The sequence below is a fragment of the Pseudomonas sp. GW821-FHT09H03 genome (assembly GCF_059415945.1).
This window is the reverse complement of record NZ_JBWKOF010000026.1, coordinates 1-42,035: the sequence shown is the minus strand read 5'-3', so window position 1 is coordinate 42,035 and position 42,035 is coordinate 1. Positions and strand designations below refer to the sequence as shown.

At 58.0% G+C, this 42,035-nt stretch carries 36 protein-coding genes and 3 pseudogenes; 23 read left to right on the top strand and 16 right to left on the bottom strand.

The genetic code is table 11. The features are described 5' to 3' along the window. Positions 1 to 301 precede the first annotated feature (301 nt). Positions 302 to 1,195, bottom strand: a complete 894-nt coding sequence (locus AC07OG_RS25460) for a LysR family transcriptional regulator (protein ID WP_218423373.1) — start codon at positions 1,193 to 1,195, stop codon at positions 302 to 304. A gap of 96 nt (positions 1,196 to 1,291) precedes the next feature. Here AC07OG_RS25460 and AC07OG_RS25455 point away from each other — a divergent pair, with 96 nt between their 5' ends. Then, positions 1,292 to 2,437 carry an alpha/beta hydrolase gene (locus AC07OG_RS25455; protein ID WP_495068432.1) on the top strand — a complete coding sequence of 382 codons (1,146 nt, stop codon included), beginning with the start codon at positions 1,292 to 1,294 and terminating at the stop codon, positions 2,435 to 2,437. A 108-nt stretch (positions 2,438 to 2,545) separates the two neighbouring features. Then, positions 2,546 to 3,694: an MFS transporter gene (locus AC07OG_RS25450; RefSeq protein ID WP_495068431.1), complete on the top strand. Its 1,149-nt coding sequence runs from the start codon at positions 2,546 to 2,548 to the stop codon at positions 3,692 to 3,694. Positions 3,695 to 3,870: 176 nt separating this feature from the next. On the opposite strand, the gene AC07OG_RS25445 is transcribed toward AC07OG_RS25450, so the two are convergent. The 6 genes from AC07OG_RS25445 to AC07OG_RS25420 all read right to left on the bottom strand — a co-directional run bounded on the left by AC07OG_RS25445 (position 3,871) and on the right by AC07OG_RS25420 (position 9,682). Further along, the gene (locus tag AC07OG_RS25445) at positions 3,871 to 5,169 is read right to left on the bottom strand and encodes an MFS transporter (RefSeq protein WP_477791980.1); all 1,299 of its coding nucleotides are present in this window, start codon (positions 5,167 to 5,169) and stop codon (positions 3,871 to 3,873) included. Positions 5,170 to 5,216: 47 nt separating this feature from the next. Next, positions 5,217 to 6,374 carry a tricarballylate utilization 4Fe-4S protein TcuB gene (gene tcuB / locus AC07OG_RS25440; RefSeq protein ID WP_495068430.1) on the bottom strand — a complete coding sequence of 386 codons (1,158 nt, stop codon included), beginning with the start codon at positions 6,372 to 6,374 and terminating at the stop codon, positions 5,217 to 5,219. Beyond that, complete coding sequence (tcuA, locus tag AC07OG_RS25435; protein WP_495068434.1) at positions 6,361 to 7,815, bottom strand: FAD-dependent tricarballylate dehydrogenase TcuA; 1,455 nt, start codon at positions 7,813 to 7,815, stop codon at positions 6,361 to 6,363. Before tcuA ends, tcuB begins: the two co-directional genes overlap by 14 nt. Positions 7,816 to 7,981: 166 nt before the next feature. Then, positions 7,982 to 8,917, bottom strand: coding sequence for a LysR family transcriptional regulator (locus tag AC07OG_RS25430; protein ID WP_121102046.1), 936 nt, complete (start codon positions 8,915 to 8,917; stop codon positions 7,982 to 7,984). A gap of 367 nt (positions 8,918 to 9,284) precedes the next feature. Next, positions 9,285 to 9,494, bottom strand: coding sequence for a hypothetical protein (locus AC07OG_RS25425; RefSeq protein WP_495068429.1), 210 nt, complete (start codon positions 9,492 to 9,494; stop codon positions 9,285 to 9,287). Continuing rightward, positions 9,491 to 9,682: a LuxR C-terminal-related transcriptional regulator gene (locus AC07OG_RS25420; protein WP_495068428.1), complete on the bottom strand. Its 192-nt coding sequence runs from the start codon at positions 9,680 to 9,682 to the stop codon at positions 9,491 to 9,493. The genes AC07OG_RS25425 and AC07OG_RS25420 overlap by 4 nt, the downstream gene beginning before the upstream one ends. Before the next feature lie 343 nt (positions 9,683 to 10,025). On the opposite strand from AC07OG_RS25420, the gene AC07OG_RS25415 reads away from it, so the two are divergent. The 6 genes from AC07OG_RS25415 to AC07OG_RS25390 all read left to right on the top strand — a co-directional run bounded on the left by AC07OG_RS25415 (position 10,026) and on the right by AC07OG_RS25390 (position 16,174). Beyond that, the gene (locus AC07OG_RS25415) at positions 10,026 to 11,450 is read left to right on the top strand and encodes an FAD-binding oxidoreductase (protein WP_495068427.1); all 1,425 of its coding nucleotides are present in this window, start codon (positions 10,026 to 10,028) and stop codon (positions 11,448 to 11,450) included. Positions 11,451 to 11,475: 25 nt separating this feature from the next. Beyond that, positions 11,476 to 12,423 carry a LysR family transcriptional regulator gene (locus tag AC07OG_RS25410; RefSeq protein WP_495068426.1) on the top strand — a complete coding sequence of 316 codons (948 nt, stop codon included), beginning with the start codon at positions 11,476 to 11,478 and terminating at the stop codon, positions 12,421 to 12,423. Between the two features lie 47 nt (positions 12,424 to 12,470). After that, the gene (locus AC07OG_RS25405; protein WP_495068425.1) at positions 12,471 to 13,790 is read left to right on the top strand and encodes an MFS transporter; all 1,320 of its coding nucleotides are present in this window, start codon (positions 12,471 to 12,473) and stop codon (positions 13,788 to 13,790) included. 151 nt (positions 13,791 to 13,941) lie between these two features. Then, positions 13,942 to 15,276 carry an OprD family porin gene (locus AC07OG_RS25400; protein WP_495068424.1) on the top strand — a complete coding sequence of 445 codons (1,335 nt, stop codon included), beginning with the start codon at positions 13,942 to 13,944 and terminating at the stop codon, positions 15,274 to 15,276. Between the two features lie 70 nt (positions 15,277 to 15,346). Continuing rightward, the gene (locus AC07OG_RS25395; RefSeq protein WP_495068423.1) at positions 15,347 to 15,955 is read left to right on the top strand and encodes a TetR/AcrR family transcriptional regulator; all 609 of its coding nucleotides are present in this window, start codon (positions 15,347 to 15,349) and stop codon (positions 15,953 to 15,955) included. A 72-nt stretch (positions 15,956 to 16,027) separates the two neighbouring features. Then, a complete protein-coding gene (locus tag AC07OG_RS25390) occupies positions 16,028 to 16,174 on the top strand; it encodes a DUF6130 family protein (RefSeq protein WP_495068422.1) in 147 nt (48 codons plus the stop codon). Positions 16,175 to 16,541: 367 nt separating this feature from the next. Here AC07OG_RS25390 and pdxR read toward each other — a convergent pair whose 3' ends face one another. Next, positions 16,542 to 17,975 carry a MocR-like pyridoxine biosynthesis transcription factor PdxR gene (pdxR, locus tag AC07OG_RS25385; RefSeq protein WP_495068421.1) on the bottom strand — a complete coding sequence of 478 codons (1,434 nt, stop codon included), beginning with the start codon at positions 17,973 to 17,975 and terminating at the stop codon, positions 16,542 to 16,544. Between the two features lie 156 nt (positions 17,976 to 18,131). Between pdxR and AC07OG_RS25380 the strand changes: the two genes are divergently transcribed. The 7 genes and pseudogenes from AC07OG_RS25380 (at position 18,132) to AC07OG_RS25350 (ending at position 25,967) form a co-directional block, all read left to right on the top strand. Further along, positions 18,132 to 18,572, top strand: a complete 441-nt coding sequence (locus AC07OG_RS25380) for a carboxymuconolactone decarboxylase family protein (RefSeq protein WP_495068420.1) — start codon at positions 18,132 to 18,134, stop codon at positions 18,570 to 18,572. Positions 18,573 to 18,582: 10 nt separating this feature from the next. Beyond that, positions 18,583 to 18,996 (top strand): cupin domain-containing protein, encoded by a 414-nt coding sequence (locus tag AC07OG_RS25375; protein ID WP_495068419.1) that lies wholly within the window; start codon positions 18,583 to 18,585, stop codon positions 18,994 to 18,996. A 488-nt stretch (positions 18,997 to 19,484) separates the two neighbouring features. Beyond that, positions 19,485 to 19,919 (top strand): carboxymuconolactone decarboxylase family protein, encoded by a 435-nt coding sequence (locus tag AC07OG_RS25370; RefSeq protein ID WP_495068418.1) that lies wholly within the window; start codon positions 19,485 to 19,487, stop codon positions 19,917 to 19,919. A 222-nt stretch (positions 19,920 to 20,141) separates the two neighbouring features. Continuing rightward, positions 20,142 to 20,335: pseudogene (locus AC07OG_RS25365) on the top strand (transposase); the annotation flags it as partial. Positions 20,336 to 20,357: 22 nt separating this feature from the next. Beyond that, a pseudogene (locus tag AC07OG_RS25360) lies at positions 20,358 to 20,540 on the top strand (transposase); the annotation flags it as partial. Between the two features lie 377 nt (positions 20,541 to 20,917). After that, positions 20,918 to 24,859, top strand: a complete 3,942-nt coding sequence (locus tag AC07OG_RS25355; protein WP_495068417.1) for a response regulator — start codon at positions 20,918 to 20,920, stop codon at positions 24,857 to 24,859. Next, on the top strand, positions 24,852 to 25,967 hold the full coding sequence (locus AC07OG_RS25350; RefSeq protein WP_495068416.1) for an HD-GYP domain-containing protein: 1,116 nt from the start codon (positions 24,852 to 24,854) through the stop codon (positions 25,965 to 25,967). The genes AC07OG_RS25355 and AC07OG_RS25350 overlap by 8 nt, the downstream gene beginning before the upstream one ends. Positions 25,968 to 26,301: 334 nt before the next feature. Here the strand turns inward: AC07OG_RS25350 and AC07OG_RS25345 are convergent, their stop codons facing one another. The 6 genes from AC07OG_RS25345 to ehuB all read right to left on the bottom strand — a co-directional run bounded on the left by AC07OG_RS25345 (position 26,302) and on the right by ehuB (position 31,391). Further along, a complete protein-coding gene (locus AC07OG_RS25345; RefSeq protein ID WP_495068433.1) occupies positions 26,302 to 27,360 on the bottom strand; it encodes a diguanylate cyclase in 1,059 nt (352 codons plus the stop codon). 577 nt (positions 27,361 to 27,937) lie between these two features. After that, a complete protein-coding gene (locus AC07OG_RS25340; RefSeq protein ID WP_060543917.1) occupies positions 27,938 to 28,177 on the bottom strand; it encodes a hypothetical protein in 240 nt (79 codons plus the stop codon). Positions 28,178 to 28,276: 99 nt separating this feature from the next. Continuing rightward, on the bottom strand, positions 28,277 to 29,152 hold the full coding sequence (ehuA, locus tag AC07OG_RS25335) for an ectoine/hydroxyectoine ABC transporter ATP-binding protein EhuA (RefSeq protein WP_082457645.1): 876 nt from the start codon (positions 29,150 to 29,152) through the stop codon (positions 28,277 to 28,279). Continuing rightward, positions 29,152 to 29,808, bottom strand: a complete 657-nt coding sequence (gene ehuD, locus AC07OG_RS25330) for an ectoine/hydroxyectoine ABC transporter permease subunit EhuD (RefSeq protein ID WP_060543916.1) — start codon at positions 29,806 to 29,808, stop codon at positions 29,152 to 29,154. The genes ehuA and ehuD overlap by 1 nt, the downstream gene beginning before the upstream one ends. Beyond that, entirely contained in the window at positions 29,805 to 30,464 is a 660-nt protein-coding gene (gene ehuC / locus AC07OG_RS25325; RefSeq protein ID WP_060543915.1) for an ectoine/hydroxyectoine ABC transporter permease subunit EhuC, read from the bottom strand. Before ehuC ends, ehuD begins: the two co-directional genes overlap by 4 nt. Before the next feature lie 69 nt (positions 30,465 to 30,533). Further along, positions 30,534 to 31,391 (bottom strand): ectoine/hydroxyectoine ABC transporter substrate-binding protein EhuB, encoded by an 858-nt coding sequence (gene ehuB / locus AC07OG_RS25320; RefSeq protein ID WP_495068415.1) that lies wholly within the window; start codon positions 31,389 to 31,391, stop codon positions 30,534 to 30,536. 277 nt (positions 31,392 to 31,668) lie between these two features. On the opposite strand from ehuB, the gene ehuR reads away from it, so the two are divergent. From ehuR to AC07OG_RS25280, 8 genes are all read left to right on the top strand, one after another. Next, the gene (ehuR, locus tag AC07OG_RS25315) at positions 31,669 to 33,063 is read left to right on the top strand and encodes a MocR-like ectoine utilization transcription factor EhuR (RefSeq protein ID WP_060544068.1); all 1,395 of its coding nucleotides are present in this window, start codon (positions 31,669 to 31,671) and stop codon (positions 33,061 to 33,063) included. Between the two features lie 108 nt (positions 33,064 to 33,171). Continuing rightward, complete coding sequence (gene eutB / locus AC07OG_RS25310) at positions 33,172 to 34,143, top strand: hydroxyectoine utilization dehydratase EutB (protein ID WP_060543913.1); 972 nt, start codon at positions 33,172 to 33,174, stop codon at positions 34,141 to 34,143. Positions 34,144 to 34,179: 36 nt separating this feature from the next. Next, on the top strand, positions 34,180 to 35,172 hold the full coding sequence (gene eutC, locus AC07OG_RS25305) for an ectoine utilization protein EutC (RefSeq protein WP_060543912.1): 993 nt from the start codon (positions 34,180 to 34,182) through the stop codon (positions 35,170 to 35,172). 43 nt (positions 35,173 to 35,215) lie between these two features. Beyond that, entirely contained in the window at positions 35,216 to 36,406 is a 1,191-nt protein-coding gene (gene doeA / locus AC07OG_RS25300) for an ectoine hydrolase DoeA (protein ID WP_060543911.1), read from the top strand. Positions 36,407 to 36,409: 3 nt separating this feature from the next. Further along, complete coding sequence (doeB, locus tag AC07OG_RS25295; RefSeq protein WP_060543910.1) at positions 36,410 to 37,411, top strand: N(2)-acetyl-L-2,4-diaminobutanoate deacetylase DoeB; 1,002 nt, start codon at positions 36,410 to 36,412, stop codon at positions 37,409 to 37,411. A 133-nt stretch (positions 37,412 to 37,544) separates the two neighbouring features. Next, on the top strand, positions 37,545 to 38,024 hold the full coding sequence (locus tag AC07OG_RS25290) for an Lrp/AsnC family transcriptional regulator (protein WP_060543909.1): 480 nt from the start codon (positions 37,545 to 37,547) through the stop codon (positions 38,022 to 38,024). Between the two features lie 145 nt (positions 38,025 to 38,169). Next, positions 38,170 to 39,642, top strand: coding sequence for an NAD-dependent succinate-semialdehyde dehydrogenase (locus tag AC07OG_RS25285; RefSeq protein WP_495068414.1), 1,473 nt, complete (start codon positions 38,170 to 38,172; stop codon positions 39,640 to 39,642). Between the two features lie 11 nt (positions 39,643 to 39,653). After that, the gene (locus AC07OG_RS25280) at positions 39,654 to 41,039 is read left to right on the top strand and encodes an aspartate aminotransferase family protein (protein ID WP_060543907.1); all 1,386 of its coding nucleotides are present in this window, start codon (positions 39,654 to 39,656) and stop codon (positions 41,037 to 41,039) included. Positions 41,040 to 41,337: 298 nt separating this feature from the next. Here the strand turns inward: AC07OG_RS25280 and AC07OG_RS25275 are convergent, their stop codons facing one another. Both AC07OG_RS25275 and AC07OG_RS25270 read right to left on the bottom strand, forming a co-directional pair. Next, positions 41,338 to 41,514, bottom strand: coding sequence for a hypothetical protein (locus tag AC07OG_RS25275; RefSeq protein ID WP_495068413.1), 177 nt, complete (start codon positions 41,512 to 41,514; stop codon positions 41,338 to 41,340). 368 nt (positions 41,515 to 41,882) lie between these two features. Then, positions 41,883 to 42,035: pseudogene (locus AC07OG_RS25270) on the bottom strand (cupin); the annotation flags it as partial.

Genomic DNA, 42,035 nt, shown 5'->3' with positions numbered 1-42,035 from the left:
ACTCCAAAGGAAGACGTGACGGATTGGAAGTTGGGTCAGGTCAGCGTAAAACGGCTTGCGCCTCTCGGGTGGGATGTACCTGGGTAGAATAGGGGATAGTAGTGGAGTCAGAGGGGGGGCGTTAGATACAGATTGGCTGACAAAACGTCATACAGCGGTCGCTGTACCTGGTTTCTGAACCCCGGAATACGTCGCGACTTCAAGGTAGCGCGCGAAGGGCTGAAGCCGACCGATTGTTGCCCTGCGCGAGAGGCTGCAACCGACCCATAGCAGACGTTGCCGCGCGTCGAATGTGGAAGGCTCAGCTTCTATATTTCAGCGCCTCCACCAATGCCGAAAAGGCGGGAGACGCCTGGCGTCTATTGGGGTAATACAAATGGTAACCCTGAAACTCAGGGCACCAGTCGGCCAAGACTTCTTTGAGTCGGCCGTCAGCCAGATATGGTGCTACCAATTCCTCTGGTACGTAGGCCAAGCCAACGCCATCAACGGCGGCATTGAGTACATGCATGATGCTGTTGAAAACAAGTTGTCCTTCCGCCTTGACGGTAAAAGCCTGGCCATTCCTTTCAAATTCCCATGCGTAGATCGCCCCTGATGGTCTGTGGCGGATATTCACGCAGTCATGCCCGGTCAACTCATGGGGGGTTGTTGGTGCCGGGTTGCGTTCGAAATATTCTGGAGAGCCCACCACAGCCAACCGCCAATCCGGCCCTATGCGAACGGCGATCATGTCTTTGCTGATCGATTCGCCCATGCGAATGCCAGCATCAAATCGCTCCTCGACCACGTTGGTGAATCCATAGTCGACGTAGAACTCCAGAGTGATATCCGGGTAGCTCTTCAGGAAGCTTGCAAGCATCGGCCGAATGCACAACTCAATCTGATCATCAGTACAGGAAATACGAATCGTGCCACTGGGCTTGTCCCGCAGCTCGCCCAGCGCTTCAAGCTCGGCAGTGATCTGATCAAAAAGCGGAGCGATCGAGCGCATCAATCTTTCTCCCGCCTCTGTGGGCGACACATTGCGTGTCGTGCGGGCCAGCAGTCGTATCCCCAGTCTTTGTTCAAGTGCCCGGATCGTATGACTCAGCGCAGAAGGAGTAATGCCCAGTTTGGCGGCGGCTTTCGTAAAGCTTTGATCTCGCGCCACCGCCAGAAAAGCTTGGAGATCGTTGACTTTGGTATTGGCCATTGCTGAGTTTTTCTCAAAACCACATGAAGATTATGCCTACTAATCAAGATATCTCTAATCCGTCAAGCTCTGTCACCTATCTGGAACGGAGTACTGATGATGAGCGAGACACCTGTAACCCACCTTGAAGCTACAGAAGCCTTGGACTCTCCAGGGCTTGATCGGCGCGCATTCGTAAAGGCCACCGGCGTCAGCATTGCGGCTCTGGGCGTCCTTTCAGTCGCAGGCGGTTCTGCACTAGCAGCTGACTCGAAAAGCGCTGTCAGCCCGCCGGAAGGCGCCGACAATTTTTACAAAAGCGACAAGGTCACCGTGCAAAAGGTGACCTTCAAGAACTCATACAATCTTCAAATTGTGGGCAATCTTGTAACGCCCAAAAATCTGGCTAGAAACGCTAAAGTGCCTGCAATTATCGTCGGGCATCCCATGGGAGCAGTCAAAGAACAAAGCTCCATGCTCTATTCACAAAAGCTGGCGGAACAAGGCTTCATCACGCTGGCGATTGACTTGCCTTTCTGGGGAGAGAGTGAGGGCCTGCCTCGTAACCAGGTTGCCCCCGAAATGTATGCCGACGCATTCAGTGCCGCCGTTGACTACCTTGGCACGCGGGACTTTATCGATCGCAACCGTATCGGCGTACTGGGTATCTGTGGCAGCGGTGGCTTTGCCATCAGTGCGGCCAAGATGGATCTGCGTTTGAAAGCCGTGGCCACCGTCAGCATGTATGACATGGGCGCCGTCACCCGTTATGGTCTGAGGCACTCAGCGACTGTCGAGCAACGCCAGGCCATGCTCACCAAAGCCGCCGAGCAACGCTATGACGAGTTCTCTACCGGAAAATTGCAATTTCTGAACTATCTGCCTGCGCAGCCTGGCAAGGAAACCGACCCGGTAACTCGCGAGTTTTGGAACTTCTATCGCACGCCACGCGGCATCCATATCCCTCATGGCAGTACGTTGGAACTGACGCAAAATCGCGCCTTGACCAGTGAAGTCAGGTTCGTGAATTTCTATCCATTCAACGAGATCGAAACGATTTCCCCGCGTCCGCTGCTGTTCATATCTGGCGATCATGCGCACTCCAAAGAGTTCAGCGAGGATGCCTACCAACGCGCCGCCGAACCTAAAGAACTGACCTGGGTTCCCGGCGCGGGTCACGTGGATCTGTACGACCGCGTGAACTTGATTCCCTGGACCAAGCTCACCGACTTTTTTACCCGGCACCTGACGGTGGTTGGCTAAAAGGCCAATGCTTCAGCCAACAACTATTTGATGAGAGGTTTTTGAATGACGGCTCAAGTATTCGACTCCCCGGCTGGTGAGGCCCTAGGCACGCCGGGGACTGGGAAAATGCCGGCTTACTGGAGTGGCATCTTTGCGATGACACTGTGCGTATTCGCGTTGATCGCCTCGGAGTTCATGCCTGTCAGTTTGCTCACGCCGATCGCATCGGATCTGCAAATCAGTGAAGGACTGGCTGGGTATGGGATCGCCATCTCCGGCGCCTTCGCGGTGCTGACAAGCCTTTCGATTTCCAGACTGGCGGGTTCAATGGACCGCAAGACGCTGTTGCTTCTACTGACCGGGATTATGTGTGTGTCAGGGCTGGTGGTCGGTCTGGCGCCGAACTATACGGTGTACATGATTGGGCGTGCGCTGATCGGCGTGGTGATCGGCGGATTCTGGTCGATGTCGGCGGCAATGGCCATGCGCCTGGTACCTGCCCATAGCGTGCCCAAGGCTCTGGCAATCTTCAACGCCGGCAATGCTTTGGCAACCGTAGTGGCCGCACCACTGGGAAGCTATCTGGGGAGTGTCATCGGTTGGCGGGGTGCTTTTTTCTGCCTTATTCCGGTAGCGATCATCGCGTTGATCTGGCAGTGGATCAGCCTGCCAGCCATGACGCCGGCGCCGCGCAAACCGGGCGCTGGCAATGTCTTCCGATTGTTTAAGAGCCCATTGGTCAGTTTCGGCATGTTGAGTGTGGGCATTTTCTTCATGGGGCAGTTTGTATTGTTCACCTATCTGCGCCCGTTCCTGGAAACCGTCACTGGTGTAGATGTATCCATGTTGTCGATGATCCTGCTGGTCATCGGCGTGGCGGGTTTTGTCGGGACCATTCTGATCGGCACTTTCCTGAAAACCGGAATGTACCGCGTCCTGGTCTGCATTCCACTCTTGATGGCCGCCATTGCACTTTCCTTGATTGTCCTTGGCGGCGGAGTCGTGGCAGCTTTTTTACTGCTTGGGCTGTGGGGCCTGATCGCGACGGCGGCGCCTGTGGGGTGGTGGTCGTGGTTGGCCAAGGCGTTGCCCAAGGATGCTGAAGCCGGTGGCGGCCTGATGGTGGCAGTCATTCAGCTATCCATTGCGCTGGGCTCTACCCTCGGCGGGCTGCTGTTCGACGGGAGCGGCTATCGCATGACATTTCTCGCAAGCTCTATCTTGCTGGTACTCGCAGCAGTGACGGCCTTTTTCACATCGCGAAACCAGGTTTAATAGAAGGCAGATTTGAGCAAGGCAGGCAACTGTCCACAATTTGTCAGATCGGATTTGATCCTACGTCTGCTATTGGCCGATTACTGCCCTGACGAAAGGCTGTAATCGACCTCATGCGACTCTAATTCGGTTCCCGCCGTTGATCGAGGCGCTGTAAGCGATCAGCGATTAGGGAACTAAACGGTTCTGACTGCCGAAGCTTTTTGCCGACGATACAGAATTGTCGTCGCCGTGAACCCGCACACCGCCGCGAACATCAGCCAGTAGGCAGGTGATGCCTTGTCGCCCGTGGCCTGTACAAGCAGCGTCGAGATTGCCGGGGTAAAACCGCCGAACACCGCGGTGGCCAAACTGAAGGCCAGTGAAAACCCGACTACCCGCACGTTCTGTGGCATGACTTCGGTCAGTGCCGCGACCATGGCGCCGTTGTAAATGCCAAAGAAGAATGAGAAGTACAGCAGAACAGCGAGTAGTCGTTCGAAACTCGCCGCCTCTGCTAGCCAGTGCATGGCGGGATAGGCGGTGAAGATGCACAGCAACGATATCGCCAGCAACAACGGCCGCCGGCCAATGCGGTCGGAGAGGGCGCCGCCGATAGGCAGCCAGATAAAGTTGCTGATGCCGACCAGCAGTGTGACCGCCAGGCTGTCGGTGGTACTTAAGTTCAGTACTGTCCTGCCAAACGTCGGTGTGTAGACCGTAATCAGGTAGAACGTGGTGGTGGTCATGGACGCCAGCAAGCCGCCCGCCAGTACGGTGCGCCAGTTGTCACGCATCGAGCGGAAAACTTCGCGAGTTGTTGGACGATGGCTGCGAGCAGTGAAGGCAGCGGTTTCTTCCAGTGAGCGGCGAATAATGAAAATGAACGGGATGATCACGCAGCCAATGAAGAACGGAATACGCCAGCCCCAATCGGCGATCTCAGCGGCTTGCATCGTGGCATTGATCGTGTAGCCCAACGCGGCCGCGACGACGATCGCCACCTGTTGGCTGGCCGATTGCCAACTGGTATAGAAACCGGTGTGACCGGGGGTGGAAATTTCCGCCAGATACACCGAAACACCGCCCATTTCCGCTCCGGCCGAGAAGCCCTGGAGCAGCCTGCCCAACAACACCAGAATCGGTGCCGCCACGCCGATGGCGGCATAGCCCGGCACCAGGGCGATCAATACGGTACCGGCGGCCATGATCGACAGTGTCACGATCAGCCCCTTGCGACGGCCCACCTTATCGATGTACGCCCCCAACACAATGGCGCCTAACGGGCGCATCAGGAATCCGGAGCCGAATACCGCGAAGGTCATCATTAGCGAGGCAAACTCGCTGGTGGCTGGAAAGAAGGTCTGGGAGATGTAGGTCGCGTAGAACCCGAACAGAAAGAAGTCGAACTGCTCGAGAAAGTTACCGCTGGTGACCCGCAAAATGGCGCCCAATTTGGACCCCTTGGCTCGGGTTGTTGCCGTTGTCGTTTTCATGGCTACCGTTATGCTCACTATTGTTTTTGGAATGAGTGTTTTAACCGTCAGTCGCTGCCGGCGTTTATCGGGTTGGGTTGACGCTTCTCAATGGTGTGTTTGAGCAGCGCTGCGCTGCGGAATATTCCATGGGCGAATTTGCTGTAAGGCATCGTCAAGAAAAACGCCATGACCAGGCCGAGATGGATAGCCAACATCAAGCCCAAGGCGCTGGTTTCACGCAAAGCCAGTAGCGCCAGGCCGCTTGCACTGACCAAAAACAGCAGCGCGATGAAGCCGCGATCCATGGGTTTTTGGTTCTCATCCCCGTGCGCAGGGTTGCGACGCAGGTTCAGCCAAAGAAGACCCGCCGGGCCGATCAGCAGGCCGATGCCACCGGCAATACCCAACATCACGGGCAAGCTGAAGATCGGATAAGGCGCCGACCACTTCAGCAGATAGTGAAAGAGCGTGGCGACACCGGTGGCGGCGAAGCACAGCATGAAGCCGTAGAAGGTGAGGTGGTGGAATCGTCGTCGCCACAAGGTGAATTGATCATCGACGTTGTTGCAGCCTTCGCCATGGCCGCCGTCCAGGTATTTGAGCTTCGCGACGTTGGCCGTTGCCTCCAATGCAGCGGACGTTTTCAACGGCAGTGGCACTGCGACCGGTGAAACGTTGCGCCAGAAGCGCCGTACACCCATGGTCAGGGCAAGTACCGCAAAGCCGAACACTGAGCCGAACATCAGCGCCAGGGTGTTATGCGGGAAAATCTTGTAGAAGTTACCCCCGGGAATGGCCGTGAACAGGTTGCCCATGAGCATCAGGGTCAGGCATAAAAACAACGCCAGTCCCCCACCGGAAGCCAGTGCCAGGGTCAGGCCGTTGCGCTGATACAACTTGCCCATCACTTGCGGCCAGGCATATTCGGCGTAAGTATCCAAGCGCACTTTGGCCATGGCTTTGGGTATGTTGACATCGAATTCGTGTGGGGCGGCGTACTGACAAGCGTGCAGGCACGCGCCGCAGTTATGGCACAAGTTCGCCAGGTAATGGATGTCGGCCTGAGTGAATTCCAAGCGCCGGGTCATCGCCGGAAATACCGCACAAAAGCCTTCGCAATAACGGCAGGCATTGCAGATGGTCATCTGCCGTTGGACTTCACTTTCGTCAAGATTCAACACCGGGATCAACCCGCCCGACGCTTGGGGATCAAACAGTTGCATATCGAGACTCCGTGTTTGCAGATGAAACGCCAAAGCCCACCGAAGCGGCCGCCTGCACACCGGCTATGCGGCCAAACGCGGTGCCGATGGCCATGCCGATGCCGGCGGTGTAGCCCTTGCCCAGAACATTGCCGGCCATCATTTCTCCCGCGACGAACAGGTTGGGGCTCGCTTTGCCGTTGAAATGCACGGCAGCGGTTTCGTCGGTGGCGAGGCCGAGGTAGGTGAACGTGACACCCGGTTTAAGCGGGTAGGCGTAGAAAGGTGGTTTCACCAATGGCCGCGCCCAATGAGTTTTGGCGGGCATCAGTCCTTGGGTGTGGCAGTCGTCCAGCGCCGTGTGATCGAACGTGCCAACGCGGCAGGCGCTGTTGTAGTCCTCGACAGTCTTGACGAATTTTTCTTCAGGCAGCTTTAACTGGCGGGCAAGGTCTTGCAGAGTATTGGCGGTAGTTCCGGGAAACACCGGCGGCATGAAGCGACCGATGGCTTGTTGATCGATAATCGAATACGCCTGCTGACCGGGTTGTCCGGCCACCAGACGCCCCCAGATCGCATAACGTTTTGGCCAGAAATCCTCACCTTCGTCGTAGAAGCGTTCGCCATCACGATTGACCACCACACCTAGCGATACGCAGTCGATTCGGGTGCAGATGCCGCCGTCGTAGAGTGGCGCACGGGCATCAATCGCGACCATGTGTGCTTGCGTCGGATCGCCGATCACATCTGCGCCAAGATCGAGCATGCGCCGTAGCAAAATGCCGGTGTTGAATCGGGTGCCCCGGATCAGGAAATTGTCCGATGGCCATTCACCGCGTTCGTTCTGACCCCACGCTTCGCGCAGCCATTCACGGTTGGATTCGAAACCGCCGGCCGCCAACACGCAGGCCCGGGCTTCAATTCGTTCGGCGGCGAAACGCTGGCCATCAACCTCATGTTCGCCCACATGGGCGGCGACGAATTTCCCCTCATCCAACTCGATGTCGGTCACTTGCGTGTTGTAGCGAACTTTTACACCCAGGCGCTCGGCGCTGCGGAAATAGGCATTGACCAGCGCTTTGCCGCCGCCCATAAAAAATGCATTGGTCCGCGCGACGTGCAGCGCGCCAGACAGCGGTGGCTGAAAATGCACGCCGTGTGAACGCATCCAGTCGCGGCAAGAGGACGATGCCCGAATTGCAATGCGTGCAAGCTTTTCATCCGTAAGGCCACCGGTGACCTTCAGCAGGTCTTGCCAGTATTCTTCTTCCGGATAGGCATCGATCAGCACGTCCTGCGGTTCGTCGTGCATGCACCGTAGGTTACGGGTGTGTTGGGAATTGCCACCGCGCCAGATTTTTGGAGAGGCTTCCAGCAGCATTACGCTGGCGCCCGCTTCTCGCGCCATCAGAGCGGCGCACAAGGCAGCGTTGCCACCCCCTATGATTAAAACATCGATCATCATCGCTCCTCGATTTGCAAGGAAGCGGGAACGAAGTGCTCCTTGCGAGTAGGGAGAACGATAGGGTGAGGAAGGAGTGGCCGAAAGGCGCCGTTTGACGCGGGGTGTTTAGTTTTTCTAAAGGCTTTGTCGTCAAGAGAGACTAATCTGTCCGGGTGAAGGAGGATTACGCGTCTACACCTTCTATCCATGTAGCTCCAGGCCACTGTTTGTCGACGACCAGCTGTCGCGCCACATCGACGATGACCAACCGCGTTGCCAGCGCCGCCGGAGAGAGTTCGTCGTCAGCCAGCGTCGCCAGAAGATTACGCCGGCCCACATGAGGATCGGCAATCCTGATCAGTGAAAGTCCGGACCCGTCTTTCAATGCAGCGGCCGCCCCCGGTTGTATCGTTGCTGCATGACCTGCCCGAACGGCGTTCATCAACACAGCGAGACCGTCGACTTCCATAATGACATTGGGTGTTAGCCCAACTCGCTCGAACGCACTCATCAATGCCGAGCGCAATCCATGTTGCGCGCTGGGCATCACCAGCGGCAGGCCGCCGAGGTCTGCTAACTGCACGCTATCACCAGAAGGCGCTTGAGGCAGACTGGGCGAGGCAATGACAAACAGCTTTTCATCCAGCAGCGGAGTCACGCTCCAGCGTTTACCCCCTTCGAGCTGGAACAAGATGGCCAGATCAATTTGCCGTGCGTTGAGCTGCGCCGCCAAGTGGCCGGAAAGCATTTCCACCAAATGCAGTTGTATGTCCGGATAACGCGCACGCATTGCGTTGATCAACGGCAACGCGAGCACCGTTGCGGTAGTCGGCGGTAAGCCGACGCTGACATAGCCGCTCATTCGCCCGCGATGGGCGGCCATGATTGCGTTTTCCGCCTGGCGTAGCGTCAATTGGGCATGGTGTAAAAACGCAAATCCGGCGCTAGTGGGCGTCACGCCGGTAGAGGTTCGATTCAGGAGGCGGGTGCACAGTTCGCTTTCCAGCTTGGAGATTTGCTGACTGAGGGCTGACACACCAACGTCCAGTTCAAGTGCCGCACGCCCCAGGCTGCCAAGCTCAATGATTTTTACGAAATAGCGCAGTTGTCTCAATTCCAATGTGGCTGCTCCCCGCGAATTTGCTATTCAAATACCTGAACGTTTGCCACGCAAGTTACGAAGCCCGAAGGGGCAGCATTGTCGCAGGTTTGGGTTGACCGTTGAACGCGTGCACTTCGTCGAGGACGGGTAGCAGTTTCGACCCGAAGCTGTCATCGAGACTGTGGCCCGCGACCAGAACAGCGACGAACCGCACTGGCCGCAAAACTGACGAAGCACTGATCCCGAAGAGCGGTAAGTCGTGATGCACTCCGCGCCCTGGATGATAGGCACGTGCATTATTTTATTTCGTAACTGACGGCGGCACAGAGACAGCTGCCTTGGAAAGTGCTGGTCATTTTTTGAGGCAGCATGGTAACTAAGGGGGTCAATTTAAACGATTGGCACGGGGAGTGTCGAATGACTGTTCCTGGCCGATTTCTGCCTGTCGCGAGCGGCAGATATCGGCTGTCGATCCAACCGCTCCACGCAGCAGATTAGCCAGGCTTTTGCGCACCGATTTATCGTCGTCCACGATATAGACAATGAGCATGGCACTGGACGATGGCGGGGGGGGGGGGCCAGTGTCGATCGTCATGAAGAGTCCTGCATGGCAAACGGGGCCTCTGCGGCAATCAAGCCAAACAGGTTGACCAGGCTGACGAGCGAGCGCGTCTGCATCTTCTCCATGATGTGTTTGCGGTGGACTTTGGCGGTGACTTCACTGGTCCCCAGCCGGTTGGCGATATGTTTGTTGGACAGGCCTTCAACGATCAGCGGCAACATTTAGCGAAAAAGGGGACAGCGAAAAAGGGGACAGCGAAAAAGGAACAGCGAAAACGGGAAGGTTTTATTTTTCCGTCCCCCCTTTGGACATAGATCCGCTCCCTTTTTTTCGCGGTTTTTCAACGGCGGGATTCCCAGCCTGTCGAACCCGCTCCCTCATCATTGGCTATGACGGCGTCATACCCGGCGCCCATCTTCCCCAGGGATAGGGCGATCTCTATTCTGCATAACCGCTACCAGGTCTATGCATCTAAGATATAGCCAGCTTCCACTCCAACTCCCGTGCCGTATGCCTCGTACTCCAACGTCGCCCGGCATGAAAAAAATAAAAGGAGATCTCTGCATGCAAGGCTCTGCGATCAATACATTCGATTTCCAATCGCTGCCATCAGCGCTGCTCGAAGAACTGACTTCCCTGCTCGGTACCAGGTTCAGTTCTTCAGTGAGTGTGCGCGAGCACCACGGCAGTGACATTTCCGCCCTCGATCCCATGCCGCCGCAAGCGGTGGCCTTTGTGAACAGCCTTGCAGAGATCGTCAGCGTGCAGAAGGCCTGCCACACCCATCGAGTGCCGATCATCCCCTACGGCAGCGGCAGCTCTCTGGAGGGTTGGCTGCATGCGATACACGGCGGCATCTGCATCGATGTGTCGGGCATGAACCAGATCATCGAAGTGCGCATCGACGACATGGACGTCACGGTACAACCAGGGGTGACCCGCAAGCAGTTGAATGCTGCGTTGCACGGTACTGGCTTGTTTTTCCCGATTGATCCGGGTGCCGATGCTTCACTGGGTGGCATGGCGGCCACCCGAGCGTCGGGTACCAACGCAGTGCGCTACGGAACGATGCGCGAAAACGTCCTGGCCATGACGGCCGTACTTGCCGATGGTCGTGTGATGCAGACGGGTGGCCGGGCACGCAAGTCGTCGGCAGGTTATGACCTGACTCACCTGTTGGTCGGCTCCGGCGGCACCCTGGCCACCGTTGCCGAGCTGACGGTGAAATTGCACCCGATCCCGGAGGCCATTTCGGCGGCCGTGTGCAATTTTCCCAGCGTCGATCACGCGGTGCGCACGGTTATCCAGGCCATCCAGTTGGGCATACCGATGGCGCGCATTGAACTGATCGACGCACTGACGGTTCGCGCGCTCAATGCCTACAGCAAGACCACGTTGCAAGAGGCGCCCTCGCTGTTCTTCGAGCTGCATGGCTCCGAGTCCGGCGTCAAGGAACAGGTGGAAACGCTACGCATGCTAGCCGACGAGCAGGGTGGACAGGACTTTGAATGGGCACTGCATCCTGAAGACCGCAGCCGGCTGTGGCAGGCGCGGCATGATGCCTACTTCGCCGCACTGGCGCTGCGCCCTGGCTGCCGCTCGGTCACGACCGATGCGGTTGTCCCTATCTCGCGACTGGCCGAATGCATCGAGGCAACGGCCATTGATCTGCAGGAACACGACTTGCTGGCCCCCATATTCGGCCATGTTGGCGATGGAAACTTTCATGCGGTGATCCTCATCGACCCGGACGATCCGGCACAATTGGAACGGGCAACCATCGTCGCGCACCGTCTGGCCGAACGCGCCATCGCCATGAACGGTTCGTGCACCGGAGAGCACGGCGTCGGCCTGACCAAACAATCATTCCTGTTGTCGGAATTTGGCCAGAACGCGGTAGACACTATGGCTGCCATCAAGGCAGCGCTGGACCCGCAGCAATTGATGAACCCCGGGAAGATCTTTGCCCGTGGTACACCGGTGGCGTAAACCCGAGATTGCAAGAGGTACGCGTATGGAAATTCGTCAGCTCAAATACTTCCTGGCCGTTGCCGATGCGGGCAGCCTTTCAGCGGCGGCGCGCAAGGTGCTCATCGCGCAATCGGCGTTGAGCAAGCAGATGTGCGCGCTGGAGGATGAATTGGGAGTGACGCTGTTCCATCGCAGCAATAGCGGCATCGCCATCAACGAGGCGGGCCAGGTGTTCTACGAGTATGCCCTGGGCATTCTCAAGCAATTGCGCGATGCCAAGGCGGCGGTCCTGCCGGGGCATGGCGTATTGACGGGGTCCATCGTAGTGGCGCTGCCGCAGAGTGTTTCGCCGATCATTGCCCTGCCGCTGCTGCAAGCGGTGGGCCGGATCTACCCTAAGGTGGAGCTGCAATTGAATGAAGAATTGACCGGCAATCTGGTCGATCAGTTGATCCGTGGCAGTGTCGACATCGCGCTGTTCACACCCACCGGATTGCCTGCGGAAGTGAGCTTTACGCCACTGATCGAGGAGGACCTCTATCTGATCCATCGCGCCAATGACCCTGAGGCGCCGCCAGCCGGCGAGGTGACCCTGGCCCAGGCCGTGGCGCGGCCGCTGGTCTTTCCCAGCAGGGCCCATAGTCACAGCACCCGGGCCGTCGTCGATCTTGCCCTGGCACAGCAACAGCGCGCGCCCGCCGCAGTGGCCATGGAAGTCAACTCGGTCTACATCCTCAAAAGTGCCGTCGAGGCCGGCATTGGCCCGACCATCATGCCGCTCAACCTGGCGATGCGGGAAGTGGCGGAAGGGCGTTTGGTTGCCCACCCCTTCGTTGTGCCTGGCGTGTTCCGGACGCTGGGTATCTGCACCTGCGGTACGCGACCTGCCAGCAACCTGCGGACCTTGATCGCGCAACTGATAAGCCAAGTGGTGCACGACATGTGCCGATCTGGTGAATGGCCTTCGACACGCTTACTGCCTGCTACCTGAACAAACGTTTCATTTTCGCTTCGACAACAACAATAAAGAGGCTAGACATGAACCAACCTCCACTTCCTGCGGGCGTGATGCCCGACCACGCTTTGAAATCAGCCTACCGCAAGACGGCCTGGCGGATTATCCCGCTGTTGATCGTCTGTTATCTGGTCGCTTATCTGGACCGGGTCAACGTCGGTTTTGCCAAGTTGCAGATGCTCGACGATCTGAAGTTCAGTGACGCCGTTTATGGCTTGGGCGCGGGTATTTTCTTCGTCGGCTACCTGATGTTCGAAATCCCCAGCAATATCGCCTTGCACCGCTTTGGCGCTCGCCGCTGGATCGCTCGCATCATGGTGACCTGGGGGCTTTTGTCGGCGGCAATGATGTTTATCGAAACGCCCCCGGCCTTCTACGCGCTGCGTTTGCTGATCGGTATTGCCGAGGCGGGTTTCTTTCCCGGCATCATCTTCTATCTCACCACCTGGTTCCCCAGCCATCGACGCGGGGTAATGACTGCCATGTTCATTATGGCCTTGCCCGTTTCGAGCATGCTGGGCGCGCTTATCTCGGGTTTTATCCTGCAACACCTCAACGGCGTAGCCGGGTTCGCTGGCTGGCAATGGATGTTCGTCATTGAAGGGCTGCCCGCGGTAGCCCTGGGGGCGGCGGTCTTCTTCCTGCTTCGTGACAGAATCGCTGATGCTCACTGGCTGACACCTGAAGAACGCCAGGGCATGCAGGCGGCCATCGATCGCGAGGCTTCGCAGAAACAGAGTCATCGCCTGCGCGACGGCTTGGTCAATCCGCAGATCTGGCTGCTCGGCGCCGTGTATTTCTGCCTGGTGCTGGGCCAGTACGTGATCAGCTTCTGGCTTCCGACCATCATCCGTAACAGCGGGGTGCAGCAACCAGTGGTTATCGGCGTGCTCAGTGCCATCCCCTATGCGGCCGCCGTTATCACTATGGTGCTCGTAGGTCGCAGTTCCGACCGGCGTGGGGAGTATCGGTGGCATTTGGCGATTTGCGCCGGCGTCGGCGCACTGGGCATAGCCTTCGGCACTTATTTCGGCGACAACCTGTTGCTCGGCATGATTGGCCTGACCATAGGCACGGCCGCGATGATCAGCAGCCTGCCGGTTTTCTGGGGCATGCCCAACGCAGTGGTTGGTGGCGCAGCCGCAGCGACAGGCGTGGCGCTGATCAACTCACTGGGTAATATTGCCGGATTCTTCAGCACGATTGTCGTGGGTTGGTTGACTCAAGTGACCGGCAACACCCATGCGGCGATGTACATCATGGCTTCGCTCCTGGTCATCGGTGGTGTACTCGGCTTGCTCGTTTACCGCCTGCGCCCCATACCTGTCGCCCAGACAGTTTAAATAACTGACAGAACTTCCTGGTCAATTGTAAAGCGCATGCGCTGAGGCCTCAGTACGCCCTGATGAAACTGTCAGGGCCAGGCTGAGCTCGTCTCGAAAAAACCTGCGCGCCATAAAAACAACAATCAAAGAACAACAGGAGCACATAACAATGACAAAAAACTCCCCTGTAAATCGTTTAATGCTGTCCGCCATTGGCTGCTTGTTGGCCGGCCCGGGTATTGCTTTCGCTGACTTCCTGGCGGACAGCCAGGGCAACCTGAGCGTGCGCAATTTCTACTTCAATAACGACTATAGAAATCAGCCAGGTCCTCAAGGCCAGAGCAAAATACGCGAGTGGGGCAATGGCTTCATGCTTGATCTCAAGTCCGGCTACACCGACGGCACATTCGGCTTTGGACTTGATGCACTTGGTACCTTGGGCGTACGCCTGGACGGAGGGGCAGGCAATCATCGGGGCAGTTCCATGTTTCCCGATGACAGCGATGGCGATGCTGTTCATGAGTTCAGCCGGCTGGGGGTCACCGCCAAAGCCAAATTATCAAACACCGAACTCAAGGTTGGAACGCTGCTACCCAAACTACCGATCCTGGTAGCGAACGACGGCCGCCTGCTCCCACAAATGTTCGAAGGTGCAATGTTGACCTCCAAACCCCTCGACAATTTGACTCTGGTTGGCGGGCGCATCAACAAAGCCACCGGGCGAGCGTCGACTAACGATTCGGGGCTGGCCGTGGCTGGAGGGCGGCGTGAAAGCAACAATTTCTCCTTCGCCGGGACAGACTATCAATTCAGCAAACAGCTTCTTCTACAGTACTACCATGGCAAACTCGAAAATTATTACGACCAAGACTTTCTTGGCTTGGTACACACGTTCCCCATTACCGAAGGGCAAACATTCAAAACCGATTTGCGCTACTTCCGAACCCGGGCGGAAGGCAAAAACGATAGCGCCCAGGGTCGCGCCGCCGGTTACACACTCAGCGGCTTTGGCGATACCCCGGGCCGGATAGACAATGACACCCGGGCGGCAATATTCACCTACAACGTGGGCGGCCATTCGGTGACAGGGGGTTATCAGAGTGTGTCTTCCGGCAGCAATTTTACCCAGTTGAACCAGGCCAGTACGGGCGAAGGTGCCGCCGGTTCCAGCACCTATCTGCCTACGGACAGATTCGTCTCAAGCTTCCTGCGGGCGGGCGAAGATACGGTGTTCGGCATGTATTCCTACAACTTCGTTGCTTGCGCAGTCCCTGGCCTGACAGCGTCCATCGGCTACTACCGGGGCACCGATATCATCCAGGCCGGTGCACAGGATGGTCGGGAGTGGGAGCGCGACATCATTGTTGATTACATCATTCAAAGCGGTAGCTTCAAAGGGCTGGGATTTGGCCTTAAAAACGCGATGCTTCGAAGTGATGTACCGGTTGACGGCGCCCAGGATCAGACGCGACTAGTGATGTCCTACACGCTTCCCCTGTTTTGAATTCAACCCCGCCAAGGGCTTCCATACAATCGCCCGGCCGCCGTGTTCGGGCCGGGCAACGGTACTCATGATGACCAAGACTGCAAACACTCATGTCAGTAGTGCATCGGCGTCCAGGCTGGAAACTATCCGCAGTGTGGCTCTGCACATGTTCGTCAATGAGGGGTATCAGGCCGTGAGCATGCGTCAGCTTGCCGATCACGCCGGGTTGCAAGCGGGCTCGCTTTATCATTACATCGAAAGCAAACAATGCCTTCTGTTCGCATTCATTGAGGAACACGAGTATCAGTTGCTCCACTGCCTCAGCAAAACGGCCCTCGCGCGCTTCGACCCAAGGTCCGCATTAGGGCACTACATTGGCGCTTACTTGCGGTTCGCCTTGCCACGGCGCCAGTGGCACATACTGTCCACGCGCGAGAACTACTGCCTGGAACCCTCTCGAAGGGTGAAAATCGATGGATTGCGCACCAAACAAGCGCAGCTTTTAAAAGACATTATTGCATTGGGCATGGCTGGCAGACGCTTCCAGGTCGATGACCTGAACATCACGGTGGCCACCGTGCGGGCCATGCTGGACGGCGTGGTGCTGGGGCCGCTGAGCAATGATTTCCGGACGGAAGTTATCATCAAGGACGTACAGCTGATGGTGCTTAGGTCACTGCTCATTGACCGGCAATGATCCAGCCTTTAATTAAATCACGCGGGAGAAAATGCCAAGTCCGTCGCCCTCAGGAATCTGCCGAGCCATGTTTTGGGTTTCTTGTTTGGCAAAGCGGGTGTTGATGTACCACCGCGTCCTGGTCGGCTTGGCTTGATCATCGACGACTGGAAAGGTACATGGGCGCACACCAGTGATGATCCGATTATCCTGATCGGACTGACGCCTGGCACTCATTAGTTTCTTTTTGAAGTGGCCGACCCGACTTACAAAATCCTCACCCGTACGGTAGTGAGTTTTACAGTTCCGGAAAAGTACCCAACGTGCGCGCCGCATAGACGATGCTCACGCTGCGAACCCCTGACTGTTGTGTGTTCATGGCTCACTGTTGTGATTTCAAAAAATCGAATTTCCAGGCACATCTCAATGAATGCCTCTGGTCAATTTCAGTCTGGCGCGAAGGACAGAAAACGACCGATTTGTTGAAAAAGTCGGCCAATAGCTGTCGGTCGCAACGAACAGCAACCGGCAAGAACAGTTGGGTCGCCTGCAAAATCAAGGGCGCTTCCCTCAGCCGAACCTGAGTCAAAGGTTCGCGAATAAGTTTTCAGCTTGTCTGGATGAGAATATCGCGCAGTCGGTCCAACGCTGGATCTATATCCAACGTCTCGATGGCGCCGTAGCCAAGCAGCAGCCCTGGCTGTTGCGCTGCCGTATAGAAAAAACCGTTCAACGGGTAGACGCCAACATCGACCTTCCTAGCCAGTTCGGACACTTGCACAACATCCAGATCCGTTTTCCCCAGCACTGCCAGGTGGAAGCCTGCGACTGAAGGTACTAGCTGCAGCCAGGGCGACAGATCGTTTTCAATGCGCGCCAGCAGACGTTCGCGGCGGCTAGCGTAGATACCATGACAGCGACGGATATGCCGCAGCAGATGACCGTCGTTGATGAATTTGGCCAAAGCCCACTGAATCAGCGCAGGGCTGTGCCAGTCGGTTAATTGCTTGGCCGCGCTCACCGCCTCCAACAAGGCAGGCGGCAGTATTGCGTAGCCAAGCCGCAGTTCCGGCTGCAATGTCTTGGAGAAGGTGCCGACATAGGCGACCACACCATGTTGATCCAGGCTCTGTAGCGAGTCGATCGGGCGGCCGCCGTAGCGGAACTCGCAGTCATAGTCGTCCTCGATAATGATCGCGCCGATGCGCAGGGCCTTGGCTAGCAATGCCTCGCGCCGCTCCTGACTCATGGGCATACCCAAAGGAAACTGATGCGAGGGAGTCACGTAGATCAGCCGCGCATGTTCGGGTATCAGCTCGATAATCATTCCCTGGTCATCCACCGGCACCCCAACAACCTGCGCGCCTTGGGCGGCGAACAACAGGCGGGCCGGCGGATAACCTGGATCTTCCACGGCCACGCAGCAGCCCGGCTCAATCAAAACGCGCGAGATCAGATCCAGAGCCTGCTGGGCACCATTGCTAACCAGCACATCTTCGGCCGTACAGCTCAGACCTCGGGAAAAAGCCACATGCCGGGCAATGGCATCGCGCAGGGTCGGCAGGCCCTCTGCAGGGCCATACATACCTCCGGATTTGGCGCTCTGGCGCAGGGCGTATTGCAGGCTACTGCGCCACTCATCCAGAGGAAAGTGACTCTTGCTGGTAGCCCCTCCGATGAAGTTGTAGCGCAGAGTGCCATTCTGTCCTTGGTGATTTAGAGGCAAGGATGTCATCCGCCACTTTTCGACAACCATTGCACTGGCCAGATCAGTGTGGCACTGCTTGCGGCCCTTCTTGGCGACCCGTGCGTTGACGAAAGTACCGGCGCCGACCTTACCCACAAGCAAGTTGTCGTAGGTCAGCAAGGCATAGGCGTCGGCTACGGTCTTGCGCGAAATACCAAGCTGTTCAGCCAAAAGGCGGGTTGGCGGCAGTTGCGTGCCGGCTGCTAGGCGGCCGTTCTCGATGGCCTCGCGCAACTGGCGATAGAGCTGCCCGACAAGATCCTTACGTCCCTGAACGACAATGTGCAGCTCCATCTCCGCTCCTTTTGGCTGATCTAGTTGCACATTACCGAGTGGCCTGGCGATAGAGAGGGACGAATTGGTGTGCCAGTTTACCTCGGAATTGGATATTGGTCCGCAGCCGCTCTGTCACTAATGTGGGGCTGTGCCACTCACCCCGAGGTCGTCCCCATGCAATCCCGTCTAGATTACTACGCCGCTTCACCAGAAGCACTCAAGGCCATGCTGGCACTGGAGGCCGCCATCAGCCTATTGAGTATCGACAAACCGCTGTTGGAGCTGGTGCGACTGCGCGCGTCACAACTCAATGGCTGTGCTTACTGTGTTGATCTACACAGCATCAATGCCCGCAACCTCGGCGAAAGCGAGAGACGCTTGCATGGGCTGGCTTACTGGCGTGAGGCGCCGTTTTTCAATAGCCGGGAAATGGCCGCTCTAGCCTGGACCGAAGCCGTCACTCTACTGACCAGCACCCGAGTACCGGACGAGGTTTTCCAACAACTGCAAAGCGAGTTCTCCCCCCAGGAGATGGTCGACCTGACGCTGGCCATCAACACCATCAACAGCTGGAACCGTCTGGCTGTCAGTTTTCGCCATGGCCCAACGGCCTGAGGAGTTAACCATGCAACGTCAAACACCTTGGAAAATGCTCAGTGCCTGCCTGCTGCTAGGTATGACCCTTCCGGTATTCGCCCATGACGATGGCCAGGAGCAAATCGGCAAGCTGCGCGAAGAAGTGCTGCAAGATGCCCCTGGCAAGCGCGCTCTGATGATCACCGTGAGCTACCAAGCAGGCCAAAAGTCCACGGCCCACGTACACCCAGGATCGGTTTTCGCTTACGTCCTAGAAGGTTCGGTGGTGTCCCAATTGCAGGGCCATAAACCGGTCACCTACAAAACCGGCGAATCCTGGTATGAGCCGGCAAATACACCACATCTGGTGTCGCGCAATGCCAGCGACACCCAGCCAGCCAAGCTTTTGGTATGGCTACTGCTGGACGAGAAGGCACCAGTGAAATTACCGCTAACGCAGTAAGTCCGATGCATCAGGCCTGGCCGTCGGCAACATGGCCGGCCTGATCCTGGCCATGCTTACCCGGAACAGCCTCTATCACACAGGTCGCCCGTTACAGCTACTTTGGCGCATTCAAACACGTACCACTGGTGAGCTTTGTGCCCCACGTCCTGTGGCTGGCAGCGTTGGCTGGACAATGGCCTTGCTACTGTTCCTGAGCCACTCCCCCTTACTTTACCAAGCCCGACAGATGGCCAGCCCGATGCAGCTATACCACAGCAGCCTGCGACCAATCTACGCTGAAGATCCGGCCCGCCAATGCAGGTTGGCTTGGTAGTGGCAACTAAATTCGCACCATTGCTGCGGCAAACAATTACTGGCGAGTGAATCGTCCATAAAGCCGCCATTGGCCTCCTGATAAAGCGCGCAATTGGCTATTCGACCTCGCGAACTCCAGCGCTAGGATAGCCAACAGCAACCACCAACCCCGCATATCTGGAGACACCAAAATGAGTAATCGAATCGAATGGGCCAAGCAATCCCCCGACGCCTACAAAGCGCTCGTCGGCCTGGAACAGGCGCTGGCCAAGTCCGGCTTGGAAGCCTCACTGCTGGAACTGATACGCCTGCGTGCCTCACAGATCAACGGCTGCGCTTACTGCGTGAACATGCATGCTAATGACGCGCGCAAAGCTGGTGAATCCGAAGCACGTCTGCAAACCCTTACCGTCTGGCGCGAAACCATTTTTTTCACCGAGCGTGAGCGTGCCGCCCTGGCCTGGGTCGAAAGCCTGACCGAACTGGCGACCAAGTACGCCCCGCAGGATCAGTTCGACGCGCTACGCGAACACTTCAACGAAAGCGAAATCGTCAGCCTGACCCTGGCAATCGCCACCATCAATGCCTGGAACCGTTTCGGCGTTGGCTTCGCCATGGTGCCTTAACCTACCCAGCACCCGGAGTTTTGGCTGAGCGATTACCCGCATGCGCTGAGCGCCAGGATCGTGTCTAGATATTTTCTGCCATTGGAGCGTCGGCCAGCCCAGTTTCCGAACTCAGGCGGGCTGGGTTTGGCTGACCGCTTATGGCCGATTCTGTTAAAAAAGTAGCTCCCCTGTCTGGCCTGCGGCAAAGTCTCTGCATTGGCCAGCGGGTAAGCACGCAGCATGATGGGACAGTTATCGAGTGGGCAGGAGCGGCTGTTTACTCGTTCAGCCTTAAAGATCACATTCCAGCCACTCACCTTCTGCGGAGCATTGAGCAGTGCCTCGATCTGAGCGACTTGCGTCATTACCTCGCCGATTTTTACAGCCCGATTGGGCGTCCGTCGATTGATCCCGAACTGATGATTCGCATGCTGAGCAACGCCGGCATATCAGCGCTCTCGCCACGAACGTAAAAAGGTCGAAATGTTGTTTGCCCACCTCAAGCGCATCCTGAAATTGGATCGCCTGCGGCTACGTGGCATTACTGGCGCGACGGATTAATTCACGCTGGCCGCTGCGGTGCAGAACCTGCGACGGCGGGCCAAATTTTCATCTCAAGGGCCAGCAGTCACGGGATAGGTGCGCCTGCACCAAACAAAAGACCTCAAATTAACCCGATAACAGAGCAGCAAAGGTCACCGAAGGGCCGAAAAACCACTCAATGTGGCGAGTAGGTTCTCCGGTGGTGGTCGTGCCTGAGTTAAGGCCATCTGAAAATCCGACTTTTTCAACAGAATCGACCCATAGCGGACATTGGCGAAACTTAGGTGTACGAGTACTGAGTAGCGTCCGCAAACTCACTTTCCGAACGGTGAGTAGCAGTTTGAAAGTCGCTAGCTGGCCCAGTTTTTGTTGCTGGCGCTTGCTGTAGCGTATGCCTACACTCCAAAAACCTATCATGCCAGTGCAGGGCGGTGGACAAACTCGTGCAAGGGCGTTCACAAGGATATGTCGAGTTGGATCGTGAGCAATTACCTACCAGCAGGTGCATTTTGAAAACAAAACCGTGCTGGGGAGCGTTGCTTGCGCTGGGAGGCTTGTTGGTGCTGGGCATGCCATGCGTGGAAGCACGTACGCTGTCCCAGATTGAGGAAAGCGGCGTCCTGCGCATATGCGTGGCTGGCTCAAGCGCTTCCTTCTACCGGACTAATGCGGAGGCGTTCGCGCAATCACTCGGTTTACGCCCACAGGTAACGGAACTGCCGAGTTTCGATGCGCAGTTTCACGACGATCGGGGCGAGACCGTACGCGGGGAAAGCTACGACCCGAAGCTACTCGCCGACGGCCGCTGTGATCTTTATCCAAATGACTTGCATATCATCCCTTGGCGCGAAACGAAGATGTTGCTCGTGCCCTACTACCGGGTACGCAACCTGGTCATCGTCCATCGCTCCAACCAGCCCCTGAGCAACGAGGTGTCTGATTTGCTCGGTCTGACGGCGGCAGTGCAGAAGGGCACGGACTACGAGCAGTGGATCGATGAAGCCAACCGCGGTCCTCTCTCCAGTCAGCCGGTCAGAATGGTCTATGCGCCAACCGAACAGGCGGTGAAACTGGTCGCCGATGCGAAGGTGGATTTCACGGTATTGGGTAGCGAAAGCGCGCTGCGCTGGGCTCGTGAAGATCCCGAACGTCTCTCCATTGCGTTTCCGGTCAGCGAAGCGACCAGCGTTGGGTGGGGTGTTGCGCGCAACGCCCCGGATCTCGCGCGAGCGCTGGAGCGGTTCTTCCAGTCCAGCAATCGCATTGATTCGCCGCTCGATGCGAGCTGGCGGCGGTACTATCGCGTATCGCTCATGGAATACCGGCTGTTCGAGGATTCCTTCAACGAGGACAGCCTCGATATCAAAACCGTAATGAGCTGGGCGATCCCGAGCTTGGTCGCGGTCCTGCTGTTGCTCGGCGCCATGCTGGCCTGGAACCGACGCCTCAACCGGGAAGTGGACGAGCGCAAGCGCGTTGCCGCAGAGCTGGCCGAGCGCGAAGCTTTCACCCGCGCGCTCATGGATACCAGCCCCGCCAGCCTGGTGCTGGCAGACCGGAACGGGGCCGTCAGGGAAGTAAGCCAAAGCTTTTCACAGGCGACCGGTTATGTCAGCGAGGACCTGCTCGGGCGCCACGCCACGAGCCTGTATGTCGATCCTGAGGAGCGCGAACGCTTCCTCGAACTGCTGACACGAAACGGCAAGGTCGAACACTTCGAGACCCGCCTGTTGCACAAAAATGGATCAATTCTCTGGGTTCTGGTCGGTGCATCATTCGTGACAATCCACGGTGAGACCCTGGTCGCCAGCTGGGTGCGCGATGTCACGGATCATCATGCGGCAGCAGTGGCGCTTAGCGAAGAACGCGCGCGGCTGCAGGCAATCCTCGATACGAGTCCAATCAACATAGCCTTTTCTACCCAGGGCGTGATCCGCTTCGCCAACCCCCGCTTCTGTGAAACGTTCGGCGTAGGCGTCGGTGACGCTGCTTCGCAGATTTACGCGAATGGGCATGATCGCGAAGCCATCGTCGAACGACTCACGGACGACGGCATCGCAAAGGGCCAGGAAGTACCGATGCGTGACCGGCAGGGGCGCGAACGCACCATGCTTGTCACCTACCTGCCAATCCAGATCCAGGGGGAGCAAGGGCTGCTCGGCTGGCTGCAGGATATCACCGAGCGCAAGGCAGCAGAGCACGCGCAGCAGCGGGCGAAGGAGATTGCTGAAGAGGCGACGCGGGCAAAAAGCGACTTCCTTGCAAACATGAGTCACGAAATCCGCACGCCCATGAATGCGATCATCGGCATGTCCTACCTTGCGCTGAAGACTTCGCTGGACCAGCGGCAGCGCGATTATGTCTCGAAGATCCATAACGCGGGCACTTCGCTGCTTGGCATTATCAACGACATCCTCGACTTCTCCAAGATCGAGGCCGGCAAGCTGAGCGTCGAGGCAGTGCCGTTTGAGATCGATGAGGTGCTCGACAACGTGTCCTCGCTGATTGCGCAAAAGGCCTACGACAAGGGCATTGAGCTGCTGTTCGACCGCGCGTCAGACGTTCCCAAGACGCTGCTTGGAGATCCACTGCGCCTGGGCCAGGTCATCCTGAACCTGGTCGGCAACGCAGTGAAATTCACCGAGCATGGGCAGGTGACGGTCGTGGTTCGCAACCTGGGCCGCACCGGCGGCAAAGTTCAGCTGCAGGTTCGTGTCCGCGATACCGGTATCGGCATGACTCCCGAGCAATCCGGGCGACTCTTTGAGGCCTTTGCCCAAGCCGATAGCTCTACCACGCGACAATTCGGCGGTACCGGGCTGGGCCTTGCCATCTCGAAGCGCATCGTCGAGCTGATGGGCGGAACGATCGGGGTGGACTCCGAACCGGGCAACGGCAGCACGTTCTCTTTCAGCGTCTGGCTTGGTCTTGACCAGCACATGCGTACGCAGCACCAGATTGTCCCTGCGGAGCTCGCCGGAGCGCGCGTCCTGGTCGTCGATGACAATGCCGACGCGCGCCAGATCCTTTGCGACATGCTTCGCGTAGCGGGGCTTTCGCCGGTCGCGGTGGCGTCAGGCGAGGCTGCTTTGGAGAGCCTTCGCGGTGCTGCGGCCGACGACCCGTTCCGGGTGCTATTGGTGGATTGGCAAATGCCAGAGATGGATGGCATCGAGACGACGCGCCGGGCTCTTGGCCTGCAGCCTGCACTGTACGCTGTCATGGTCAGTGCATTTGGGCATGACGAAATGCATGCCGCTGCGCAAGCGGCCGGCATTCGCGCGTTCCTGGTCAAGCCGGTCAACCAGTCCTCGCTGGTAGAGGTACTGGTCAACTTATTCGCGCCGCAAACGGGCGTGGTGGCGCTAACCGTACCCAATGCGCAGGCGCAGGTGCTCGCCGGAGTGCGCCTGCTCGTCGCGGAGGACAACGAAATCAACCAACAGATTGCCAGGGAGCTTCTCGAGGCTGCCGGTGCCCTGGTGGAAGTTGCCGGCAACGGCTGCGAGGCGCTGTCAATGTTGGCTGCAGCGCAATACGACGCGGTGCTGATGGACGTACAGATGCCGCAGATGGATGGTCTCGAGACGACCCGGCGTATTCGCGTCGAGCCTCACTGCGCACAGATCCCGGTGATTGCTATGACCGCACATGCCATGGTCGAGGACCGGGAGCGCTGCATCGAGGCGGGCATGGTCGACCATGTGACCAAGCCCGTGGAACCGCAAGCACTCATCGCCACGGTTCTGCGCTGGGTCGTACCTGGGTCGGCGGCAGTGGAGCCGTCCAGCGCCGCATCGGGCGAGGAGCGCCTACCGGACATTCCAGGGCTGGATAGCGCCGACGGACTGAGGCGAGTGGCGGGCAATCGCCAGCTATACATCAAGCTGCTGGGTCAATTTGCCGACCGCTGGGCTTTGGCAGGGCAAGCGCTGGGGAACGCGCTGCGCGCGGGTGATCGGGCGACGGCCGAGCGAATGGCCCATACCGTGAAAGGCGTTGCAGGCAACCTCGGCTTCAGGGGCCTGCAAGTCAAGGCCGGTAAGCTGGAAACCGCGATCAGGGCGCACGCTGAGTCGGACGCATTGGTGAATGAATTGATCGAAGCGCTCTCGCTGGCCGTGCATGCGATTCGCCAAGCGCTGGGTAGCGGCCAGGCAGCACCGGCAGTGGTATCGAGCGTCGACTGGGCACAGCATGCCATAGCGCTCTTGCACCTGCTGGAGGCCAATGACGGAGCAGCGCCGGATTATATGGAGCAGTATGCGGATTCGTTGCGCGGAGCACTCGGCCAGGACAGTTTCGAGCAGTTGCTGAATGAGGTGGACAACTTTGACTTCGAAGCCGCACGGCTAACACTCAAACGTGCATCGACGGCCCGCGATACCCCGTGCTGGAGGGAGCATCATGAGTGAAACGCTAAACTACTCACTTAGCCCGATCATCCTCATTGTCGATGATACGCCGGAGAACATTAAGCTGATCAATGGCCTGCTGAAGGACATCTACCGCACGCGGGTGGCCATCAGCGGTGAGCTCGCGCTGAAGGCAGCGGTGCAGGAGCCTCGCCCGGATCTGATTCTGCTCGACATCATGATGCCTGATCTGTCGGGGTATGAGGTGGCAGAGCAGCTCAAGCGCGATCCGCGCACCGCTGATATCCCGATCATCTTCATCACCGCCATGGCGACAATGGAAGACGAGATCCTGGGTTTGCAGATGGGCGCCGTGGACTACATCACCAAGCCGATCAACCCACCCATCGTGCTGGCTCGGGTGGAAACCCAATTGAAGATCAAGGCGGCCGCCGACTTTTTGCGTGATCAGAAGGCTTACCTTGAGCAGGAAGTCCAGCGCCGCACCGCCGAGGTCACCGCCATCCAGGATGTGACCATTCAGGCCATGACCTCGCTGGCCGAAGCCCGCGACAATGAGACAGGTAACCACATTCGACGAACTCAGCACTACGTCAGACTACTGGCCGAGATGCTTCGCGAACATCCGAGGTTCCAGCATTTTCTCAATGACGAGAGCATCCGCCTGCTGTTCAAGTCGGCTCCGCTGCATGACATCGGCAAGATCGGCATACCCGATGACATACTGCTCAAGCCGGGGCGCCTCACGCCGGAAGAGTTCGAGACGATGAAGACCCATACGGTACTGGGACGCGATGCCATCCGGCATGCCGAAGAGCAGTTGGGCATCTCGGTGGAATTTCTGCGCCTTGCCAAGGAGATCGCCTACAGCCACCACGAGAAGTGGGATGGTACCGGTTATCCCGACGGGTTGAGTGCCGATGACATCCCCATCAGTGCCAGGCTCATGGCGGTGGCGGATGTCTATGACGCGCTGATTAGCCGACGCGTATACAAGAAGAGCATGTCACACGATCAGGCGCTGGAGATAATCCGCCAGGGATGTGCTACGCATTTCGATCCGGAAATCTGCGAGGTTTTCCTGGCCAACCATGAGCAATTCCAGGCTATCGCGGTGCGTTTTGCTGATAGCGGTCAGGATGGTTAATCAACGCGTCGCCGTGAAATCAATGCCCAGGGCTTTTGGTCATTTTTTTGAGGTTTGGAAATGCCCCGTAGAGGCAATGCGCACTCCATCGATCATTTGGCATCACATCTGCTTGAACGTCCGTCATGGGTCGTTCTCTGCCGGTCGTAACTACGGCGTGTGCTGGTCCATTCAGTTTTCAAGCTGCGAAACACGCGCTCCATCGGGGCATTATCCCAGCAGTTTCCACGAGGTAATTACCTGGTTGCCATAAACCACTTTTTTGAGTTGTTAACCTCAGTGGTTTACAGATCAAAAAATTGGTTTACAAGGTGTCTAGCGAATCCACTGTGATTCAAGGTGCGTTGACGATGTCGCCTAAGGTGAAATGGACCTTGTCGCGCCCACTGTTCTTGGCCGCATACAGTGCCTTGTCGGCTTCGTTGAGCCAGTCTGCGGCGTCGGTCATTGCACTGCAGCACGATGCCAAGCCGATACTCAGGCTGACTCGCAGCTCAGGCAGTTGCTCATTGCGGTAGTTGCCCATTGCCCCTCGCAGTCGCTCCATAATTTCGCCGGCCTGGCTCAGTGGGCTGTTGGGCAGGATCACACAGAACTCGTCTCCACCAAAGCGACCGGCCAGGTCACCTTGGCGAAGGTTTTTCTTAAGTTCGGCGCTCAGCTGGCGTAGCACGCTGTCGCCAACGAGATGGCCGTAAGTATCGTTGATCTGTTTGAAGTGATCGACATCAATGATCGCGATCACCGTTTCGAAGCTCTCCTGCCGGGAGGCGAAAAACTGCAGGTGAAGCAAATCCTTCCACGCCCCATGATTGAGCAGGCCGGTGAGACTGTCGGTACAGCTCAGGGCGCTAAGACGGCGCTTGTGGTCGGCGAGATTAATGGCCAGGCGATAACAGACCCAGCCCAGCGCTAATGGGTAGAGCGTCAGCATCGGCAAGCAGGCGTAGATCTGTAGGGCGGTTGCAGTAAGTTGCACCTGCGGGCCGAACAGTGTTATCGCAAGCAGAATTCCGACAACTTGGGCCAGCGCGCCATGCACGAATAAACGCTGGCCGCCTGCAGCGACGTTGTTCATCGTCATCATCGAAAGGATGGTGACGGCAGGCAACGGATTGAACTGCATGGTCGCGGTCCAGAACCCGCCCATCACTGAGTCGTAGAGTAAGTTGCGCCGCTCCGCCTGATACGGCTCACCAGCACGGGTGGCCAATTGATAGGCCAGATGCGGCCAAACCAAGCCGTTGAAAAGCAACAGTACCCATACCCATCCCGGCAGGCCCAGCGGCGCAATGGCGGCCAGTACGCTCAGCATGCCAATCGCCAGGCCAATAAGGCGTGGCAGGTAGATTCGTTTGGCAAAAGACTGTCCTTTGCCAATCTTATTTTCAATTATCCCATTACCATTCATGTTTCGCTCCCTCGATCGTTATCGACCACTGCAGGAGTCGCCGTTAATCGCATAATTCGCATAAAAATTCTTCAATATTAACGGGAGTTTAAGAGCGACCTTGCAAGCGCTCTCAATGCTTAGGCAAACCGCTCTGACTCCTGGTCCGCCACGATCATACAAGTCTCGCTGGCCTTTCGATCATAATATTGAATCGCCAGCAGAACGTCTTCTGAATCGGTGGTTTCATAGGCACATCTGACGGGCTGTTTTTGGCCGCTTTCTGCATGTCACGATGGGCAGAAATCGACCCTAAGCGGTCTTACGACTTTCGCGGAAGCGGACGTTCAAAGTGGATGCTTCCACATATTGGGCACGCCAACACCACGTCGGCATCTCTGTAAGGGGGTATCTGTCATTACAAAGCTCCTGAATCAGACCACATACCGGGCCATCAACCAATAGCCCATAAATCCGAATCACGTCACCGCCAGGACATGCCCCTGCATTGGGCCCCTACGCTCACAGAAAAGCGTATTTGCCTCAGCGGGACAGTGACCGGTCTGAATTGAGTGGCCGATTAAACGTCAATCAGGCGAACTGCCTGGCGCGAATCAATTGTTGGAATAAATCCGATGCCTTGGTGCTCTGTGATCCACTTCCGAGTCAGCTCTATATCGAAATACCAACCGTGGGTTTTCATCAGCACAAGCGCCGCACCCGTAATTCGACAATGCCCACAGCTCGGACAGGTTCTTTCCTCGTATTCACCATCAGTTTCAAAGACAGCCGCAGTTTCAACACAAATCAAGCAAGTCATGAACTACTCCTTTTGGCTTTCCCAAATCCCCCAGCAGGACGATGAACTGCAATCCCAACGCGTAATCGACCCGAGTGGCGGCCAGGGCTGGGAGCTTGCCTAGTTGGCTTCTTTCACCGCACTGAGAAACGCGCACGTGCGTTCCTGCTGCGGGTGTTCGAAGATTTGGGCCGGGGTGCCCTGCTCGTGAATCTGCCCTTTGTAGAAAAAGCACACACGATCAGCGAACTCCCGGGCGAAACCCATTTGATGCGTAACCATCAGCATGGTCAGGTTGTGTTCGGTGCCGAGCTTGCGGATCACGTTGAGCACTTCGCCGCACAGTTCCGGGTCGAGCGCGGAGGTCACTTCGTCGAACAGCATGACTTTCGGGCGCATGGCTAGTGCCCGGGCGATCGCCACCCGTTGTTGTTGACCACCGGATAACTGCGATGGGTAATGCCCGAGCTTGCTGCCCAGACCCACCAGCTCCAGCAAGTCTGCTGCACGTTCACGGGCCTCGGCCGGTTTCATACCGAGCACCTGCACCGGCGCCTCGATAACGTTTTGCAACGCTGTCATGTGAGGGAACAGGTTAAAACTCTGGAACACCATGCCGATCTTGCCGCGCACTCGGCGGATGTGCCGGTCATTGGCGGGCACCAATACACCGTTGCGATTGGGCATGTGGGTCAGCAAGTCATCCTCAATGCGGATCAGTCCGTCATCGATGCCTTCGAGTGTCATCAGTACCCGCAGCAGTGTGGATTTTCCGGAGCCGCTGGGGCCGATGATCGCGACTTTCTCACCCGGCGTGACGTCCAGGTTCAAATGATCGAGCACGGTAAAGTTGCCGTAGCTCTTGGTAACGTCCTGGAAGCTGACGATCGGCTTTACCGGTTTGGTTTCCTGCATGGCCATGGCCTCCTGCGGATGCAGCGGGGTCGGGTTGCTGTGCCGTGAAAGGTCACCGGGTGTCGACAGTGGAGTAGTCATTAGCGTAGCTCCAGGCGCACTTCAAGGCGCCGTACCAGATAAGCCAAAGCAATGCTTAGGGCGAGGAAAAACAGGCCGACCATGGTGATCGGCTCCAAATAGCGGAAATTCTCGGAACCGATGTTCTTGGCCTGTTGCATGATTTCCACCACGGTAATCGCCGACAGCACCGGCGTGTCCTTGAGCATCGCCACCAGGTAGTTGCCCAATGGAGGCAGGATCGGCCGCAGGGCCTGGGGCAGTATGATGTTGCGATAAGCGCTGTATGGGGCGATGTTCAACGCCGTGACCGCTTCCCATTGCGCGCGCGGCACCGCATCGAGGCCGCCGCGATACACCTCGGCGATGTAGCAGGCGTAATGCAGGCCTATGCCGAGAATCCCCACTTGCATCGCGGTCATGCTGACACCGTAATTGGGCAGCACGTAGTAAAGGAAATACACCTGGATCAGCAGCGGCGTGCTGCGAATGAACTCGATCACGGCGGTGGTCGGCCACGACAGCCAGACTCTGCGGCTCCTTCGACCGATAGCCAGGAACAGCCCCAGCACAATGGCAATCAGGAAGCCGACCAGGGTAATCCCCACGGTGTTAAGGGAAGCGCGCAGTAAATCGGGGAGGATTTGCCAGGCATAGGTCCAATCGAACAGTGTCATGACAGACCTCCACGCATCCGCCCGCGAGCCAGATGGCGCTCAATGTGACGCATGCCGATGTTGATCGCCTGCGCCAAGACGAAGTACATCACCAGCGCCAGGCTGAAAATTTCCAGAGTCTCGAAAGTTGCCTGATCCAATTGACGAGCCCTGAAGCTCAGGTCTGACAGGGTGATTAACGACACCAGTGAAGTATTTTTCAGCAATTCGATCAGCAGGTTGGTACCCGGCGGAATAGCGGCCAGCAATGCCTGCGGAAGAATGATGCGGCGAAAGCGCTTATAGCCGCTAAAGTTCAGTGCCGTGGAAGCTTCGTATTGCCCCTTGGCGACAGAGCTGATCGCACCGCGCATCACCTCGGCGCCGTAAGCACCAATGTGCAAGCCGAGGCCGACGATGGCCACGCTGTAGGGACTCAGTTCGAGGTTGAACGGCGGCAGCGGCAGCACGAAAAACAGCCAGAACAATTGCACCAGCAACGACGTGCCTCGAAACACTTCAATGTAAGCAATGGAAAACCAGCGCAATGGCCGCCAAGGCGACATGCGCCCCAGAGCCGCGAGGATTGCCGCGACAATCGCCAGCAGCGAACCGAAGATCGTCACCTGGAGTGTCACCCAGGCGCCTTGTATCAATAGCGGAAGTAATTCACCCATGGTTTAAACCTGTCCATCCGGATTAAGCAGGGAAATAGGCATCGCGCCGTGGCGCCATGCCTGTTTCGACTATTGAGCGCAGAGCTCGGCAGCCGTTTTGCTTGTCACGTTGGATTTGTCAAACCCGAAAGGGGCAACTGCCTTGAGGTGCTCTTCGGAGCCCAACCATTTTTTCAACTCGGCGTTGACCGCATCGCGCAGGTCTTTGTCTTCCGGACGGAAGGCGAGAGCACCGTATCCAATGTGTGACGGGTCATCCTTGAACTCGGTGACTGCTTCAACTTTTTCACCACCCTTGGCGGCCAAACCTTTCATGGTCAGTTGAGTACCCACTGCCGCGTCGGCACGACCGGCGCGCACGGCTTGCAACTGGGCGGTGGTGTCCGGTACTTGGAGGATTTGCTCATCCTTAACACCCGAGTCGCGGGCATAGCCCAGGTTCACCGTGCCGGCCATGATTGCCAGCTTCACCTCGGGATTCTTGGCGATGTCTTCGTAACTGTGCAGCCCCTTCGGGTTGCCTTTGGCCGTAAGCAGCGCGTCCGGCAGTTGATACTGCGGATCGGTAAACAGCACCTGCTTGCAGCGAGCCGGCGTGATGTACATGCCGGCGGCAATCACGTCGAAGCGCCCGGCGCGCAGACCCGGGATCAACGAGCCCCATTCGGTCAACACTCCGTCAACCTGTTTGATGCCCATTTTGGCAAAGATGGCTTTGGCGATTTCCGGTGATTCACCGGTGACCCTGCCGCCGGTTTCGGTAAAGGCGAACGGGGTTTCGTTGGCATAACCGATACGGATGCTGCTGTTCTGTTTGACGGTTTCCAGTGTCGTAGCTGCTTGGGCGCCGGAGACTAGGCCGAACATCGCGCAAGCTACGAACAGGTGACGCAATGCATGGGTGCTGCGGGAAGGGAAATTGCTCATCGATAAAATCTCCTGTTTCTTGTTGACCCGTCGGTGACGGCTCTGTGGTAGGAGGCAGTGTTACAAGAGCAAAGCGTACAAGGACTGATCTCATGGATCTGGGCGCAGTCCGGTACAGGTCGACTGATTTTGTTGTGGGCTTGAAGGTGCCCGGCTGTTGACCTTGAGCCGAGCATACAAAAGCGCTGAGCATCATTGTATTGCACTAGGACAATTGCATTGCATGGATACTAGCGCGATGCTGTCCCGACGAGCACAGACCCGGGTTTTAGCGCTGATGGACAAATGGAAAGCGGCACTGGATATCGTCCGCAGTGGCGAGTCAAAGTACAAGATTCTGGTGCAGGCGATTGCCGATGATATCGAGCAGGGTGTCTTGGCCAATGATCAGCGCCTGCCACCGCAGCGGCATGTTGCCGATACCATGGGTATCAGCGTGCAGACGGTCACCAACGCCTATAAAGAGCTGGAGCGTCAGGGGCTGGTGCGTTGCGAAGTCGGGCGCGGTAGCTTTGTGTCGCGGCGCATGAGCGATCGAGTGGCTACCTATATTCTCGATAGCCCTGAACGGGCCCTGGTGGATTTTTCCATCGCGCGGATCCTGCACACCCGCGAGCACGACCAGTTCTGGCGTGACACCTGCCGCGAGCTCAGCACGGAAGAGGATCAGCCGTGGATTCACGCATTTCGTCCAATTGCCGGTTTCGAGTCGCACCGCGAAGAGGCCATGCGCTGGATCGGACGGCAAGGACTGCGGGTCGAGCGCGATGACATCCTGATTACCAATGGCGCGGCCCACGGTATCTTCCTTGCGCTGGCATCTCTGGCGGGCCCCGATGATGTAGTACTTTGCGAAGGGGTCACCGATCACGGAGTGATCGGCAACTCTCAGGTATTGGGGTTCACCCTCAAAGGCCTGGAGATGGACCGTTATGGCATCGACCCGGAACATTTTGAAGACATGTGCAGCAACGAGCGCATCACCGCGCTGGTGTGCACGCCGAACCTGAACAACCCGACCACCAGCCTGATGCCGGACAGTCGTCGGCGGGAGATTGCCGATATCGCTCGGCGTTTCGGCGTGCACATCATTGAGGACGATGTATACGGGCCGTTGCTGGATGAGCATCGCGCGCCGCCGATCAGCCATTACCTGCCAGAACTGTCGTTCTATTGCACCAGCATGACCAAGTCGGTGCTGACCGGTTTACGCATCGGTTATCTGGTGGTGCCCAAGCGTTTGGCGTTGCGCACCGAGAGCATCTTGCGGGTTAATAGCTGGATGGCCACGCCCATGGTTTCCGAAATCGCCGCGCGCTGGATTCGCGACGGTCGCGCCGACACGCTCGTGCGTTTGCAGCGCAAACTGTTGGCCGGCCGACAGGCGATGGTCAGCGAATACTTGGGCGAGCACCTGCTCAGCCAGCATCCTCATGCATTGAATGCGTGGGTCGGCATTCCCCCGCATTGGGAGGTCGACAGCCTGGTTCGGGCCCTGCGTCACCGGCACATTGCCGTCACGTCGCCTGACCCGTTCACCGTGCGTGGCACGCCTCGGGCTCGAGCGGTAAGGATGTGTGTCGGAGCCGAATGCAGCGACGAAGAAATGCGGGACGCACTGATGAGCATGCGCGAGATATTCGGGCAGTACCCGCAAATCCACGATTTCTGACCGGGAAAAAGTTCGCAAAAAAGTTTGTCGACTAAATTGCCCTAGTACATTCATTACGACAATCCAGTCCTCTTAGACTGCGCCCAACACCACAGTCGGGACGCGGTCATGTCAACGTTGCAGCTACATGATGTTTACCTCGCTCGCCAGCGCATCGAATCGCTTGTCCGGCGTACCCCCTTGGAATATTCGCCCAGCCTTTCGCAACGATTGGGCGTGGCGGTGTACCTCAAACTCGAATCCCAGCAAATCACCGGCAGTTTCAAATTGCGCGGTGCGAGCAATGCCGTGGCGCAGCTCAGCGCCGAGGAGAAAGCGCGTGGCGTGGTGGCGGCGTCGACCGGTAATCACGGTCGTGCTCTGGCGTATGCCGCTTCCCGGCAAGGCGTGAAGGCGACGATTTGCCTGTCGCATCTGGTGCCGGCGAACAAGGTTCAAGCCATTCGTGATCTGGGCGCCGAGGTATGCATCGTCGGCCAGTCCCAGGACGACGCCCAGCGTGAAGCCGAACGGATCGCCAACGAGCAAGGCGCGACATTGCTGCCGCCGTTCGATCACCCGGCCATCATCGCCGGGCAGGGCACGCTGGGGCTGGAAATCCTCGAACAGCAACCGGACGTGGCGCAAATTCTCGTGCCGTTGTCCGGCGGCGGTTTGTTTGCCGGGGTGGCGCTGGCGATCAAAAGCGTCAGCGCGAACATCATCACCCACGGCATCAGCATGCAACGCGGTGCAGCCATGCACGCCAGCCTCGCAGCCGGGCATCCGGTGGAAGTCGAAGAGCTGCCGACCCTGGCCGACTCGCTCGGCGGTGGCATCGGCCTGAACAACCGTTACACCTTCCACATGACCCGCGATCTGTGTGACCACCTGCATTTGCTCAGCGAGACTTCCATCGCCAAGGCCCTACGCCATGCCTATCGCGAAGAGCATCTGGTGCTGGAAGGCGCGGCCGTGGTCGGGATTGCCGCGTTGCTTGATGGATTGATTGAGCCGCGCGGGCCGATCGTGGTGGTGGTCAGCGGCCGTAACGTCGACATCGATCAGCACCTGCGCGTCCTCGCGGGCGCAGATGCGTGAACCCCAACAATAACGACTGAATGGAGTGCCGCATTGATGAGTGACATCACCTTATTGAGCGAAGCGGATCTGCGTGCCTGCGTAGCACTAGACCTGCCGAGCATCGAAGCCATCGAACAAGCCTTTGTGCTACTGGCCACAGCAGCGGTGGCAATGCCGCCGATCCTGCGTCTGGACATCCCCGAGCACAATGGCGAAGTGGACGTGAAGACTGCGTACCTGCCGGGCCTGGAGCGTTTTGCGATCAAGGTCAGTCCGGGGTTTTTCGACAATCCGAAACTCGGCCTACCGAGCCTCAACGGCATGATGATGTTGCTGTCGGCGCGCACCGGTTTGCTCGACGCCTTGCTGCTGGACAACGGTTATCTGACCGCCGTACGCACAGCCGCGGCGGGCGCCGTGGCGGCTCGCGCCCTGTCGCGGGTCGACAGTCGCAGCGTGGCGCTGATCGGTGCCGGCGAGCAGGCCGCGTTACAGCTTCAGGCATTGCGCCTGGTGCGACCGATTGAATCCGTTCGAGTCTGGGCACGTGACAGCGCCAAGGCTCAAGACTTCAGCGCTGAATTGGCGCACGACAGCGGTCTGACGGTCACGACTTGCGCGAGCATCGACGAGGCCATGACCGGCGTGGACATTGCGATCACCTGCACCCCGAGCCGCGAACCCTTGATCGAAGCGCGCCATCTGCACCCCGGCTTGCATATCACAGCCATGGGCTCGGACGCCGAACACAAAAACGAAATTTCCCCCCAGGCGCTGGCGCAGGTCGACCGCTACGTGGCGGATCGCTTGAGCCAGACGCGAATCCTCGGCGAGTTGCATCACGCTCTGGCGGCCGGCGCTATTACCGACGAGTCGGGCTTGGCCGAATTGGGGCAAGTGCTCGCAGGCCAGCGCCCAGGTCGGACCAGCGAGGCGCAAGTCACCTTGTGCGACCTCACCGGCACCGGCGCCCAGGACACCGCCATGGCCAATCTGGCCTTCGAGCGCGCGCGCTCGGCCGGCAAGGGTTTTCAGTTCGGTAGCTAATCCACTTTTTTCATCCGTGCGTCATTTATCAGAGGGCATGTGCATGTCTCAGATAGTCGTCAATCTCCCGTTCGAACGGGAGGAATACGCCCAGCGTCTGGCCAAGGTTCGAGCGGCCATGCAGGTTCAGGGCATCGAGCTGTTGCTGGTCACCGATCCGTCGAACATGGCCTGGTTGACCGGCTATGACGGTTGGTCGTTTTACGTTCACCAATGCGTGTTGTTGGCGCTCGACGGCGAGCCGGTCTGGTTCGGTCGCGGGCAAGACGCCAACGGCGCCAAGCGCACGGTGTTCATGCAGCACGAGAACATCGTCGGTTACCCGGACATCTACGTGCAGTCCCGGGAACGCCATCCGATGGATTACCTTTCGCGGGAAGTCATCAGTGCCCGGGGTTGGGACGCGCTGACCATCGGCGTGGAAATGGATAACTATTATTTCAGCGCCGCCGCGTATTTGTCGCTGCAGAAAAACCTGCCGCAGGCCAAGCTGATCGACGCGGTCGGGCTGGTGAACTGGCAGAGGGCGATCAAGTCGCCCCAGGAAATCGCTTACATGCGCATCGCTGCGCGCATCGTCGAAAACATGCACGGGCGGATCCTCGAACGGATCGAGCCGGGCATGCGCAAAAATGAACTGGTGGCTGAAATCTACAGCAGCGGGATCCTCGGCGCTGACGGTCATGGCGGCGATTACCCGGCCATCGTGCCGCTATTGCCCACGGGTGCCGACGCCAGCGCGCCGCACCTGACCTGGGACGATTCGCCGTTCGAAAAAGGCGCCGGGACCTTCTTTGAAATCGCCGGTTGCTACAAGCGTTATCACTGTCCGCTGTCGCGCACGATCTATTTGGGCAAACCTCCACAGCACTTCCTCGACGGCGAAAAAGCCGTGGTCGAAGGCATCGCCGCAGGACTGGAAGCAGCCAAACCGGGCAATACCACCGGCGACATCGCTGTGGCGTTTTTCAAAGTGTTGGAGAAATTCGGCATCCACAAGGACAGCCGTTGTGGCTACCCGATCGGGATCAGCTATCCGCCAGACTGGGGCGAACGCACCATGAGCCTGCGTCCCGGCGACACCAGCGTGTTGCAGCCGGGCATGACTTTCCACTTCATGCCGGGCCTGTGGATGGACGATTGGGGGCTAGAAATCACCGAAAGCATTCTGATCACCGAAACCGGCGTCGAGACGCTGTGCAACGTGCCACGCCAACTGTTCGTGAAGGATTGAGCCATGAGCGACCTGCCTGACAACCCGATCAGCGCCACGGTGGATTTTGCCCGCGAAGGCGTGCAGCACGGGTTCCTCAAATTGCCGTACTCCCGGGACGACTCGGCCTGGGGCGCGGTGATGATTCCGGTCACGGTGATTCAGCGCGGTCAGGGTCCGACCGCGCTGCTTACCGGCGGTAACCACGGTGACGAATACGAAGGCCCGGTGGCGCTGAGCAAACTGGCCCAGGGCCTGACAGCCGCCGATGTCACGGGGCGGGTGATTATCGTCCCGTTCATGAACACCCCGGCGTTCCATGCCGGTCGGCGCACGTCGCCGATCGACAAGGGCAATCTGAATCGCAGTTTCCCCGGTAAGCCGGACGGCACCGTGACCGAGAAAATCGCCGATTACTTCAACCGGACCTTGTTGCCCTTGGCCGACATCGTGCTGGATATCCATTCCGGTGGCCGCACCCTGGACTTCCTGCCTTTCGCGGCTTGTCATGTGCTGCCCGACAAGAACCAGCAAGAGCAATGTGAAGCCGCTATGCGCGCCTTCAATGCGCCTTACAGCATGCGCATGCTGGAGCTCGATGCCGGGTCGATGTACGACACCGCCGCCGAGCGTCAGGGCAAAGTTTTTGTCACGACCGAACTGGGTGGCGGTGGTTCGTCCACGGCGCGCAGTGTGGCGATTGCCGAGCGCGGGGTGCGCAATCTGCTGGTGCATGCGGGGATTCTCGAAGGTGAGATCCAGACCACGGAGTCAATCATGCTCGACATGCCCGATGCCAATTGCTTCATCGATAGCGAACACGATGGCTTGCTGGAAATGTGCCGCGATCTGGGCGATAACGTGAGAGAAGGAGACGTGATTGCCCGCGTTTACGACGCTACCCGTAGCGGCGTCGCCCCGGTGGAATATCGCGCGGCCCGCAGCGGGCTGCTGGCGGCGCGCCACTTTCCCGGAGTGGTGCAGTGCGGCGATATCATTGCAGTCATCGCCGATGTATTGACCTGATCTAAAAACCTGTGGGAGCGAGCCTGCTCGCGATTGCGGCGTTACATCTCTCATTGATGTGACTGAAATATCGCTATCGCGAGCAGGCTCGCTCCCACAGGTTTGTCCTACTCATTCAGGAGATCCTCGACCCATGCACAAGCTCGATCGCTATGACCTGAAAATCCTGCGAATCCTCGCCGAAGACGGTCGGATCACCAAGTCGAGCTTGGCCGAGGCGATCAATCTCTCGGTGACCCCGGCGTGGGAGCGGGTTCGCAAGTTGGAGTCGCTTGGGCTGATAAAGGGCTACCGGGCACTGATCGACTGGAACGCGGTGTTCAAAAGCCAGCAGGTGCTGGTGGAAATCACCCTAGCGCGACACACCGCCCAGGACATGCGGCGGTTCGAGCAACGCATGAACGAGGCCGCCGAAGTGGCATTCTGTTACGCCACCGGTGGCGGTGTTGATTACATGGCGATGATCCAGGCGCCGGACATTGACCATTACCAGCGGTTTATCGACCAGTTGTTGCTCGATGACCTGGGCATTGAGCGCTACTTTACCTACATCGTCACTAAAACCATCAAGACCGCGGGTGCCTTGCCGGCCGAGGTGGCGCAAGAACCATAAATCGGGGCAAAACCTTCACCGCAAAAAGTCCCTGTTTACCGGCGTTCAATCAGAAAAAACCTATGGTTACACCCCGCCAAACGCCAAATCATCTTGGCTGCGCTGCCCTAGCATGGATTCACGCACACGGTTTGGAGTGAACGCCATGACATACAAACATCCGCTGTTGTTCAAAGCACTTTGCTACGTAGACGGCCATTGGGTCCACAGTGACAGCGGCCATAGCGTCGCCGTGCACAATCCGGCCGATCAGAAGTTAATCGGTCATGTGCCGATGCTCGATCAGCCTCAGATCATCGCCGCCGTAGATGCCGCACACCGGGCGTTTTCAGCCTGGCGTGAACAAAGCCTCGATGACCGCGGAACGATTCTGCGGCGCTGGGCGGCGTTGATCCTTGAGCATCAGGAAGACCTGGCGCGGATTCTCAGCCAGGAACAAGGCAAGCCCCTGGCCGAATCACGCGGCGAAATCGCCTACGCCGCCAGTTTCATTCCATGGTTTGCCGAAGAAGCGCGGCGCCTTTACGGGCAGAACATCCCCAGCCATATCCCCGGCGCGCATCTGGGCACGATCAAGGAACCGGTTGGCGTCTGTGCACTGCTGACGCCGTGGAATTTTCCTTCGGCGATGATCACCCGCAAAGCCGCCGCCGCATTGGCCGCCGGTTGCACTGTGGTCATCAAACCGGCCCACGAAACGCCGTATTCGGCATTGGCCCTGGCACAACTGGCAGAAGAGGCGGGCTTCCCGGCCGGCGTGTTCAACGTGGTGCTGGGCGAACCGCAAATGACCATGCAAACCCTGGTGCAGGACACTCGCGTGCGTTCGGTCAGCTTCACCGGCTCGACCCGGGTCGGCAAGTTGGTGCTGCAAGCGGCGGCCCAGGACGTGAAGAAAGTGTCGCTGGAACTGGGCGGAAACGCGCCGTTTATTGTCTGCGCCGATGCCGATCTGGAGCTGGCGGTGAAAGTCGCGGTAGAGGCCAAGTTCCAGACCTCGGGCCAGGATTGCTGCGCGGCCAATCGGATTATGGTCGAACGCTCGATTTATCCGGCGTTCCTCAACCGCTTTGCCTCTGCGGTGCGCGAACTGCGGGTCGGCCCGGCACTGGTGGGTGATCAAGAGCAAAGTGTCGACATCGGCCCGCTGATGCATCAGGCCGCCTTCGATGTGACCGCCGAGCGTGTGGCTGATGCGCTGAAGCTGGGCGCGCAACGTCTGGTGGGCGGCGAAGCGCATGCCCTCGGCGGATTGTTCTATCAGCCGACGGTGCTGGCCGACGTTACGCCGCAGATGCGTATCTACCGCGAAGAGAATTTCGCGCCGATTGCTGGCGTCATGCCTTTCGACACCCTCGAGCAAGCCATCGAAATGGCCAACGACACCGAATACGGTCTGGCTGCCTACATTTGTTCCAACCGCCTGGACCTAATCTACCCCCTGATTCGCCGCCTCGACCACGCCATGGTCGCAGTCAATGGCGTCAAGTTCACCGGCCATCCGATCCCGTTCGGTGGCATGAAAGCCTCGGGGTTGGGCCGCGAGGGCGGTACCGAGGGCTTCGAAGCCTTTGTCGAAACCAAATACTTTTGCCTGCACCATCAAGGCCAGTTCTAAGGAGATCCGCCATGAGCCAAAAACTCGATTCGTTGTTCGAACAAGACCGTGCGCACTTCATGCACCCGTCGACCCATGCCCATGACCACGCCAGCGGCACGCTCAAGGGACGCATCATCAAGAGCGCGTCAGGCATTCGTATCCGCGACCACGAAGGCCGCGACTTCATCGACGCCTTTGCCGGGCTGTACTGCGTGAACATCGGCTACGGGCGCACCGAAGTCGCTGATGCGATCTACAAGCAGGCAAAGGAGTTGGCCTATTACCACACCTATGTCGGGCACTCGACCGAAGCGATCATCGAGCTGTCGAGTCGCATCATCGACTGGGCGCCGGAGGGCATGAAGAAGGTCTACTACGGCCTGTCCGGTTCCGACGCCAATGAAACCCAGATCAAACTAGTGCGTTACTACAACAACGTATTGGGTCGCCCGCAGAAGAAGAAAATCATCTCCCGTGATCGCGGTTATCACGGTTCAGGCATCATGACCGGCAGCCTCACCGGCCTACCGACTTTCCACCAGCATTTCGACCTCCCGGCCGAAGGCGTTAAACATACCATTTGTCCGCACTGGTACCGCAAGGCACCGGCAGGTATGGATGAAGCCACTTTCGTGCGCTATTGCGCCGACGAGCTGGAGAAAATGATCCTGGCCGAAGGGCCGGACACCGTCGCCGCGTTCATCGGCGAACCGCTGATGGGCACCGGCGGCATCATCGTTCCGCCGGCCGGCTATTGGGCGGCCATACAAGCGGTGTTGAACAAATACGACGTGTTGTTGATCGCCGACGAAGTGGTCTGCGCCTTCGGTCGCCTGGGTTCGAAGATGGGCAGTCAGCGCTATGGCATGCGTCCTGACCTGATCACCACGGCCAAAGGCCTGACCAGTGCCTATGCGCCTTTGTCGGCAGTGATTGTCGGTGAAAAAGTCTGGGACGTGATCGAAAAAGCCTCCGAATCTCAAGGTGCCATGGGACATGGCTGGACGTACTCCGGGCATCCGATCTGCGCGGCGGCGGCCCTGGCCAACCTCGACATCCTGGAGCGGGAAAACCTGACGGCCAACGCAGAGAAGGTTGGCAGTTATCTGAATCGTCGGTTGCGGGAAGTATTGGAAGGTCATCCGCTTGTAGGCGAAGTGCGTGGCGACGGCATGCTTGCCGCAGTCGAGTTCATGGCCGATCGTGAGCAACGCACACCATTCGATGCTGCATTGAAGATCGGTCCGAAAGTATCGGCAGCCTGTCTTGAACGCGGAATGATTGCCCGAGCGATGCCCCATGGCGACATTCTCGGCTTTGCACCACCGTTGATCTTGACCGAGGAGGAGGCCGACCTGATAGTCGACATCACCAAAAGTGCGGTCGATCACGTGGCCAGCGAGATACTGGGCTAAGCCTTGCCGCTCATCCCTCCCTCCCCAAAAAACCGTTCGATCCTTCACCGTTCGGGTGGTTTTTTGTATCGCCAGTTTTGGCCTTATCGTGAATGAGCTGCGAATAGAAGATTGTGACTACATAAACTCATTTTGGGAGTAAGGAGGCCCGGAGATGAACTGCTGAAGGCCCATCGAATGACTGCTTTTGGCCGATTTCTGCCTGTCACGAGGGGCAGAAAATCGGGCACAAGCGGTCGTCCGCTGGTTAATCAGCGAATAGCAGACATCGCCTCACCAGCCGCTGCATGAGTCAGATTCATGGCGAATCCCTGACCCGCTTGCGCATTGCTTTAGCAATGAGCCAGTAGAAAATCATGAGCAAGGGAATGGGTAAAGCCAGCAGCAGCAATGCGCGAGTGAATTGCGACAGGCCGTCGGTATCCAGGTTGGCCAGTAGAATCAACACCAGCAGACACGCCCACAGGTTGCACATGCAGATAGCCATGACCCGGTAAAAAAATCGCCAGGGCCTGGAAGGGTGGTCGATGTTGCTGGTAGATGGCGGGATGACGCCAGGACGGGGTAACACGATACAAAACCCAATGAGTCCGGCAATGGACTGCAAGGTGAAGACGAAAAATATTAGCGTCATGCGTTGTCAGTCAAATCGGTGGAAGCGCGATGACGGCATTATGCACAGTCTCTGCCAGAAGATGATGCTCCAGCTATGGGGGGGCGCTCACTCCTACTTTGCCGGGGCATGGTTCGTGTTGATTTATTGGATTGAAAGGCGCGTGGTGTACTGCCCGCTGTTTTTCGAAGTGCCGCCACATTAGCGGCTGTGCTTGCAAGCGAGTGTACTCAAACGCTGCCTTCGCGTTCGATCACCAATATCCGTGCTTGTGCGCGAGGATGCGCAACATGTTCACATCCAACGCCGGCAAAAAACACGTCGCCAACCTCCAGCGTCACGACACGCTCGATGCCTGACTCGCGGTAATGCATATCGACCGT

Bases quoted from the DNA above. Each gene is read 5' to 3' on its own strand.
- AC07OG_RS25460 (WP_218423373.1), bottom strand. From the start codon at position 1,195: ATGGCCAATACCAAAGTCAACGATCTCCAAGCTTTTCTGGCGGTGGCG.
- AC07OG_RS25455 (WP_495068432.1), top strand. From the start codon at position 1,292: ATGATGAGCGAGACACCTGTAACCCACCTTGAAGCTACAGAAGCCTTG.
- AC07OG_RS25450 (WP_495068431.1), top strand. From the start codon at position 2,546: ATGCCGGCTTACTGGAGTGGCATCTTTGCGATGACACTGTGCGTATTC.
- AC07OG_RS25445 (WP_477791980.1), bottom strand. From the start codon at position 5,169: ATGAAAACGACAACGGCAACAACCCGAGCCAAGGGGTCCAAATTGGGC.
- tcuB (WP_495068430.1), bottom strand. From the start codon at position 6,374: ATGCAACTGTTTGATCCCCAAGCGTCGGGCGGGTTGATCCCGGTGTTG.
- tcuA (WP_495068434.1), bottom strand. From the start codon at position 7,815: ATGATCGATGTTTTAATCATAGGGGGTGGCAACGCTGCCTTGTGCGCC.
- AC07OG_RS25425 (WP_495068429.1), bottom strand. From the start codon at position 9,494: ATGACGATCGACACTGGCCCCCCCCCCCCGCCATCGTCCAGTGCCATG.
- AC07OG_RS25420 (WP_495068428.1), bottom strand. From the start codon at position 9,682: ATGTTGCCGCTGATCGTTGAAGGCCTGTCCAACAAACATATCGCCAAC.
- AC07OG_RS25415 (WP_495068427.1), top strand. From the start codon at position 10,026: ATGCAAGGCTCTGCGATCAATACATTCGATTTCCAATCGCTGCCATCA.
- AC07OG_RS25410 (WP_495068426.1), top strand. From the start codon at position 11,476: ATGGAAATTCGTCAGCTCAAATACTTCCTGGCCGTTGCCGATGCGGGC.
- AC07OG_RS25405 (WP_495068425.1), top strand. From the start codon at position 12,471: ATGAACCAACCTCCACTTCCTGCGGGCGTGATGCCCGACCACGCTTTG.
- AC07OG_RS25400 (WP_495068424.1), top strand. From the start codon at position 13,942: ATGACAAAAAACTCCCCTGTAAATCGTTTAATGCTGTCCGCCATTGGC.
- AC07OG_RS25395 (WP_495068423.1), top strand. From the start codon at position 15,347: ATGACCAAGACTGCAAACACTCATGTCAGTAGTGCATCGGCGTCCAGG.
- pdxR (WP_495068421.1), bottom strand. From the start codon at position 17,975: ATGGAGCTGCACATTGTCGTTCAGGGACGTAAGGATCTTGTCGGGCAG.
- AC07OG_RS25380 (WP_495068420.1), top strand. From the start codon at position 18,132: ATGCAATCCCGTCTAGATTACTACGCCGCTTCACCAGAAGCACTCAAG.
- AC07OG_RS25375 (WP_495068419.1), top strand. From the start codon at position 18,583: ATGCAACGTCAAACACCTTGGAAAATGCTCAGTGCCTGCCTGCTGCTA.
- AC07OG_RS25370 (WP_495068418.1), top strand. From the start codon at position 19,485: ATGAGTAATCGAATCGAATGGGCCAAGCAATCCCCCGACGCCTACAAA.
- AC07OG_RS25350 (WP_495068416.1), top strand. From the start codon at position 24,852: ATGAGTGAAACGCTAAACTACTCACTTAGCCCGATCATCCTCATTGTC.
- AC07OG_RS25340 (WP_060543917.1), bottom strand. From the start codon at position 28,177: ATGACTTGCTTGATTTGTGTTGAAACTGCGGCTGTCTTTGAAACTGAT.
- ehuA (WP_082457645.1), bottom strand. From the start codon at position 29,152: ATGACTACTCCACTGTCGACACCCGGTGACCTTTCACGGCACAGCAAC.
- ehuD (WP_060543916.1), bottom strand. From the start codon at position 29,808: ATGACACTGTTCGATTGGACCTATGCCTGGCAAATCCTCCCCGATTTA.
- ehuC (WP_060543915.1), bottom strand. From the start codon at position 30,464: ATGGGTGAATTACTTCCGCTATTGATACAAGGCGCCTGGGTGACACTC.
- ehuB (WP_495068415.1), bottom strand. From the start codon at position 31,391: ATGAGCAATTTCCCTTCCCGCAGCACCCATGCATTGCGTCACCTGTTC.
- ehuR (WP_060544068.1), top strand. From the start codon at position 31,669: ATGGACAAATGGAAAGCGGCACTGGATATCGTCCGCAGTGGCGAGTCA.
- eutB (WP_060543913.1), top strand. From the start codon at position 33,172: ATGTCAACGTTGCAGCTACATGATGTTTACCTCGCTCGCCAGCGCATC.
- eutC (WP_060543912.1), top strand. From the start codon at position 34,180: ATGAGTGACATCACCTTATTGAGCGAAGCGGATCTGCGTGCCTGCGTA.
- doeA (WP_060543911.1), top strand. From the start codon at position 35,216: ATGTCTCAGATAGTCGTCAATCTCCCGTTCGAACGGGAGGAATACGCC.
- doeB (WP_060543910.1), top strand. From the start codon at position 36,410: ATGAGCGACCTGCCTGACAACCCGATCAGCGCCACGGTGGATTTTGCC.
- AC07OG_RS25290 (WP_060543909.1), top strand. From the start codon at position 37,545: ATGCACAAGCTCGATCGCTATGACCTGAAAATCCTGCGAATCCTCGCC.
- AC07OG_RS25285 (WP_495068414.1), top strand. From the start codon at position 38,170: ATGACATACAAACATCCGCTGTTGTTCAAAGCACTTTGCTACGTAGAC.
- AC07OG_RS25280 (WP_060543907.1), top strand. From the start codon at position 39,654: ATGAGCCAAAAACTCGATTCGTTGTTCGAACAAGACCGTGCGCACTTC.
- AC07OG_RS25275 (WP_495068413.1), bottom strand. From the start codon at position 41,514: ATGTGCAACCTGTGGGCGTGTCTGCTGGTGTTGATTCTACTGGCCAAC.